Raw genomic sequence first — 57,671 nt, forward strand, 5'->3', positions numbered from 1 at the left:
CGATCAATCCCGATCCCGAAAAGGATACTGGCGATGCCGACAAACCGCGTGTGAAGCCGGACGACAAGCCGGCGGCGGGCGCCGGCGAATAGCTGGTCTTACCGAGCGTCTCGCAAAGCCCGGCGAGCACTGCCCTGTCCTCCGGCGACAGCTCGATACCAAGGCTGAGCTTCCGCAAGAAAAATTCGTGCCTTTCCGACATCAGCCTCAAAACGATCGAGCGCTCAAGTCGTTCCGCCACTGTACGGACCGTACAGTGGCGTCATTGCAGCAGGATCCCTCAGGCCGCTTTTCGATTGATCCCACTGAGCGCAAGTTTCGACAGCTTCTGGTCGGTTGCATCCTCCTCCTCGAGGGTCTGCTGCAGCAGGGAAGCGCAATCGTCGCGGCCGAGTTGCTTAGCCCAGGCGACGAGGGTGCCGTAGCGCGTGATCTCGTAGTGCTCGACGGCTTGGGCAGCGGCGATCAGCGCGGCATCCAGGACCTGCTTGTCGGCCACGTCGCCGGCGATATCGCTCGCCTCCTCCAGGATGCCGTCGATTGCGGGGCAGGTGATGCCCTTCTCCTCGACGCCGTGCAGCCGGAAGACCTGCTTCAGACGATCGATATGGCCGTCGGTCTGGCGAAGATGCGTCTCGAACCCGCTTTTCAGCTCTGGGCTTGTCGCCTTCTCGATCATGTCGGGAAGCGACTTCCTGATCTGATTTTCGGCATAGTAGACGTCCCGAAGCGTATGGACGAAGAGATCGTCCATCGTGGCGATGTCCTTGGAAAACCAACCCATCATCATCTCCTGATCTGGCGTTGCGTGTCTCCGCCCAACCGGGCTGCGCAGCGCGCGTTCCTGCGCTCCCATCGATTGTTCGATGCCGTACAGAGAGTGCAAAAGGCCAGCGAAACCGAGATTGGGACCGCAATATCGGATTGTTCACGCAGCCGATCTCCTGCGTCGGGTTGCCGGTGGCGGCCGTGCCCGTCTTCGGGGGCTTATTGCCGATCGGCGTTCAGCTCATCGCGGCGCCCTGGCGCGAGGATATTTGCCTGCGCGCAGCCTATGCCGTCGCCCGCGCTCAGGTCGCTTCCGCCCAGCCTCCGCGGCTGGACCATGACTGAATCGCCTGCGCAAGGGATGATCTGACGGCAGCGGATTTTGCAACGGGTGCTTTGGGTCGCACCGCGGATCGTCGAGCTTGCCGCCGCGAAGCGGACGTTCGCAATGTCCGCAACGGGCCAAAATCGTCGGTCGCTCGTCCGGGCGAGTTGCTCCAATAGCAGACTCTCGCTCTCTGCCGAAAAGCGGACCTCCAGCATAAGTGCGGATGATCTCAGCATCGGGATTATGAATTTCGCTTGGCAATGGGCCTTTGGGATCATCCCTCACGAAAGAGAGGGCATGAATGATGAGCCGCCAGCAGACGTCCGCGATCCTCCTCCTCGTCCTGGCGCTTCAGATCCTGCCTGTCTCGGACGCATTGGCGAAGTCCATGTCCGCGTCCCTTCCGCTGCTGCAGGTGGTCTGGGCCCGGTTTTTCTTTCATTGTCTCGCAACCGGCGCTTATGCCGCATGGCGTTACGGCCCTGAAACGCTCCGGCCCACGGTCTCGACACGTCTCCTGGCACGCAGCGCGTCGCTCTTCGTCGCCGTCGGCCTCTTCTATGTCGCGATCCATTTCATGCCGTTGGCCGCGGCGCTGACCTTGTGGTTCGTTGCTCCCTTCCTGCTCACGCTGATGGCGCGGTTCCTTTTCAAGGAAGAGGTGGACGCGGCCCAGTGGCTTGCCATCGCGGCGGGCTTCGCCGGCATCATCATTGCGATCCGGCCGTCGCCCGAGACATGGGAATGGACCTATCTCGTCGGCTTGCTGGCAGGCTTCGGCTATGCGGTCTGAATAGCATTTATTGCACCCGATCGTGATATCTCCCCGCAACCACACCGATGGCAAGGACGGGATGCGCTACGTCCCGACTGCTGAACGCGTCGCTCAAGCGTGTGCGGACCGATAAGTATAGGCGCTCACCGCGCCTTCCGCGTGCGAGCGGATGGTCACCGCGCCTGTCACGACAAACGCCGAACGGCCATGTCGTAAGCTTAGGCGCCCCACCTCCGGCAGCGTGAGGTCACGAAAAATGTCGTAACCATTCGACCATTTGAATGGAGGGCTACAGCCCGGCCGACATTACGGCCAGCACAAATTGAAGGCGTTCGGTGCGTTCCATCCCATTGACGGACACCGCACGAATACACGCGGCTGGCGCCTCGGCTGGGCTGCGAAGGCACCCACGCCACTTGGACGTTCAGCACAATTTGTTCGCAGATGCGCCGCACAAAACGGTGAGTGCCCACTTTTGCACATTGCGAGAGCCGCGCTTGAGCGCATCCTGTCGATCAATAGCAGATGCTGATTCGCAGTTGACGTGCGCCGTGTTTCGACGATGGGCGTAGCCGATTCTCTGATGCCTGCGTCGAGCCACGGCATAACCATATGCAGAGGGCTCATGTACAACGACTCTTTGTTCAACGCTTTCGCTCGCTCCTACGAGGCGCGCCGCGAAACGGACATGCCGATCGCCGACTACTTGGAAGCCTGCAGAGGCGATCCGATGCTATACGCTAACGCAGCGGAACGCCTGCTGGCGGCCATTGGCGAGCCTCAGATGATCGACACGGCCAAGGATCCTCGCCTTGGCCGTATTTTTTTGAACCGAACCATCCGGACCTATCCGGCCTTTGCTGGCTTCTACGGCATGGAAGAGACGATCGAGCGTATCGTCTCCTTCTTCCGTCACGCCGCGCAGGGCCTGGAGGAACGCAAGCAGATCCTCTATCTGCTCGGCCCGGTCGGCGGCGGCAAGTCGTCCCTCGCCGAACGGCTCAAGTCCTTGATGGAGGTCCACCCCATCTACGTCCTGAAGGCCGGCGACGAGATCAGCCCGGTCTTCGAAAGTCCCCTGAACCTCTTCGATCCCGGGACGATGGGGCCCATCCTCGAACAGCGCTACGGCATTCCGCAGCGACGATTGACGGGCCTGATGAGCCCCTGGTGCCTGAAGCGGCTCGAGACGTTCGGCGGCGATATTTCCCGCTTCCAGGTCGTCAAGCTGCAGCCCTCGCGCCTGCGCCAGATCGCCATCGCCAAGACCGAGCCCGGCGACGAGAACAACCAGGACATCTCGTCGCTCGTCGGCAAGGTCGATATCCGCAAGCTCGAGAACTTCTCCCAGAACGACCCCGACGCCTACAGCTATTCGGGCGGCCTCAACCGCGCCAACCAGGGCGTTCTCGAATTCGTCGAGATGTTCAAGGCGCCGATCAAAATGCTGCATCCCCTGCTGACGGCGACGCAGGAGGGCAACTACATCGGCACCGAGAACATCGGCGCCATTCCCTTCTCCGGCGTCATCCTCGCCCACTCCAACGAGGCGGAGTGGCAGAGCTTCAAGAGCAACAAGAACAACGAGGCCTTCATCGACCGGATCTGTGTCATCAAGGTGCCCTACTGCCTGCGGCCGACCGAAGAGCAGAAGATCTATGAGAAGCTGATCGAGGGCTCGGCGCTCAGCAAAGCGCCTTGCGCGCCAGGAACTCTCTCGATGCTCGCGCGGTTCTCGGTTCTCTCGCGGCTGCGCAACCACGAGAACTCGACCTTGTTCGCCAAGATGCGCGCCTATGATGGCGAGAGCCTGCGGGAGACCGACCCGAAAGCCCGCAGCGTCCAGGAATATCGTGACGCCGCCGGCATGGACGAAGGCATGGACGGCATCTCGACGCGCTTTGCCTTCAAGGTCCTGGCGGCAACCTTCAACCATGACACGATCGAGCTCGGCGCCGATCCGGTGCATCTGATGTATGTGCTGGAACAGGCCATCCGCCGCGAGCAGCTGCCCGACGAGACCGAGAAGCGCTATCTCGAATTCATCAAGGCCGAGCTTGCTCCGCGCTATGCGGAGTTCATCGGGCACGAGGTTCAGAAAGCCTATCTCGAATCCTATGCGGATTACGGGCAGAACCTGTTCGACCGCTATGTCGACTATGCCGACGCCTGGATCGAGGATGTCGACTTCAAGGATTCCGACACCGGCCAGTTGCTCGACCGCGAACTCCTCAACCAGGAGCTGACCAAGATCGAGAAGCCGGCGGGAATCGCCAATCCGAAGGATTTCCGCAACGAGATCGTCAAGTTCTGCCTGCGCTCGCGGGCCAGCAATGGCGGCAAGAATCCATCCTGGACCGGCTATGAGAAGATCCGCGAAGTCATCGAGAAGCGGATGTTCTCACAGGTTGAGGACCTGCTGCCGGTCATCTCCTTCGGCTCGAAGAAGGACGGCGAGAGCGAGAAGAAACATGGCGAGTTCGTCTCGCGCATGGTGGAGCGTGGTTATACCGAACGCCAGGTCCGGCGTTTGATCGAATGGTACATGCGCGTGAAGCAGGCTGGCTGAGCCAGGCGCGGGAGCCATCATGAACATCGTCGACCGACGCCTGAACCCACGCGGCAAGGCTCTCGAGAACCGTCAGCGTTTTCTGCGCCGGGCCAAGGGCGTCGTACAACAGGCGGTGAAGCAGTCGCTGCAGAGCCGCAATATCCGGGACGTGCTGGACGGCGGAGAAGTCAGCATCCCGCTGGACGGGATGGAGGAGCCAAGCCTTCGTCGGGGGAGCGGGGGCACGCATGACCGTGTGCTGCCCGGCAACAAGACCTTCATCGAAGGCGATGTGCTGCCGCGCTCGGGAGGAGGCGGCAGCGGCAAGCCCGACAAGGCCGGCGAGGGAACAGGCGAGGACGCCTTCCGCTTCGTCCTGACCCGCGAGGAGTTTCTCAACGTCTTCCTCGACGATCTCGAACTGCCCGATCTCGCCAAGCGGCGGCTCACCGAGACCGAGCATGAAAGCCCCGTTCGCGCCGGCTACTCGGTCTCGGGCTCCCCGGCCAATATCGCGGTCAACCGCACGACGCGGCTTGCGATGATGCGCCGGATGGCGCTTCGCCGCCCGAACCCCGAGGCGATCGCGCGGCTGGAGGCGGAGATCGCCGCCTGTGAAGAGGACGGGTTGCGCCTGGTGCTCGAAGACAAGGTCAAGGCGCTCGAAGCCAAGGTGCGGCGCATTCCCTATATCGACCCCGTCGATGTCCGCTACCGCCGCTACGAGAACGAGCCGAAGCCGGTCGCGCAGGCCGTGATGTTTTGCCTGATGGATGTGTCCAGCTCCATGACGGAGCACATGAAGGACCTCGCCAAGCGGTTCTACATGCTGCTCTACATCTTCCTGTCGCAGCGCTACCGCCATGTCGACCTTGTCTTCATCCGCCATACCGACCGGGCCGAGGAGGTCGACGAGAACACGTTCTTCCACAGCCCCGCGACCGGCGGAACGCTGGTCTCGAGCGCGCTCGAGACCATGCGCGCGATGATCGCCAAGCGCTACCGTCCGGAAGACTGGAACATTTACGCGGCTCAGGCGTCGGACGGCGACAATTCCTATTCAGACGAGGCGGCCACCGAGCGCTTGCTGACGGAGGCGATCCTGCCGGTCAGCCAGTATTTCGCCTATCTGGAGGTCGGCGACGCCGATCGCGGGTCTTCGTCCCAATCTGCCTTGTGGAAGCTCTACGACAAGCTGCGCACGGAGGGCGCGCCGCTCTCGATCCGCAGGGTCGGCCATCGCGGCGAGATCTTCCCGGTCTTTCGCGAGCTCTTTCAACGCGGTCAGGGACGCGAAAGGGTCGCGTCATGAGCGTTGCCCCGATGGAGCGGCTCTTCGACGGGGCGGACTGGAACTTCGCCACGCTGCAGCGCATCCACGACGCCTGCGAGCAGATCGCGCTCGGCGAGCTCGGCCTCGACGTCTACCCCAACCAGATCGAGGTGATTACGGCCGAGCAGATGCTCGACGCCTATTCGTCGACCGGCATGCCGCTGTTCTACAAGCACTGGTCGTTCGGCAAACATTTCGCCCATCACGAGGCGTTGTACCGCAAGGGACTGAGGGATCTCGCCTACGAGATCGTTATCAACAGTTCGCCCTGCGTCTCCTACCTGATGGAGGAGAACACGGCGACGATGCAGACGCTCGTCATCGCGCATGCCGCCTTCGGCCATAACCACTTCTTCAAGAACAACTACCTGTTCAAGACCTGGACCGACGCCGAGGGTATTCTCGACTATCTCGACTTCGCCAAAGGCTATATCGCGCGTTGCGAGGAGCGCTACGGTCAGGTCGCCGTCGAGCGGACGCTGGACGCGGCCCATGCCCTGATGTCCCACGGCGTCCACCGCCATCCCGGCAAGAGCAAGCTCGACCTGCGCCAAGAGGAACAGCGCGAGCGGGACCGCCGCGCCCATGAGGAGCAGATCTTCAACGACCTCTGGCGTACCGTGCCGGCGGGCCCGAGCAAGAGCATCTCCAATATCAGTCTCGAGCGACGGCGCACCGCGCTCGGCCTGCCGCAGGATAACCTTCTGTATTTCCTAGAAAAATCGGCTCCGCGGCTGCATGCTTGGCAGCGCGAAATCCTGCGGATCGTTCGCCAAATCGCGCAGTATTTTCACCCTCAGCGCCAAACCAAGGTGATGAACGAGGGCACCGCGACCTATGTCCACTACCGCATCATGACGCGGCTCCATGAGCTCGGGGCAATCAGCGACGGGAACTTCCTCGAGTTCCTCAGGTCGCATTCCAACGTCGTGTTCCAGCCGGCCTATGACGATCCGAGATTCCCGGGCTTCAACCCCTACGCGCTCGGCTTCGCGATGATGCAGGACATCGAGAGGATCGTCACCGCGCCCGAGCAGGAGGATCGCGAGTGGTTTCCGGAGATTGCCGGGAGCGGCGACGCGATGGCCGTCCTGCGCGACGTCTGGGCAAACTACCGCGACGAGAGCTTCATCAGCCAGTTCCTCAGCCCGCATTTAATGCGGCAGATGCGGGTGTTCAGCCTCTGCGACGACCCGGCTCAAACCGAGGGCGTGGTGATCTCGGCGATCCATGACGAGCGCGGCTATCGCCGCATTCGGCGCCAGCTCGCCCGCGAATACGATGTCAGCTGGACCGATCCCAATATTGAGATCGTCGATGTCGACCTCGCCGGCGATCGGCGCCTGCTCCTGCGCCACAGCGTCGTGAACGGCTGCCTGCTCCAGGACAAGGCCGCTGCGCAGGTGCTACAGTCTATCGCGGATCTGTGGAGCTACGATGTGCGGCTTCAGGAGGTCGATTCCTTGGAAACGGTGCTCAAAGAGCATGTGGCCAGCCCGCGCGCGATGGTCCGTGCAGCTTGACGAATTCGCATGCCGAATTCTTGAGAGACCAGAAGTCTAATGTCGATGCTCGCGCGGACCGTAGCCCAATCGCAAGGCAACGCTCACGCGGTCGCAACCATGGATCGGATGGCCCACCGCCTGATAACGGACATTCTAGATGTCAGCCAAGGGCTAAAACCGGGCAGACGCAGGCGGCGGGGGCCAACCCGCGGCAGCGCGCAAACGCCAGAAGAATCTCTTCGAGAGGCAGCTCTGGCTCTGAGGCTCGATCATTCAGCCCAGCGCCAAGTTCATTGTTTTCAAACGCGGAAACCGGCGCTGTGCCCAGGAACGGACCTCCGGAACGCCGCAACGACACGACCGAGAGCAAGATGGCTTCATCACGCCCCTGTGAACATGTGATGCGGCACGGACGGGAATAAACCCGCCGCTCTGCCGATCTCCTCAGCATCTGCCACTGGCGGCGACGCAGGAGATCGACATGACCCAGCACCGTAACGATGACGAGCGTATCGACCGCCGGCACGCCCTCGAGTGCATGATCTGGGCGGGTACCGGCGTCCTTTGGACGGTTTCGGGTGGCGTGCCCGTGTCGCTCGGCCTGCTCGGCGAGGCCAGCGCAGCCGAGACAGCGACGGGGTTCACGTTCCTGCAGATCTCGGACAGCCATATCGGTTTCGACAAGGCAGCCAACCCGCACGCCATCGACACGTTGAAGGAAGCCGTCGGCAAGGTTCGAGCCTTGCCCAAAAAGCCCTCCTTCATGATTCACACCGGCGACATCACCCATCTGTCCACGGCTGCGCAGTTCGATACAGCCGGGCAGATCATCGGCGGCGCCGGGTACGACGTGCACTATGTGCCCGGAGAGCACGATATCATCGACGAGAACAATGGGCGCGCGTATCTCGACCGCTACGGCGCGGGCACCAAGGGCGCCGGCTGGTATTCCTTCGACCAGAACGGCGTGCATTTCATCGGCCTGGTCAATGTCGTCAATCTCAAGGCGGGGGGCCTCGGCAATCTCGGTGCAGACCAGCTCGCTTGGTTGGCCGACGACCTCAAAGCCGTCGGCGCCTCGACGCCGATCGTCGTCTTCGCCCATATCCCGCTCTGGGCGGTCTACCCGGAATGGGGCTGGGGCACCGACGATGCGGCGCAGGCGTTGGCTCTACTCAAGCGCTTCGGCTCGGTTACCGTGCTCAACGGCCACATTCACCAGATCATGCAGAAGGTGGAGGGCAACGTCACTTTCCACACGGCCCTTTCGACCGCTTTCCCGCAGCCCGCACCCGGCACCGCGCCATCACCGGGACCGATGACCGTGCCGGCCGGCCAGTTGCGCTCTCTTCTCGGCATCACCCAGGTCGCGGTGAAGCGAGGTAAGGAGGAGCTCGCGATCATCGACAGCACCCTCGCAGGCCCCTGAACCGCGCAGCGCATAGAAGGATGCCTCCCATGATCCGCATAAACGTCAGCTCCCGACCGCTTGCCTGCGCCCTTGTCTGTCTCGGCATCGTCGTTATGGCGCAGGCCCCTCTGCGGGCCGCGGATGCCGCGCGCGTCAAGATCGACAACTTCACCTTTGCCCCCAAGCTGCTCACGGTGAAGGCTGGGGCGACTGTGACATTCCAGAACGACGACGACATTCCCCATGTCGTCGTGGCGAATGACGGCTCGTTCCGGTCCAAGGCGCTCGACACCGGAGATTCCTACGTCTTCACCTTCACGAAACCGGGTGATTTTCCGTATTTCTGCGCGCTTCATCCGCATATGCAAGGTACCATCACCGTCACTCCGTGAGATGTGTTGTGCCCGGAGAAGCGGATGATGTCGCGGTGTTGACCGGCAAGACCTCGGCGGAGCGCTTCAGCGAGGTGGTTCTTCCCCATCTCTCCGATGCGCTGGCGCTTGCCCGCTGGTTGACCGGCAATGCCGATGACGCTGAGGACGTGGTGCAGGAGGCTTGCCTGAAGGCCTATAAGGGACTGGCGACCTATGCGGGCGGCAATGCGCGTGCCTGGCTGCTGACGATCGTGCGCAATGCCTCCTATGCCTGGCTCGCGCGAAATCACCCGCGCCGCGTCGTCGCCGTCGGCGACCTCGCCGATCTCGACGCATTGGCCGCCAACGCCGACACGGATGCCGGAACGCCGGAGGCGGCCTTGATCGCCAAGGCGGACGCGGCCGCGCTTGAAACTGCGATCACGCTGCTGCCGCACCCGTTTCGCGAAATTCTCGTGCTGCGGGACGTCAACGGCCTCGGCTACCGGGAGATCGCAGCGATGCTCCATGTGCCGCTGGGCACCGTGATGTCGAGGCTGTCGCGGGCGCGCGCACTGCTTGCGGCGCAGCTCGGGGGGAGCCGATGAGAAAAAATATGGAATTGCCGTCGGATTCTGCGGACCTTCAGTTGCTGCTTCATGCCCTGGTCGATGGCGAGCTCGACGCCGCCACGACCTTGGCTCTGGAGCGACGACTGGTGGAAGATCCGGCGCTCGCGGCCGAGCACGCTCGCATTGCCGCCCTGCAAACTGCCGTTCGCAACCTGCCTCGCCCCGACGTCAGCGATGCGTTCCAGGCCCGCATCGCTGCGCTGGGCGTTGCCCCCCAGGCGGCGGCACGGCCAGCATCTGCCCCCTCCGCTTGGCTTGGCTGGCGCGCCATGGCGGCCTCGATCCTCGTCACCGCTGTTCTGACGAGCGGGCTGACCCAATGGGCGATGACACGCAACGCGCCGGACAGCTTCGCTGCCGCCGTCGCCAGCAGCCATCGCCGCAGCCTGCTGGCCGCAAGCCCGGTGGATGTCGCCTCGTCGGACAGGCATACGGTCAAGCCTTGGCTCGACGCCCGCATCGGCCTGTCGCCCGCGGCGCCCGACCTCGCAAAGGAGGGCTTTTCGCTCCTGGGCGGCCGTGTCGAGGTGATCGCGGACAAGCCGGTTCCGGCTCTCGTCTACAAGCACCGTGAGCATCTGATCACCCTCGTGGCCGCACCACAGGACGGCAGAACCGCCTCCATACCGGCTGGGGCAGAGCGGTCCGCCGGCGGCTTTTCCCTGATCCGCTGGGCCGACGGGGCATTCACTTATTGGGCGATCTCGGACACGGATCGCGCCACTCTTGAAGATTTCGTCAGCCGCTTCCGGGAAGCTGCCGCGGCGGGCTGACTTCCGATCCTGAGGATCGTTGCCAGAGGCGGGCGGAAATCGTCGCGGCGACTACTGAATCTTCCCCCAAATTATGTCGCGCTGCGACTCTCAGTCCCAGCTAGGGGCCTACTCTCAAACCTTGGGATTCATATGACTTGTGTCGAGACGGCGATGAATAACGTCACCACCGATTCATATCCGACAGCGCGGCCCGGTCTCTGAGCTAGAACGCCCGAAACCTGACGCTTGCAGAGTCCGGTAAGGGCCAGTTCCGGCTATCCGGCTGTCGGCCTTCGTGGAGCGCCGGAAGCAGACATTTTAGCCTCTCGTGCCTGTGTATCGACATGAGAACGGTATGCTTCGGCGATTGCGATGTCATCGAAAGTCACGAACGATCCCCCCTGCGTTCGGATCGGGCTAACTCAGCCTTAGCTTCTTCGAAGAGTCAGTGATGAAGCTCGTCGTCTTCGACCTCACATTTAGCTCAGGCCTGACGGACGCCGGCCGGCGCGCCGTGTTCCGGCCGTTGGAAGCCAGCGACGCCGAGTGCCCGTTCTGATCGGCTGAAAAGCAAAGCGCCGCCCGGCTTGATGGCCGGGCGGCGCAAATCTGATTGCGGAACTTTTTCTAAAATCGAGGCAAGGTTATGCCTCTCTACTTCATAATGTGATGAGGCGCGAAGTTCACCGCACGAATCGCTGTAAGTCATTGAAATATCTGTCAAGCGGTTCGTGATCGTAAGACCGAATTGCCGTCATTTGAATCAATCTTGTTCCGCAAACCCGGGGTGGCGCTCGAAACGACTTGTCAGTGCGCGTAAAAAAAGCCCGACGGGACGTCGGGCTTTTCTTCAATGCTGAACGAGTTTCCGCCTACAAGCTGCTCGGTATATCCGCCCGTCGATAGAATGTAGCCGGGATCGTTGGCTTCCCAAATGCGGGCTCGATGCCGCGCGCGGTCATTTCTTTTTTGAAGCGGATGAAGTGCATACGCCTTTCAGCCGCTAGCTCATTGAGCGAGCCGTACCTTTCCCGAAAAGCAGCTAGGTCCTGGGATTGAACAGCCGTGTAGGGGCACCGGTTCATCGGGCTGATCGCACGTTGAGATGGCAAGATTCCCGACCGGATCAACGAGTCAACGACTGCGAACGTCGTCTTGAGAGACGACTGCACAACGTAAAGTGGAAGCGAATTGCCGTGCTCGCCTCGAACTAGTTTTCGGACTTCGCTTACATCGACGAGAATGGATAAGTACCCGGCCTCACCGGAAATCTGTCCAACCCACTTCAAATCGCCACCCAGGATCGCCCGCACGATTTCTGCAGCCGAGCAGTTCGAGCCCTTCGCCGCTTCTGGAATCCGACAGATCGGTTTGGCATGTCCTGTCACGATCTCCGCTCTGGCCGTCAGGCAGGCAAGAAACGCGTCGAGGTCTCGAATATCATAGGCAGCATCTCTAAGGCCTTCCGATCCGGGGTTGGCAAATGGCCGGATCAGGCCCTCGCTTGTCAGCAACTTCGTATGGACGCGACCAGCATTAATGTAAGTCTCGGCTTCTCGTCCGCTGATTGCGTGCTTGGCCTTCAGAAGGGTCTCCTCCGCGTCGGGCGCTGAAAAAAGGACCCTGTCGTCGGACAAGCCACCATGATCCGTTCGAATCTTTCCACAGGCGGCGAGAATGCGCCGAAGTCGTTTCGGGTGAAGACGTGTTTCAAGTGCGGCCGTCCGGATCGAATGAAGCCGCCGTCGTTCGACGATTTGGCGGCCGTACAGTCGGTCTTCCGGGCTTACAGGGCAGCTTTCCCCAACCATGTCCACGACAATGTCGCGCAGAGGGTCCAGTCCCGGCGCGTTGGTGGCGGCAAGCCAGTTATGAAGGCGTCCGAACCAAGCCTGCGGACCGCTCGGGTCGGTGCGGCTTTCGGGATATGTCGACCGGAGTTGATCGAGGCATGCGCGGATTCCAGCTACGCCATTTGCCGCGATCTCGAAGCCCGCTTCGCCGGCCTCCCGCCAGTGCTCGTCCGTCATCGTCTTGATCGGCGCCTTTCGCCCGAAGGTCACGACCGCGCCGACCATCTCGCAAGCCTTTGCCGCGGCGTGCCAGGGCAGATTGTCCAACCATGCTGGGCCGTTGTGGCCGTCGAGCCGGTCGAGGAGATATTCCTCCAGCGGTGACGGCGATAGTTCGACTGCTTGGTCACCCAGCCAGTCGATCCGCTCGATCGTGGGAGCGACGAGACGAGCGAAATCGTGCAGCGCGCCGGGAGTATCTGCGTTGGCGACCTGGGTCAGCGCCACCCGATGGTGACGGCAGGTTCTGATCGGATCAAGTGACCATGAGACACGTCCGCTCACCATCCAGGGCTTCCGATCTTCGCGGAGATCGTTGGCAAGACAGCAGGGGCAGACGACTACCCGAGCGCGACGGAGCGTCGGCTTGATGAGGCCCTGACCGCGCAATGAAAATTCGCCGTCTTTTCTTACGATGGCGGCGTCCGAGATCGGCCCTATGGACAGGTTGGCCAGGCTAGCGAGCCGGTGGAGCGCTTCTGCTTCTCCGTCTACGAGAGCTTGAAAGCCAATGTCCATATCCAGGCAGAATGTCCGAGCCGTCTGTGCCCGATGGAGTAGAGCCAGCCTGGAAACCAAGCTGGTAGGCGTTTCATCGGCGCGATGAGAGAGTGAGGGAAAAAGCGTCATTTCAGGCCTTGCTCTTCCGCGCGCGCCTCTTCCGTGGCTTCGGATCCTCTGGCAAAACGGGTTCGACGGGCATCTCGTCGACCAATACGGCAGTGGCGTCGATATCCGGCCAGTCGGGTGCGATGAATGGGTTCATCCTATCCCCGCAGCCTGTGCGACCGTTATAGGCTGTCGCGAAATGCGCGATATCCAAGGTGTCGGCTCTATGAAGCAGAGCCGCTTCGATCGCTTCGTGGATGAGCTCTACAACTATTCCGTAGCGCTGGAGCCCAGCATGTGACAGGCGCGAGCCGGCATACTCGGTGAAGCCATCAGGCACCCGAATATCCGCGATCTTGCAGCATCGATTGAGCGCTTCATCGACGAGATCGGAATCCGTCGGCATCGACAACAGCGGGATGCGAATGAACCGCCCCCGACGCCGGACCTCATCAATTTCACGCATTGCTGGAACGAGACTGGGGAGCCCGCTGATCACCAGGCCCATGGGCCAATCGTAGGATACTAGGAGCGTCTTAAGTGCCTTCCTGATAGAATCCAGCTCCAGGGCGTTGGCCTTGTCGGTGAGATTGTGCATCTCATCGAGATGCAAGATGACCTTCCCGGACGTTTGCAGAGTCTCATGAACACGCGTCCAAATTGCGTGCTCCCTGAGGTCTCGCGAGAGCGGATATCCAAGCGCATGCAGGATGGCGACGCCAAGTGCCTTCATAGTGCATGGTGCAGGGACAACGACGCGAGCAATCGGGCATTCCGAGGCGAGAGCGCCGTAATCTCCTAACGCCGGGTGGGTCCGGAACATGCGATCGAGCGAGGAAGTCTTGCCGGTCCCGGCCTCGCCAACGACAACAAGCGCGCGCGTTTCGTTGCGACGCCTGTTTTCCTCGGACGCTCTGCGGCTGATCAGAGTCCGGAGCACCGCATCGATCGACGCACGGAGGCGATCGTCGAGGTCGGTTTCGATGTATTCGGCACGAACGAGCGCCATTTTGTCGGCGAGGGCGAGTTCCGCCGAAGGCATGGACGTGCGAATTCGTTCAATGATGGAGCTATCGAGCACTTCACTGACTCCTCGGCTTGATGACGCGGGAGGGCTTGGCTGGCGCGATCGGCGAGGTTTCGGCCGTTCGAGCACCTGATGGGATGGCCTTTGCCATGAGATCGGGGGCGGAAGACGAATTCAGCCGTTCGTCAGGCGCAGGGAAGCCGATGCCGAGATGACGCTCGATGCGATCGAGTTCCTCGGTCGTCGGTCGTGTCGAAAGAATCCCGGTCCTCTGCTGGGCCTTGCTGGCCATGTCCCAGGCGTCGCGGACCGCTGCTGCTAAGACCGCATCGTTCAACTTCGCCTCGGCGGCAAAGCGACGCCTCAGGTCAGCCGTGGCAGCCTGCCAGATCGATGAGGGCAGGCCATCGGTGCCTGGCCGCATGCACCGCACCGGGATCCATCCGTGGTCATCCACGCGGGCAGAAATGTACCCGAGATCGTTTGGATCCAGCTTGATGTCGATCGCAACACCACCGGCCTTTCGCCGATGTTGCTGGAGCTCCAGGCTATTAAAGAACAGCCCTAAGACGCGGACTCCCCGCGAAGACATCACCCTCCGCAAATCAATACCGAAGATGACCCTTCGTACGTGTCGGTCCGGCGGTGGAATGATGCCGTATTTGGCGGCCAACCGTTTCCAGGCATTTGCGGGAGTTTCCCCACCCAACCCGGCGTGTTCAGCGTTGTGGTAAATATCGACGACCCAGCGGACGAGAATGCGGCAAAGTTCTTCGACCGTCAGGCTCGCCCGGGCGGCCGGGTCATAATCGCCTTTCTCCACGACATTCGAGAAGGATCTTCCGCTGAACGGCGCCAACGCCTGCTGGTCAATGGTACGGAAGAACCTTTCGATGGTTCCGCGCAGCCACGGCATCCCAGCCGGAGGAGCGTCGGCGTTGCACCCCAAGTCGATGATGGCCCTCCTGAACGCGGAAGACATGAACGTTGCCCCCTGGTCGTGGCAGACCTCTTCCGGGGTGCCGTGCTGATACCAGGCACTTTCCGCATCCGCTCCGACGGCAAACGAGTGCTTGGGAGTAACAACCATCTCCAGCGTCTCAAGCGCGAGGTTTGCGCTGACGTTTGGCGCGATGCGCATCCCGAGGATGACGCGCGTCGCGACATCGATTGCAATACAGGCCCAAAAGCGCCGTCGGCGGAGCTCGTCCTGCTGCTCGGGCGACAACGTCTCAAAGAGGCCGATGTCCTGGACGATGGTCATGAGGTTGATGCGCCACTCGTCGATCTCGACGCGCTGTAGCGGGCGCTCGATCTCGGCTCCGCTGCCGACGATCGCGAATTTCCGAACCGCTGCTGCCGTGCCGTGCCGACCCGCATAGACCTCGAAATCCGGAATGGATCGGATCTCTCGAAGCACACGGTCGTAGCTGGGCTTCGGGAGAGGCGGCATACCCGCTGGCGCGCGGTCATGATTGATCGCCTCGATGTCCGCCAGAAGGCGCTTATGAACGTCTACAGCCGACGGGCGCGTTTCCGACGCATACCGCAGGGCGGCGAGCCGCAGCATTTTTCGCACCTCAGCGGGGAACCGCTCGGTGTGGCGGTCCCCGCAATGGCGGTAGGCGGGCCGCAACCCAGTCGCGCGGAGCCCCGCCTGCTCGAACATCGCGAGCCAGTTCCGCAGAGTACGAGGACTCGGAGGCTTTCGAACGCTCATCTTGAAGCCGGCGCGAGCTGCCGGACTTGTTCCGTCACTGCGCGGGCTCTGGGTGAGCGCTGCCTCCTGCTCAAGGAGCTCGCCCTGCAGCTTAGCTATGGCTCGCTTCATTGAATTGTCGGAGCGCGACGCAATTGCTTCGGCCTCCATCTTCATGAAGCCCGCGCAAAAATAGCGGCGCCAAAGGACGATCTCCTGCTCGTTCAGCGGTAGGTCGGACACAAAATTGGCGTCGCTGGCCAAGCGAGTTGCGACGGCTGTCACGTCGAAAGCGCCGCGCTCGAACCGGAAATCCGGTTGCTGCGACAATTCATGCAGTTGTTCGTGCGTCACCTCCTCGACGATCTGCGGATCGTCGAGCCTGGCGAAAACATAGCCTTTCGGCAGCTGACGGCGGAGGCGGTATTCGACACCCCGCAGCACCAGCTTGTCTTCGGGAGCGATGCGGAAAGTCGGAGAAAGCTGGTTCATCGCGCGGTCTCCCCAACGCTAGAGGGAATTGGTGCTACGCGAGTGGGGTAGCCAATGCGCCCGCCATCGAGCCTGTTCAGCGCGCCGACCGAGATCATCCGAACGAGAGAGCGGAAGGCGACGCCGCCGAGACCGCTCGCTCGGACCAATTCTGCGATCGAAACGGCATGATGCTGCGTCGCGAGAGACAGCATGAGGTTATCGACCTCGGGATCCGGTGCTCGCCGGGCTTGGTGCATCAGAGCGGCATCCGCAACGAGATCACGCGGAAGATCCGCGTCGGTCAGAAGCAGGATGCCATCGGCGAAAGTGACCGGCACCTGAGCCGCTATCATCGACAGCTGCTCGCTGAACCGATTGCGCTCGGCAATGGCTTGCGGTTTGACCGCCACGGCGAGCCTGCGCCCATCCTTGAGGTCGGCAAGGAAGTCGAAGGTGTGCCGATGCCGAACACCAGCCATGTCGAGCCATTCGACCGGGGGCGGCTGTTCCCGCAGGCCGGTCACATGAGGATGCGTCAGCAGGAAGAGCGCCGCCTTTTTTTCCAAACCGCTCTCGCAGCGGATTTCTCGGGCACGGGCGCCACCCACGATGGACGGACGGCATGCGCCCTTGCTTGGCGCATGCACCTCCCGAGTGGCCGACGATGGAAGAGGCGGAATCCAAGCGACCTCCGCGGAGGCGGAGATTTCAGTGTTGTTTTGCACGTTTGCTTTGTCCCGATCTGAAGAGCGAGCACCTTTTGGGCGCGTGAACACGCCGCGACGCGCGCGGCTTCCAGTCGGCTGCGAAAAGACGGCAGCATGGATGCTACGCAGCCACGAATGGCTCGCTCGGTGAGCTGCTATGGTGAAGAGTAGGGGCGTCGTCCCTGTGATTTCGGCGCTGTCGCCCCTACCGCCTCACATGGCGCGAGGCGCAATATTGTGCCGGCTAGCTTTCAATCGCGAGGTACAGCGCGAATTTCCGCGATCGCGTTGCGTGATCGGCGGAATCGATGAACAGGACGACTTCCTCGATATCGTACAGTTCCCCGGCATCTTCGATTTCGACTTCAGGAATCGGCTTTTGAATATGTCTACCGTCGCCAGCGCTAGCGGGCACGGACTGATGAGCGCACGTGCGTCGAAGCGCCGTGGTACCAATAAGGGCGTGAGTCATCGCTTCCTCCGACGAAAATCGGTTGAATTTCGAGGTGGACCCGTGTATAGCTCAAGCAGGTTCGTCGATTAATTCGACGTCCCTTTTGAACTGGGCGTTGTGTAGAAGATTTGGTTCTTCAGTGCTTCGTGTTCATGCTCGTCTCCGGGTTTGATTGCGAACGAAGCATTTGCTGCAGAGCAACGCCTCGTGGCCCTTGAGGGGCCGACGCGGTTGAGAGGTTCCCGCCTCTCAGCCGCGTTTCTTTTTGTTCGTGCCTTCAATCGCCCACAAGAGTTGATTGAAACATCGAACCTGAAGAATGGTAAGGTGATTCTTAAAGATTTGCAATCCAATCCTTAGGCCATGTCGGATTAGTGCATCTTGATTGGCAATCTGAAGGATTGTTACTTTAATTCTTGTTGTGATGATGGATTGTATGCTCGATTCATAACTTAGGTATGGATTGAGGCGCGAAGTCCTTCGAACGGTCCTTGCTCGGACGGCCGACCGGCAAAATCAACGACTAAGACGGAGCTGGCATTCCTTGTGAGAAGCGGGCTTTTCGGCGCTTTTTTGGAAGCCGAGATGCGCACGAACCAGGTGTCTTCCGCCCCCGTCAACGGCCGGCGAAATGGTCATGCAGGTACGCCCGCAGACGAAGGAGCAGGCGGAGGTTACCTGTCATCATGAGGTCCAAAGGGCGCCGGCCGTTGAAAACTGCATTTGGCGCTTTGACCCATCTGTAGCCCCGGCTCGGCTCCTTGAAGAAGAGACGCAGCCCCATGTGGATGGAGATCAACACCGACAATCGAACACCAAGCTCGTGATCGATTGCGTCGATTTCGTCATGCTTCCACCGTCGGTACGCAGCGCGAGGTAGTGGCCGCAGGATCCGGAGCGCATCCCTGTCGGGAACTCCCCATCTCTTGAATAGGCGGATCACGGCACGGACCGCGGCTTGGAGCTCCGTCCGCGTAAATGAAACCGATCCAAAGCCGGCGGCATTTAGGTGCGGACCGGTCGTTGCGATATGACGACGAACTCCTGTCGCTGGTCCCCTCCGAGCAGTCAGAATTTTCCGGTTTCGCGATAGCCTTCTCGCCAAGAAGGCGTTGGGACGCTGGACCATGAGGACGGCGAGTTCATTCTGAGCGATGCGTGCCTGGTCAACTCTTAGGATGTGGTCGCAAGGACCGGGATGTTTCGGTTGAGGTCCTTCACCCTCGACGACGCAAGGGGGTGGGCTACTGGTGGCCAGGAATCGAGCGAGATTGGGGTTCCGGGCGAGTCTCTTTGTCGACAGCCTCACAAGGATGACGTCTGCGCCGATGGCTAGAATTGGGGGTGACGCATTTGCCGAGCTCAACAGAACGACCGTGCCACGGCCGATAACGACAAAAGACCTCATGGCCCGCTCGCCTCCGGCTCCGGCGAGGGCACGTCAGTGGGCGGCGACGCGCATTTCCCAAGGCGATACCACCGACTTAGAGTGCGAGCGATCGTTCGATCCTCGTTGACCCAGATGAGCGGGCTTGTCGTGATTGGCCGATCGCCGAGGATCGGATGCCCGATCGATCGGCCCCAGAACACCGTTTGACCGGTGAGCGGATCGCGCCCGATCATCCAGTCCTCGAGGATCACGGCGTCACGTAGGTCCGCGTCGGATGGAAGCCAGCCTTCTTCGAGCCGCCGGAGATCCGCAGCGGCGTCGGTAATCTTCTGCACCAATTCCCGCATGGACCATTCTCCCAGTGCGCGCGAGCAACCAGCCGGCCTCGTCGGTCGGCCACAACGGCGTTGCAGTGACGTGGAAGTGGGGCTCAGGTCAGCGCGAGCGGGCGGTCATCTCCGCCTTGCCTACTCCTCTGAGCCGCTCGAAGTCGGCCCGTCGTTGGACGACGGATGCCAGGGCGCACAGTGCTTCTACGGGATCGATACCCAGGGTGGCTGCGAGATCATGGGTGGCCTTGAGGAGCCGGGTTTCGACTTCGGGCAAGGATTCAGCGGTCCGGTCGCTTATGAGCACGTCATCCAGATGAGTCACGCGCACCTCCCAAATTCGTCGTGGGCCTTGCTGGGTTCGACAGGACCGACGTCGACAATGGATTTGATGTCGTCGCCGGACAGATAGCCCTGGGCATCAAGCGCATTGGCGAGGGCGATCAATCTGCCCCTCTTTCGATCCAGCAGGACCCGAGCTTTGTCCTCGGCCTCGTTCAAGTGCTCGTTGACCGCCTTATGCAGCTCAGGGTGCTGGGCGAGATTCCTTATCTCGGCAAGGTAAGCGCTGCCCGAGATGCCCAGCCCGCACTGCGTCTCGATGAGCATTGCGAAGCCTGTCGCCCGCGCCAGGTCTGAGGAGATGCTTATGCCGGCACCTGCACTGGCATCCCCCAGAATGAGACGCTCGGCAGCTCGGCCGGCCATGAGCACGATCATCTCGCTTTGAAAGCGATCAAACGTGGCCGAACCTGTCAGATTGCTTTCGAACTCAAAGAACCCACCCCGGGAATGGAGAGAAATTCCGCAGACCGTCCCTGCCTCCAGCTCGTGAGCAGCCAAGGCATGGCCACTCTCATGGACAGCGATGCGCCAACGTGCTTCCGGCGAGAGGGCCGGTGCGCTTGCGGCAATGGTCGACAACAGCTCTTCGAGCGTGAGATCGCGCCTGGCGCGCCGGGCGGTACCTTTGGCGCGACGAACGAGCGCCTCGACATCGGCGCCGGTTGCGCCACGCGAAGCCAGCGCCAGCGGTGTGAGATCGGTGGATGGGGGAAGTGCAGCCCCGATGTAGTACCGGAAGATCTCGACCAGCGCCGCGGTATCCGGTCGGTCGATCTGGATTTCTCGATCGAGCCTTCCAGCCCGCTTGATTGCGGGATCGATTCTCGCCGGATGGTTCGTTGCAGCGATGACGACAACGCCAGGGCGCTCCTCGATGCCCGCAAGCTGTTCAAGCAGCAAATTGACAATCTGCGTCCAGTACTCGACGTGGTCGCCTCGGAGCTTCGATCGGTCGGAGATACCGTCCAACTCGTCGATGAACAGGATGCTAGGCGCCTGCCTGCGCGCCTGCGAGAACGCATCGCGGATAGCCTGCAATGTGCCCGAAAGAAAAGGCGCAGCATTCCACTGAGCCACTGATGTCGAGACGAGCGGAACCCGCGCCGACTTAGCCAGCGCACGCGCAAATTGGGTTTTACCAACGCCAGGGGGCCCCGACAGGAGAAGGCCCTTGTGATCGAGATCGGCCCAGCTGAGTTTCCCCGCGCGATACTCGCTCATATCGTCCACCAGCTGCAGGCCCCACTCTCGGGCCGCTCCGTATCCCGCTAGCTCACTGAGAGAAGGTCCCTCAATCAGGTACTCACCCTTCTTCCTGACGACATCTTCGATCGCGGCGAGGCATGCGTCGCCGGCTCGTCCGAAGCGGAATGCCAAAGGGAGATCATCGACATCAAGCAGCCGGATGAGGTCCGGGTCCATTGCGCGTGACGGTGCACGTCCCGTCACCACCTCGATGACCAAGGCGAGGGCGGTTTGATCCAGCGTGGGAAGAACAAGACGAAACTCTGCCGTCCGCATCAGCGCCTGCGGCAGGTGCCGAGTCGGGTCGGATGCGATACCCATCACCGGAATCCGACGCTGGAGCGCCGCTGCGATCTCCTTATTGCCCTTCTCGGGGCGATCCTCTCTCGCCGAACCATCCCGGGCCACGAGGACAGCGCGGGTCTGCGAGCCGACAATTGAGCCGGCCTCCATCACACGCGAGTGCGACGGCAGCACGCAGCTCTGCACAACTTCCTTGGCCATTTCGACGAGGTTCGGGCTATGAGTAGTCAGCACGACGATGGGAGCGTCCCGGCGGATGCGACGCGCCAGGCCAGAGACGCCCTCAATTGCACGGGCTATCAGCACCGCGACAGCCGCCAAATCGGGCCTGAGGATCGAGACACCACCACCGTCGAAGCTATCCTCGAGGTCGTCGATCAGGCGCTCTAAAGCCTCATCAGTGTAGTCGGCGCGGAGCATGGGCTGGATTTTTGCTCCCGCCTCGCGGGCAAGGATTTCGAGGTAAGCCCGCGCCAGCAGATCCTTGCGGGCTGGAATGGAGTGGCGGTCAGCTGCAGGCGATTTTCGACGCGGCATGAATCCTCCCGTGCGATGTCAGCCAGGAAAGTCAAATCGGGAATGCTCAATGGCGCGCCCAGAGAGCTGAGTGATAAGCGCGGCAACTGAGCAAGGGCTTTGCGGGCAAGCTGGCGGTCAGTTAAAGCTGGTTGGCCAGCTGCACGAGGCGCTCCGGCTCGCAGCTGAGCTCGTCGAATTCCTCGTCAAGCAAGGGATCCTGATACTCATTGCTAAGGTGCGAAACGGCGGTTCGAATCCGTTCCGCCAGCAAACACATCCTTGTGTCGCCGGGCTTGCGCCGCCGGCGGTCCGCGGTGTTATGGGAAAGCTCTCGATAGGCCAACCGGAAGTGCCCTTGGTCTGCCATGAACGGCTCCATTGGTACAATCGACGACAAATCGCCCGCGCGAGGCACTTCGAGCGGAGCGCCTGCAGGGACCGTGGGAAAGAACGGGCTGTAGTGGGCTAAGTGGCCATGTAGGCGTTGGCGGCTCATGCCGCTGGTCGTGCCATCAGAGGCAGCGAAACATCGCCGCACACTGACGTTAACTAATATACATATGCTATAAAAAATTCGCTACAATTTTAGTGAATTATAGTTAACGCGGAGCCCTATGCTTTTCTGAGCGAGATCGCTGCGCCGCATCGTTTCTGGTGGCGTGAACCACCACGCCCACCACATCCTTCCCGAACACGAACTGCGCGCCGGCTTCCTCCAAAGCCCGCCTCAAGCGGAGATTAAGTGCGGCCTTGGGTGATCCCAAACCGTTCTCAAAATCGTTGATGGTTTTTCGTGAAACTTTTGCGCGTTGCCAGAGCCACGCCTGCGAAACATTGAGCAGGGCGCGGGCCGCTTGGCAGACGTAGCCCGGGATAGGGCTAGCGCTGGGCATAGGAATGAAGCCGATCCCGGTTATCGGACCTGGGTTGCCCGACCCCAGATAAAATAGTTTTATGCCACTGCTACAATTCCATTCAGCAGCCGCAGAGGCTTGGCTCGCCGTAGGAGCCGATTCTTCAAGCGCTGTCCTCTCGATCACCGGGTCCACAATACCTCTCGATTCCTCTTCCGATTACGGGATCGATTTCGGCGACGTGCGCTGTTGGAGACCAGGGGGCGAACGACTTGCTTGAGCGAGATAGAAGCGCCGACGCGATCCTCGACATCAGGATAGAGTGAGTCCTAAGCAATCACAGGATTGCAAAATCAATCCATGCAGTCGAGCCGAATGACCCGTTGAGCCATTCACTTACCGAGTTCGCCGCTGGTACCGAGTTCGCTGCTGGGGGGAAGGCATTATCGTCAGCGGCCATTCGCGCCGTACAAGCAGGTCGAACATATGGCCGCACCGACCAGCAGTGCAAAACGCGAGAAAATCCCTACCAACGGAGAGCCGCCCACACATGCGCCGCTTGTGGAACAAGAGCTCAGACCGCTCGATTGATTCTTTCCAATGTGACACTAATCCTTCGTGATCTAGGCACCGAATGCATGAACCTTGGGGGGCCCGGGTGAACGTCACGCAGCTGAAGTCAGGAGGCGCCACGTCATCTACTGCGGGCCTCGATTCAGAAGCCATTATCAAGCAGGCACGGGCTAACGAGGTGTTCTTCGCCGTCGTGGGCCCGGTGGGCGCGGGCAGTTCGCGCGTCGTCGCCTCCTTGCAGAGAGCTCTGCAGGCAGCGAACTACGAGCCGATCACGATCAAGGCGAGCGACCTCATTCGCGAATGGGCGGAGAAGCGAGATCTGCCCTACCCGGAGGGTGACGATAAAACGCTGACGAACGTCACCACGATGCAAGATCTCGGGGACCGGATGCGAGAGGCGGACAAGGCCTCCGTGGCCCGTGCTGTCATAGGTAGGATTGCACGAGCCCGGGCGATGGCGATGGACATCCCCTATTCTCCAGGAGAGGTAGTCGAACCGGACGACAAAAAGCGGGCCTACCTGATCGACTCGATCCGGCACCCGGCCGAAATTCAGCTTCTTCGGCGCACATACGGGCAGTCATTCGCCTTGATCGGCGTTGTCTGCCAGGAAACCGAGCGCGAGCGTCGCGTGCTCGGAAAATACTTCACCGATCCCCAGCGGCTTCAGGACAAATTTCAATCCCAGGCTCGGGAGTTCATCAAGCGGGACGCCGACGATGTTGACAATAAGCATGGGCAGCACGTTGGAGATGCATTCCATCAAGCCGACTTCTTTGTCGATAATACGAAATCAGACCCGAAAGATGACAGTCAGCTTCTTGATGAGGCCCTCGGGCGGCTGATCAATATCGTTACACACGCTGAGTTGATCCGTCCCACCATCGAAGAGACTGCGATGCACCACGCTCACTCGGCGCGGGTTCGCAGCGCGTGCCTCTCCCGCCAGGTTGGTGCGGCCTTGATCGACGAGGGCGGTACCGTAGTTGCAACTGGCACGAACGAGGTCCCGAGGGCCGGGGGCGGGGTTTATGGGGAGCATTTCGCATCGAAATTCCCGCCACACGATGATCGGTGCGCGTTCAGCAAGCAGTACTGCAGCAACAATTTGGAGCAGAACGCGATCGTCGAGGAATTGATCGAACAGCTCCCTGAGTTGAGGGACGTGTCGAACAAGTTTGACTTGGCTGCGCGAATTCGAAAGACCCGCCTGGGCTCCCTAATCGAGTTTAGCCGGGCGGTTCATGCGGAGATGGACGCCGTCCTCTCGGCGGGGCGTGTCGGGGTCTCTACCACCGGAACCCGCCTCTTTGTCACAACCTTTCCGTGCCACTACTGCGCGCGTCACATCGTCGGCGCCGGCGTCTCGGAGGTTCAGTACATCGAACCCTATCCGAAGAGCCTTGCGCTCAAGCTGCACTGCGACGCCATTGAAGTTGATGCTGACGAATGGAATCCTCCCGAGAGGATCTCGATCGCGCAAGAACGAAGACTTGAGGAGCCACCGGCGCAGGGGCGTGTGCTGTTTCGTCCATTCAACGGCGTTGCTCCCCGCCTCTACGAACGAGCCTTCGAAAAGACCTGGGAATTGAAGGACAAGGTAAGCGGCAAAATGGTGATGACGCCCCCAGGCTGGGGTGACGGATGGGGCTCCTTTACGGTATCCTACCCGGAGCTCGAAGCGAAATTGAGCGAGTCGTGAGCCGTCCGCATCTTTATATAGTCCCGAACGAACAGCCCGTCGCTCCACGCGCCGAGCCGGAAAAGGCTGAGAAGTCTGCGGGTGAAGTGCGTCTGACGGCTAGAGGCGATAGGCAAAAAATCGACGCGACTTCGATACCGAAGGGTTGGCAGCTGCCGTTGCCCTTCGACGACAAGCCTCTCGGCCCCACGGTGCTGATCGTATCGATGGAATCGATGAATGGGCCTACGCTGAGAAATCTGATCAGCGAACGAAAGCCGGCTTCGGCCGTGGATCTTCGGCAACTCATCCGGTTCGATCTACCGGGGACGAGTCGCGAGGACGTTTTTCGAATTCTGAACGTCAATCGCACTTATTACGTCAAGGACTCGCTGCCTTGGCACCGACTGGATGCACGTGCGCTGGCTACCCTGGATGCTCCGGTGTCCAATGTTCTCCTCCACGAGATTGCCGATCGCAGAGCAGACTGCATTTTTGTGTTCGTCTATCGGCACGAAGAGGCTCGATCCATCGCGTCTCACCTGACCAAGGTGCTGGGCCCGCGAATGGAGGGCCCGTGGCGAATTGAGGAAGCGAGCTAGGGCCTGGGCCTAGCCAGCGAACCGGACATTCGCGATAGCTGTCGAGCTCTTATCGCTTTGAACCGCGCGCGAGTACGCGCGGCACAAAAACTTCCTTGATGCAGGTCTGCTTCACGACAGCGATTTGGGTATGCGTTTTCTGGCGGAAACCGGCGCCAGCGTAGACACTATCGCCTTCGACAAACATGCCCCGGACGGAATCGAAGCCCGAGGCTCCAAGCGTGGAATGCAGGTAGTTTATCACTGCACAGTCCAAGAATCTAAGTAGCTTGTCAGCGTTTTTATCGTCCGCGACGTCCTTGTTCACGAGGATGTCCTTGCCAGTCCTCTTCGCGTCTTCGTAGTACCCGTCGTATGCGACGATCAGGAAGTCATGGTTCTCTCGGAGTGTAAGATCCAGGCAGTTGCCAAGATCTATCAGGGCTCCGATGACAAACGGCTCGGTGTAGTGGCCCTTAGCAACTTTCTCGTCGGCCCACTCTTTCGCGCGCTGCGGATCATTCTCCCAGAAATAGACGCCTTTGCCGAGCCAATCGTACTGCTTCTCACTCAGAAGCATTTCGTCGCCCGCGAGAATTTTTCTTCCCGTGGACGCTTCGCAGCCGTGATAGCCGACAACCATATTATTGGTGCGCGACATCGGCTACTTGGCTTTTGACGGCTTCGTTTCCTTATAAATCGGGCTCAGGTTGCCGCTTCTGGTCAGGATGCCTGCTCTCATGAGTCGGCCAGTCGCCTTTGCGACGGAATCGTGCTGCTGCTGGCGGATCGTCTTTTTGAGAAGGGCCAATTTCTCAGCTGCGGTCATCGTCACGCTCCTATCCAAAGAATCATAGGCAAATTCCAGGCGCGCGACGAGCTAAATTTGGCGCGCGCCACGAGCTGAATTGTCCCGGCCCTCGACGAGGCTGAGTGAGCTCCTCGGCCGGTCAGCGGCACCGGAAGCTGACCCGGTGGCTTTTGCGCGTCGAATGACTTTTTGCTGCCTCCGCATTCGCCATCGGTGATCGCATCTTCGGCCCCCGTTCGTGCTCCCAGCCCGCCTTTGAAGTCCGAAGTTATCCGTCCGGGTTTGCCCGGCGGGACCCATCCCAATGGCGACCGCCCGCTGACCGACCTCGCCACCAACCAGTCACGTAAATGGCAGAGAGTGGTATTTTCGGCGCCTAATATGCGGCGAATTTAGCAATTGTAGAAGATTGAAAATGTCACCTATAAGGTAACATAAAATTTGACGAGCCGCTTTGACCCGGGTATGTCGGGAGTGTCGCCTTGAGCGACTCATCCCGGCCAACCAGGAGGTTCCGATGGCCAAGACGCTGAATGTGACGGTGACCTACCCGGCTGCGGGGAAACCGTTTCAGGACAAGAAGGCTGATCCCAGCGAGACTCTGGCGTCTCTCAAAGCTCGGGTTCTCGCCAAGTTTGGGCTCGAAGAGGGCGACGAAGGCGGCAGCCAGGTCACCTACATCTTGTTCAAGGGAAAAGACCGCCTTGAGGACCTTTCGTTGGCGCTGCAGCAGGTGGCCGGCAATGCTGCGGCGCTCTCGCTCAAGCTGAGCCAACAGATCGTTCAGGGCGCATGAGCGAGCTTTCGAAGCTCAACATGGACGACGACCTCGAAGAGGCGGCTTCGGCTCCCGATTCAGGTTTGCGGCGTCTGGAGCGAAAGGGCGACCTGGAAATTTGGGTCACCCTTTCGCCCGAGGGCAACGAGCAAGAAAGCTTCACCGCTCGGCTTGCTTGGCAAGATTACCCCGGCGACTGGCCGCCGAGTGTCCGCTTCGTCGATCCGTCGACTGGCAGGTCTGATGTGTCGGCTGCTTGGCCGACTGGCCCAAGTTTCCGCCCGCCCGTCGACATCTGCGCAACTTGGACGATGGAGGGCTACGCCACGCATCCCGAGTGGAAGGGCGACCGCTCCAAAAGGCTGCGGATCGGGGAAAACCCCCTCCTGCAGTTCACTCGAATTCTCCAGCACGAACTCGACTGCAATTTCCAGGGAAGGCATCGCTAATGTTCTCGATGACAACTCCTCTGCTCTGGCGGCTCCCGGCGGAAGCGCTGCGGATGTCGATTGCTGAGATGGCGCCAGACGGATCACGCGGCTGCGAGGGAGTCGCACTGTGGCTCGGCCGCCGGGTCGCGGGGATCGTGACCATCACCCATGTGGTGGGTCTTCGAGGCAGCGGCATCGTCAAGCGGCCGGACTACCTCTCGATCTCGGCGGAGTTGCTCGACGATGTCACCGATCTCGCCATCGAGCACGGGGTGTACCTTGCGGGGCAGGTTCACAGCCATCCTGGCACTTGGGTCGACCTGTCGGAGGCCGACAAGCGCTGCGGCATCCAGGCGCCCGGATATCTGTCGGTCGTGATGCCGAATTTTGCCCGTGAGCCATCGACGCCTCTGGCTCAGTTTGGATTTCATGTGTCGGCGCGTGGCGCATGGCGGCGGCTTTCGCCATTCGAGCGAAAGTGGCGCTTCGCTATCATCGATAAGCCGGCGCCCCTGCTCATTGCTGGAGACGCGGGCAAATGACCGGCGATCTCCGCTTCAGCCGTTTGCATGCCAGTATGCAGGAACTGGCGCCGTCATGGTTCGAACCTCAGCGGTTCGTGCATCAACCTGTGCTGCTCACGGGCGAGGCGGGCGTTCTCGCAACCGATAACGGGCGCGAGATGGCGTTGGGCGCGCTTTTACTCCTGATGCGGACGACAAAGTCGCTGACGGTTGCCCTGCCTGAGGGCTCAGACGTCCTTGAGCGTGAGCTGATGGACTGGGCGCGACGTCATGCCTGGGACGAAATCCCGAATTTCGTTCGCGCTCCTATTGATCCATCGCCCTTTGCCGCGGTTCTCTCGATCGGCGGGGAAGGTCGGAATGATCGTCCCTGGACTGTCATCACTTCGAATGGCTGGGTGCTGCGGGTAACGTCCACCGCGGAGCCGATCAGCCAAGCATGCGGCGTATCGAACCCCGTCGGGGCTTTTGCCGCAGCTTCGCTCGGCGTCGGGGAAGTGTTCAAGCGATTGATAAAGCTGCGAGACGATAAAGGGCAGCTTCTAAGCGGCTGCGTCTATTCGCTCTGGTCCTATCTGGAAGGAGACGAGGCAACCCCGAGCTTGCCCGACGTTCTGGATGTCGATGCTCTTGTCGCCGGGGGCGGCGCAATCGGGAATGGCGTTGTTCATCTGCTGACCCGCCTTCCTCTGGGAGGGAGCTGCCAGATCCTGGATCGCCAGACCTATGGCGAGGAGAACTGGGGCACGTGCGTGCGGGTTACAAGGCAGGGGGTAGCCGAGCACAAGGCCAGCTTTCTGGCCGGACTCTGCACCGGATCGTTCAAGGCAACCCCTATTGTTGGCGACATCGAAGACCTGTCGAAAACCTCGGGCTGGCGTGCCCCGTCGGTTGTCCTGAGCGGCTTTGACAACGTCGAGGCGCGACACGCGATCCAGGGTCTCTGGCCAGACGTGATCATTGACGGGGCCATCGGCCGTCGCCTCGAATGCCAGGTAAGCGCGCACCCCTGGTCCTCGACCGTCGCTTGCTTGAGATGCGTCTTCAAGGCTCCCCTCGGTGAGCCCGCCGAAGCCGTGCAGCAGCGCTTGACCGGGCTGGCCACCGCGGCACTTGCCGACTTGACGCGGCCGCTATCCGAGCGCGACGTCGAAGCCGCTGCACCGGAGCGTCGGCAGTGGCTCACGGAGCAAGTAGGCAAGCCGATCTGCTCCGTTTTGGGGGCTGCAAGCGCGCTGTCAGTTGATGCCGTCGAGGAAGGTTTCCGGCCGTCTGTGCCGTTCGCTGCCACCTTCAGCGCCTGCATGATGGTGACCGAACTGGTTCGCTACCTGACCACCGGCAAAGTCGGGGTTGAGCCGCGTTTCTTTTTCAGCCTCCTGTGGGGCCCTCAGCTTGGCGAGTTTTACCCTGAAGATCGCCATGAGGACTGCCTGTGCGTGAAACGAGCGGCGAATATAGATCGCTTTCGAGCCCGCCGATCGTCCGGTGAATGAAGCCAGTCACGAAGTTGCCAGGCTCCTGAAATAAGTGTCTCCTAACGCGTAACGATTCGAAATGAGCTGGGCACCGTTCAGTGGAGATTGGCTTTTGCGACGCGCGCCTTTGCGCGATTTTCAATAGCTACCAACTGCTTTGCGAGAGCTACGGCCGGGAGATCGCACGTTCGGTTGCTGTCCGCATGGGCCTGCTCTTGGCAGCGCCCAGTCTAGCTGCGGTACCACGCAAACCGCCGATCGGCCTTAAGGCCGGAGAAGGGACCTTCACAGTGAGCCTTGCCCAAGCTCGCCGACTCCGCTTCAAGCCCTCAAGCATAGGTGATCATACGTCGGTCGAGCTTGAGAAGATCACCGCTATCGAGATACTCGGAGTGGACGGGTGAGGCCGCTCAATCAAGGGGCGGAGAGCATGTCACAACGCCACCACTATCAGCCCGACTATGCAGTTTCGCCTGGCGAACTCATCCAAGATCAGCTTGATGTGCTCGAAATTTCGGGGCGCGAACTCGCGCGTCGATGCGGACGCTCGACCAAGCTTATCGCCGAGATCATAGCCGGAAAGGCTCCGATTGAGCCCGAGACCGCCCTTCAGCTGGAGAGGGTTCTGGAGACGTCGGCGTCGATCTGGCTTGGCATGGAAGCGAACTATCGTCTCCATCTGGCCCGTGTGAAGGAGCAGCCAGCGCTTGCTGAGCATCACGGATGGGCAAGCACCTTCCCACTTAAGGAGCTGTCTCAGCGCGGCCTGCTCGGCATCAAAAAGGATGCTGCAGCTCAGGTGCAGGAAGTTCTGAGGTTCTTCGGCTGCGGCAGTGTGGATGCCTGCCAGGAGCGCTTCAATGAGCTCGAAGCGGTGGCCTTTCGGCATTCCCCCTCGTTCGAAAGCAATCGAGCGGCGCTGCTTTCCTGGCTTCGGATCGGGGATATCCGCGCCGAGCATATCGAAACGCAGGATTACGACCGTGCCAAGTTTCTTGCAGCACTTAAGGAGGTTCGTAGCCTAACCGTGAAGCCTGTCGAGGTTTTCCTCCCTGAGATTAGAAAGCTTTGCGCTGATGCTGGTGTTGTATTTGTCGTTGAGAAACCTCTGCCCAAAGTGGCGTTGAGTGGGGTTTCGAGATGGCTTTCTCCGCGGCGAGCGTTAATCCAGCAAACGCTTCGGCATCTTTCTAACGATCACTTCTGGTTCACATTCTTCCATGAGTGTGCCCACCTCTTGCTTCACAGTCGCAAGTCGATATTTTTGGACGGGAAAGGCATGACCAATGTTGATCCCGAACTTGAAGCTGAGGCCAACGATTGGGCGTCGAATTTCCTGATTCCTTCAGACGCTTTGACCCGCTTCATCACGCGTTTCGCGTATGAAGAAAGCCAAGTTACAGAGTTCGCCGCAGAGCACGGAATTGATCCCGGTATCGTTGTGGGGCAATTGCAGCACAGAAAGGTTCTAGACTTCGGACAGATGAACCGCTTCAGAAAGCGATACGTCTGGGGCGAATAGCGCGCCGCTAGATGGCGGTCGCGCCTTTTCCGATTCCACGACTACCCACAGCTGCTTGTTCATCAACACTCGCGATTGCGCTGGCTAGCGGCCTCCTCGGGCGCCTCAGATAGTCTTCGTGTGCGGCTCGCGGCCCAAGCTCGGCCGAGGAACACACGCTCGAACCCACCACCACATCTGCTGCACTTGATGAACTCGGCTGGCTCGTCCAATCGGTGCAAGGGCAGTCCGCTTTCGGGCAAGGAGTCAGAGTCCGCTATTGGCGCGTTTCGTCCGGGAGCGCGAAGGGCGTTTCTGGCCCATTTCTGACGTCGGAAGCGTCCGGTTTTCGGACGGTGAACTTCAAATCGGCTGGGCTGCTGGAGCCGGCCCGCTCCAGCACTGGGAGGATGTCAGCAATCGAGATTTTTGACTCTTTTACCGTGCGGACGAGCGATGAATGTTGAGCGTTGATGCGAGTCGCCAAGCAAGCAGGCGGCAGAGACAGATCAAGGTGACGCGATGTAGGGATTCTGAAGATCCGAGCCCGGTTACGACGAAAACCTAAGATCAAGCGGAGAGCGGATGAAGACGGTCGCGGCAATCAATCTGAGAACAGCTGATCTCATTGTCGATGCCATTTACGAGGGCGGCCGCAAGGGCAATGCGGGTGACGACCCGCTGCCTCCCTTGATGAGGGTCGATATCCAGGGCGGCTTTCGATACCGGGGAAAGATCCCTGATCAGCTGAAGATGCTGGTCCTCGTCACGAGCATGGATGACGCGGACTGGCCTGACGCGATGGACCGGGAAACCGGCATCTTCACTTACTACGGAGACAACAAGAAGCCCGGCCGCGATCTTCACGATACGGGTCGCGACGGCAATCTGATCCTAAAGACGGTCTATGAGCACGCGCGAGCCGGCGGGGAAGGCCGTCGCAGGGTCCCACCCATCTTTCTGTTCTCCCGGATCGGCGTGGGGCGGGACGTACGTTTTCTGGGGCTGGCTGTGCCTGGCGCCAGTGATCTCGACGCGTCAGAAGAGCTGGTCGCCATCTGGCGGACTGCCAAGGGCGAGCGCTTCCAGAACTACCGCGCCCGGTTCACCGTCCTCGATGCAGCCGGTGTCTCAAGGGCATGGATCGACAGCATCATTGGCGGTCAGGCGGATCATGTGCTTGCGCCGGAGGCATGGATCACATGGCGGGAGACAGGCCGGCGAAAGCCGCTGCTTGCCGCCCGGACGCTGGAATATCGCACCCGGGCCGAACAGCTGCCGATGGATCCGGAAGGGAAAGCGATTATGGACGTCATGCGTTCGCATTTCGCGGGCCGTCCGCATGCCTTCGAGCACTGCGCGGCTGCGCTGGCCCGCCTCATGATCCCGGACATTGCGGAACTCGATGTGACGCGGCCGTCCCGTGATGGTGGCCGGGACGCCGTCGGGCAGCTGCGCGTCGGCAACGGACCGGGCAGCATCCTGGTCGAGTTCGCTCTCGAGGCTAAATGCTACACCCCGCCGACCGCCGTCGGTGTCAAGGCCATGTCGCGGCTGATCTCGCGCCTGCGTCACCGGCAGTTCGGGGTCCTGGTGACGACCTCCTGCGTGGATCTGCAGGCCTACAAGGAGATCAAGGAGGATGAGCATCCCATCATGATCATCGCAGCGACCGATATCGTCGAGCTGTTGCGCCGGAATGGTCGTGGCTCCGCAAAGACGGTGGCGTCCTGGCTTGCGGAGACGTTTCCCGCAGACGTCAGGCCTGAAGCGCCTCGTCAGTGACCTGAGCGGGCAGTCCCGTATTGATCAGTCCAGCTTTTTCGACTGCGGACATCGCATCGAGAGCCGGCTTGGCCTGCTTGGCTGACGGCTTCTTCTCCCAGCCCCCGGCGGCATAGCCGGCCAATGTCCGGCAGATGCCCGCGACCTTCCAGTGGATGACACCGCTCTTCTGTCCGCGCTCGGCGACCTCCAACCAGACCGCGCTCGGGATCTGCATGCAGCGGGCGATGCGTTCGTAGTCCACGACCGAGACATTGCCTGCCGCCGGCATCATCGTGACGTCGCCGTCGGCCTCGACATAGGATAGTTCGGGCGGCAGTGGCTCGACGAGGGCAGGGAGTCTGGTCTGGATGTCCTTCCAGCAGTCGGGCTTCTTGAACCACTCGCTGGGGTTAAGCTGCCCTGCTGACTCCCGAAGAAGAACGTCGATCTGCGGCGCCCATTCTGCAATCAGTTGCTCCAGTTCGGCGCTGATTGCCTGCCTTGACCACAGCCGGTCGAAGTCGATGCGGCCACCGGTCCGGTGCGAGAGCGCGGTCACCACATGGGCGGTGATCTGCGCGCCATAGGCCGGAAACTTCATGCTCTTGATCTTCTTTTCGGCTGCGCGATAGAGCACCGCGATCGCGATCAGACGCTTGAACCACGTCTGATCCGGCGGTGGAGGCGGTTCATCCTTGAGCCGTTGCATGAAGCTCTGGAAGTTCTTCTGTCCGCCCAGGCAGACCTTGTGGGGGATCCCCGACCAGGCGGTGAGGTAGCGCGCGACGTCGAGCTTGCTGAGGCGCCGCTGCTTGGGGGTCTGCTGACGGAACGTCTTGTGTTCCGTCTTGCGATAGGCGGCCTTCTGCTCGGCGGCGAGATACGAGCCGCGGGCGCGTTCATAGAACCACCGGCTCTTGCCGTCATCGAGCCAAGTCGTGTTGGCCAGCTCCTCGATCTGCTGATGGAAAGGGTCATTTGCGGAGAAGTCCGCGAGCTGCACCGTGTTTTGGCGGTTGGCGGCCCGGGAGATCGAGGAGACCATCTCGCTCAGATCGGCGCCGCCGACCTTGATGATTTTCACCGGCACAGCGACGTGATCGAGCTTCAGGCTGTCCTTGCGGCGAGCTCTGTGCAGAGAGGCTGTCGTCTGGCCGCCGTTGACGATCTGCAGGCCCTTGAGGGAGCGGATTTCCAGATTTCCTGTAGCCCCCTGGGCCACGTCCAGCTCGTCTACCGTGGCGACGATGCCGTTGTTATAGGCAAGGAACATCGATGGCTGCTCCGCGATGGTGCGCCGGAGTTCCGCGTTCACGCTCTTGCGGCCCTGAAGGCCCAGGAAGGCACGCACGTTCAGCTCAAGGAGCCGGACGCCATAGCGCTCATAGACCTGCGAGAGGACGTCGCCGGGCAGCACCGCCAGATAGGCGTCGTAGTCGTCATTCTGCGCGGGCACGTGAAGGCAGGGGATGCCGCCGCCGGTCAGCGCCTGGAGATCGACGGAAATGTCCGCACGGGTTTCGCCTTCACCGAGGACGCGGAACAGCCGCACGACGTCGTAACCGTCGTATTCGATCGGCTTGCCGCGCCATTCCGTGGGCGGCGCGATGTTGCCGATGATGCCGTCGGTCAGGAGGACGATCCGGATCGCCGTGAGTTCAGCGGCTCTGGTCTCGATCAGGCGGGCGAGATCGCTCGCATCCGTGTTTGCGGGTTCAAGCTGCGACGCCAAGCCGTCGACGCAGGCGCTGGCGAAGCGCAGCGCGCGCTCAAGCGCTTTCGTCGCATCAGAGGCGGGAATCTTCGCGGACGGCAGGACGCCGGAATAGATGGTCGTGAACAGATCCAGGCGAAGACGGTCCTCGTCGAAGGCGTAGCCATCGATGCGGTACGCTGCGTTCTTGACCCGTCCTTCCTGATAGAGCGGGATGGTTGCTTCGAGGTGCCCGGCTTCCTCAAGCCGCTCCAGAACGAGCTGGGTGAATACCTCCTGCGAGAACGGGGTGTCGTCCTGCTCCGCAGCCTCTTCGACCTCGTCGACGAGCTCTTTGGAGAACTGGGCGATCGGATCTTCGGTCATGGCTGGCCTCCTTGAATGAATGCCTCAAGGACGGGATCCAGATCTGCGGAGAATGCGGTGAGGGCACGGACTTCAAGCTTGTAGGTTGCATCGGTGATGGCGACCGGCAAAGCAGCGCGGGTCAGCCGGGGAAAGGTATCGGAGACGGTATAGGCATCGATCGAACGCAGCTGGACGCGTGGCGCCGATCGGGCTGCGTCATCGTCCGGCATGAGCCCGCGACGGAGCAGGGCGTTTTCAAAGGAGCGACGGACAGCGTCGTCGGGAAGCGTGCCTGCCACAGCCTCAATGAGGTCGCGCAGGCATCGGCCGCGCGGCTCTTCGATCAGTCTGACATGGAGTAGATCGAGCGCCCGGAGGCCGGCGGTGTCAAGCTGATCGAGGGCCGAGATCGTGATGACGGGCGAAGGGCCAACCCCGGTCTTCACCTCGAGGGCATGCCCGCCGCGCAGAAAGTCATGCAGCCCGTCGTTCGGAGACTGCCACAACGGCAGGCCGTGATTCTCTGCAGCCAGGATACGTTCGAGAACGAGCAGCTCGCCGATGAGTCCGATCGTTTCGGGTTTTGAAAACCCGTCGCGCCGGTCGCGGAGGAACTGCCTCCAGGCGTCCAGCCTAGCCAGAAATTGACCGAGCTCGGCGCCGGTCTCTGCCGCAGCGGCCGCCGAGATGACGTCGGCACAGATGGTCGAAAACAGATCCCGTCGCGTCCCGTCCTCAAGGGAAAGAACCAGGAAGGGGCCTGCATCATCCCGGATCGGGCTTAGACGCATGCCTCCGAGTTCAAATAGGGCATCAGGCACGGGCACTGCGGGAAGCATGAGACAAGGCGCACCGTCTGCCGCGCGCATGCCCGCCCGGATGGCGAGGGGCGCATCGGGGGCGACCAGTCTACTCCGGAATTCCCGCGATTTCGGAGCTTCGTGAGCGAGAGCATCCCAGGCGGCAGTCAGCGCGTCCAACCAGTCGCTCATGTTTCCTCGCGCTGAAGAACGCTGTTGATGCGGTAGACGCGGTCGTCGGCGGCCTGGCTGTCCGGGAAGCTTACGACCAAGCTGATGACGGCCCGCTCGGTCCTGTCGACCTTCGCCTCGTCAGGATCGATCGGATAGATGATAAGCAGGCCGTTTTGCGGCCGGGTGCCGCGGACCTTGCGGATGAACTGTCCTGAAGGAACGTCGGTCGGCGGCTTGCTGCGCGACGCGCGCTCGCTGTTGGTCGCCTGGAGCGCCTCGTCGAACTCGGTGTCTGTCAGATCGATGGCCTGATCAAGCGGGCTGAGTGCGGTCCCGATGATGAAGCGGTCGCCTGGAAGGGGCTGCCCCTCCTGGGGATCCCTGGGCGTACGCAGAATGCAGTTGCGAGTGCGCCCGGCGATGGTGACTTCCTTCTCGCGTCCTGTCGCGAGGTAGACGCTCCAGTCGGTTAGCTCTCCCAGCTTGAGCTGTTCCGTGATGTAGGAGGCCAGCTTGTCGCCGACGACCTGATCGCTTTCGGGTGGGAACGTCAAATTGCCGAGGAAATCGGCAACGTCACGTCCGGCCACCCCTGTCCATAGGGTACCGAGAGCCTTCCTGTTGCCAGGACCGGGTCTGCGCGGATTGTCGATGCCATTCCCAAGGCCGAGGATGAAGTCGTCCGTCATGTCCGCATTGCGCTCTATGTTGGCGCGATCACGGAACATGACCGTCTGCACCTTGCCTTCGCCGGCATAACTGCTCTGGCGCAACTGGGTGTGACGCTGCTTGTTCGCGGCAGTGATTTCGAGAACGTCGTGGACGGCGACCTTGAGGCCGAATTCCTTCGGCGTGGCTCTTCGCATGGACATGTCGAAAAACTGGGCACGGAGTTCCTTCTGGGCCGTTGCGACGTAACGGAACCAGTCTTCCATGTCGGATGTCGTGAAAAGCCGGCACAGATCGGCAAAACCGCGACGGTAGCCGAACCAGCGTCCCATCTGCAGCAGACTGTCATACTGCCGGGATGTCCTGAGGAAGTAGCTGATCGACAGGCCTTCGAGCGTCAAGCCGCGAGAAAGCTTGTCACCACCGACGGCGATGAGCGAACGGCCGGTCTCATTGAATGAATCGTAGTCGATGTCCGTCTTGCTCTTGCCATTGGCGGTAATGACTTCGATCTTATCGGAACTGTCCGCCAGTTTCGCTCTGACCTGCTCCCAGGAAACGGGAACCGTATTCCGGCCGTAGATGGTCGTTGCGACATCATCGGTCGTCTTGATGTAGTCCTGATACCACAGGTCCCTGAGGCGGCTGAGTGTCTGATCATCGTCGTTCGAGATCATGGCGCGCGTAGCGTCCAGATGCTTTAGAACCTGCTTGTGAACCTTGGTATGAACGTCAACGAAGCGGGAAACGTGAATCAGCATCGAACTGTGCTTGCGATCCTGGCCGCGCGCTGCACGGGCGGCGCAGGTTAGGAGGAAGCTGTCGATGGCCTCCCTCAGGCTCGGCGGTATGACGTTCTTGCCGTTGTAGAACGGTCGAAGATGCCTGTCGTGCTTTTCGGGGATCCAGTTTTCTTCGGTCTGCTTAAGCGGCCGGATGAGGGGCAATCCGCTGTCGGCCTCGTCATTCGTCCCGAAGACGGCTGCAGGCCCGAAATAGTCGTCAGGCGGCGTCAGGGACACGAGGAAGGCGGAGGGGAACAGGTCTTTGCCGAAATTTATGGCCTTCCGCTCATCGTGAATGAAGATGTTGGCGAACGGCGTCGCCGTATAGCCGACATAGACGCGGCGATCGAATTTCAGCAGCAGTTTCCGGATTTCTCCGTTCACCCGCTTGGGTTCGTATTCTTCATCGAACGTACCATCGAGAAGAAGAGCCTGTTCCTTGGTGTCCACTGACGCCTGATCAGCCTCGTCATCGATGATCAGGGCAGGCGCCGCACGTGTGGGCGCCGAACGTCGTCCGATCCACTTGTTAAGATTCTCCAGGACCTTGGCGTTCTTCTTGACAACGATGACGAAGGGTTGGTCGATTGGCGAGAAATTTGCCTGATCGGCTTTCACTTGGCTGAAGTCGCCTTTAAGCGTGGCCGTCGTGAGACTGTCGACGTTCAGACCGGGGTTGAACTCGCCGACGCCGATCGGCCCATAGGGGTCCTTCGATTCCGGATTCGTGTCGCGACCGAGGAAATCCTGGTCGAACCGCTTCTGGGTCTGCAGGCGCAGAATGTTGTGCATGCCCGCCAGAATGATGATGATGCGGTAGCCGGCGTCGGCAGCACGGTTGACGACGCCCGCGTAGCTGGCCGTCTTTCCGGACTGGACGTCGCCTACCACGAGCCCGCGCCAGTCCCAGGTGCCCGGCCTGGAGGGATCTTCCATGGATTCGACGATCCGGGCAGTGCTCTGGATCAGTTCGATGATGGAATCTTCGGCCCAGCCGTCCTCTTCCAGTTTCTTCAGATAGCGCTGCATGAACGGGCCGGGCTGACGCCGCGCACCGACATACCATTGCGCCGGCCTGTCTGAATCCTTGTCCTGAAGAACCAGCGCGGGGCCCTGCTCGGTGACGAATATCGTCAGCAGCAGGCGTGCCGCTGCGTCGATGTCCTCCGGGCTGACCAAGTTCTGGCTCAGTGTGGAATATGCAGGTGCGAGTAGCTGCAGCGCCTGCTGGATCACATCTTCCGTAATCGTCTCGCCCGCATTTTTCCGCGACAGGAGGCTGCGTCTGGCTGTGTGTGAAAGGTCGGCAGCGATGTCCGTCACGGTTGATCCCCGAGTTTTCGTGTGAGTTCTTTCCTCAGGGCGCTGAGATCTCCGGGGAGATTGAGTAGAATTGTGTCGACCCGCTGCTCCAAAGTCAGCGTGGAAGGGAGGGTTCGGCCAAGTTCCGCCAGCTGATCCGAGAGTTGTTTTATCTCTTCGGCTCCAAGCATCGGCATCTCCGCTCCCTCGTTCTTCGACACGTCGAGCCAGATGCGCTCGACCGGTACGGTGCGTTCGATGAGCGAGAGGACCGCATTCAACGGCCGCAGACCTGGAGCAGCTTCGCGGCAGGCCATGATCACCGGATGGTCGCGATTGATCCGATAACGGTTTCCTTGTGGCCCCGGACTCGCGATCCAGATGGCCGGGGGAGCATGCGGAGAGCCACGCGTGCGAGGACCTTTGCCGCGAAAGGCGAACACTTCCCGGGCTTCATCCCGGCAGCGTGCCGCGATAGCTGTGAGCCGGCCGCGTACGGCTCCGGGCGGCCGAGCCTGCGATTTGCGGACATCGATGCGCCAGTCCCGATCCATGTTGGTCGGAAGATCGATCTCGATGCGTGCCAGCCGGCTGGTTTCATCGCGCGTCCAGGTACGAGAGCCACCTAGACCAAGCCAACTGCCTGCCACGAGAAGGCGGCTGCCCCGATAGACGTAGAAACCCTGCCGTGCTCCCCAGCCTCCGGGTCCGCCGGCCGCTAGGTACTCGGCTTCATTCGTGAAGCGATCACGGTGGGGGAGGACGTACGGCTTTACGGTGAAGAAGGAGCCCGAGTGCCGGACACGCTGAGACGGCATTTCCCGGGTTGCGGGATGCGTAGTTTGAAACGGGTCCCACGCCTTGACGGGACGACCGTTGAGGATGATCGCGATCCTGGTCGCATCACCGTTGATAAAGCGATGAAAGATCATCCCGAGATGAGCCCGGATATCGTCGAGCCGCAGGAAGAAAGCGTCCTTCTGAAGACCGAAAAGGCCGCTGAGCTCGTCGATGTCTTCCCAGAGAATGAGCGTGCCGCTGTCCCGGGCCGTCAGAGTCGATACGAACTTATGATCGGGCAGGTGGTCCGGGATGAGGGCAACCCAGCCGCGCTCATCCATGACGGCGACATCAAGCGTCATTATGTGGTCGGCGCCCTCTGATCGCGTGACTACGGTCATTCGGGACGACTGGGAGAGCGACGCGGTCTTCATGCCCATTCCGAAACGGCCAAGATCCGATGACTGACGCTCGCAATCTGGACCTCTTCCGCCAAGGCGCAGCGCTTCGGCCAGACGTTCCTCGCTCATGCCGGAACCGTCATCGAGAACGGCTGCCGAGGGGCGGCCGTCATTCCACTGGATGTCCAGTTCGATGGTCCGGGCACCTGCGGTGATGCTGTTGTCGATCAGATCCGAGAGCGCGGCTTCCGGCGAATAGCCGAGGCCTCGAAGGGAAGAGATGAGCGCCGCCGGTCTCGGAGCAATATCGACGGTGCGCTCGGACATGCTCAGGCCGCCCGCCGTTTCGTTTCCTTTTTTCTGGATCCCGCCTGCTGGAGCTGAGCCATGACAACCTGTGCGACAGCGAGGCCGAGAAGAGGGGGGACCGCGTTCCCGATCTGGCGGAAGGCGGCATTCATCGCGCCAGCGAAACGGAAGCCGTCAGGGAACGACTGCAGGCGTGCAGCCTCTCGCACCGAGACGGTGCGCCGCTGGGCGCTGTCGTAGTGAATATGCGAGTAGGTGTCCTTGCCCATGTGTGCAGTAAGCGTGCGCGAAGGTTTGCGTGGATCGAGCTTCCACCACTTGTTCGGAAACTTGTCCGGATCATAGGGTGGCACGATGCTGGCGCGCAGCTCGCACCAGGCCTTCGAGTCCTTCCGGGCGCGCGAGAGGCCGTGGGCCTCCAGCGCATCGGCGAACATCTTCTCGGCGATCGCACGGGCCATCGGATAGTCGTCGCCTGACCGCATGCGATAGAAGATCGGGAAGTCCCTGGGCGTCAGCCGAACCAGATGGCCGTCGGTGGCATCTGTCGTCTCGAAGCCGGGCCAGTTCCGCATTGCGGACGCATAGGCTGGCAGCGCTGATGAGGTTTCACGATAGGGTATAAGGTCAGTAAGGCGGCGCTTACGGATGACCGACGGATTATTCGCATGCTCACTGATGCGGGGAAGATCGCCGAGCGCCTCCGCGGCGCCAACGGCATCTGTCAGCCGGCGGTCCGGGGTCGGGATTGGGTGGAAGAAGCGGCAGTCATGGTCGACATGCTTGAGGGCGACGCGCCGCGATCCCTCATAGCCCTTGGGCAGGTTGAGGAAGTGGGTAGGTGTCGGAAACCTTGGCGTCTCATCGAGCACGTTCGCGAGCGCCACGATGAACAAGCGCTCCCGGACCTGCGGCACCCCGAAATACGCCGCGTTCAGGATGGTGTAGCCGACCCGGTAGCCCCGTTGTTCAAGTGTTTCGCTGATCTCCTCAGGCACATTGTGACCGCCGAAGTTCAGGATGTCGGGGACGTTCTCTATGATGATCGCCAGCGGCTGCGTATCTTCGACGAACTGCAGGAAGCGCCTGTAGAGCGATGCACGCGGATCGCGCTGGAAGGCGTCTTCTTCACCCGCGACAGACCGGAGCTTGGATCGCCCGATCCTGGCGAAGGCCTGACAGGGAAGGCCGGCGGCCAGCACGTCGAAGGAGTCGGCGGCTGACGTGGCGAGTCCCAGCTCGGACACGAGTTGCGCTGCGGTTGATCTTTCCATATCGCGCGGCCGGGCCCATGCGCTGTCGAGGGCATGATCCCCGCGGAAGTTGATCGCGTAGCTTTCAGCGGCTTCGGGATCCATTTCGATATGCGCTGACAACTCGAAGCCGGCGGCCATGAGGCCAAGCGACAGGCCTCCGCACCCCGAGCAGATTTCGAGCGTGCGCGCTTTGCCGCCTGCCTGCAGGCGGGCGAGCTTATCACGTCGTATGCGGATCGAATCAGCGGCCATGGTCACTCAAGGATGTCCCTGAGCTTCAGGCGAAGACCATCAAAATCTTTCGTTTCGCATTCCCATATGACTGCGACCCGCCAGCCTAGCCGCTCAAGCTCACGTTCTGCCCGCGCATCACGCACGATGTTGTTGTTAAATTTTGTCTGCCAGAATGCAATATTAGATTTAGGGCTGTATGCAAAGCGGCAGCCTTCATGCCGGTGCCAGAAGCAACCATGCACGAACAATGCAAGCTTTCGGCCCGGAAACACGAGATCAGGCTTTCCCGGCAAATCCTGGCGATGTAGGCGAAAACGGAAGCCCATCGAATGGGCTATCTTCCTAACGGTCAGTTCAGGCTTGGTGCCCGTGCTGGAAATGCGTCCCATGATTTCTGAGCGCCGCGCGGGCGAGACGATATCCAATGCCTTATCACCCCAGGGATCGCGCCACTCCGAATTCAATCATGCATACAGTAAGTAAACCGCTTCCGCATTGAAGGACGCTGATCAAGCTGAGCACAATGCCCTGCGCCCGCTGCGTCAAGGCCTCGGTGCCGTCATAGCCGGTTTGCTTTCGGCCCTCTGCTCGACAGCTCGCGCCGGTGCCAGCCGTAGAGACTGGTTTCTTACGCCCACGGCGAAAGGTGCGCCCAGCGCTTCTTCGCAAGCTTATGCACGGTCTCGACGATCCATGCCGTCCTAGGTCGCTGCTCCGCCTCTTGGGCGTCGAGCGCCTGCGCGACGGCCGATGATGCCGCAGGCCGGCAGGCGAGGACGGCGGCATCTCGATCGCGGTGGCCGCATCCTGGCCGTGCCTGTGCACCATCGGATGCGTGGCTTCGTCCAAGAACATCACACCCTTGCTGCTCCGTCGGATCGACGCGCACGCTGCCGCGAAAAGTCTGCTTTCCGGCGCACACTTAGCATCACCTCCTGGCGGATTCTGAGAAATCGACAAAGCGGTCTATCGCGCGGACCGGTGATCAGCTGGGACGTGGCGCTCAAGGCTGAACACGTAGAAAAGCGCCTCCTGCGCTACGCGCTATTCGCCCATCATCACGCCGTCCTTCGCCCAAGAAGGCTAAATCAGGCCTTCATACCCGCGGCAACGCCGACTTTTTCAAGGGTATCTGCGCGCAAGCGAAGCGCGTGGGCCCTATTTGTCCCAGCCCTCGGGCGACTTGCGGGTGTCACGCCCGTCGGGCTCCTTGGCGATGCCCTTGTAGGGGCCGTCCGAATGCTTCACGGCCATCACGTGGCCGGTGTGCTCGTCGCGCTTCTGCCAGTGACCATCGGGACGCTGGAACTGCGTCCTGCCGCTGACCGCTCCACGACGAAAGCCTTCACCCGTATTCCTCGCCATTCTGGCCTCCTGATCCAACCCCTTCTGGGCGATTTCGTGGTTCCTACTCTTCGTTAGCCACCCGTCTCGGCTTCGGGCAGGAGCCACTGGCCGAGACGGGATTTGCGGAAGTTCATGTCCGATTGGGCAGAATTTCGCCCCTCATTTCAATAATCAATACACGGAGTAACTAGCTACAGCCGGTCGTGCTCCCGCACGTGTTGCACTTCAGGCAGGTGCCGTTGCGGACCAGGGTGAAGTTGCCGCATTCGCCGCACGAGTCGCCGACATAGCCCTTCATGATCGCTTCGGCGCGCCGCTCGGAGGCCGTCGGCTGGGCTGCCGGAGCGGCGAAGCCGAGCTTGGCCATTTCCGCCTCGCCATAGGTTTCCGGCTCCTCCTTCAGAGCCGTGGCGCCGGCGGTGGCGAGGCCGGTCGTGGAGGCAACCGAGCGGGCGACCGCGTCGTTCGCAGCATGGCTTCCCTGGCCGCCGCCCTGGATGGCGAGCAGGTTCATCGGCTTGCCGCGGCGGAAGCCGGTCGAGGCGAGGGGAGTCGAGGTGATCGGAGCCGCGTCCGGCGCCTTGTCCTGGCCGACGCCGCCGCCCATCACGTCATGGCCGATCTCGCTCGGGTCGACATGGGCGAGGTCGTTGCGGCCGAGATAGGAGATCGCCAGCTCCCGGAAGACATAGTCGAGGATCGAGGTCGCGTTCTTGATCGACTGGTTGCCGGCGACGAAGCCCGAGGGCTCGAAGCGGGTGAAGGTGAAGGCCTCGACATACTCCTCCAGCGGCACGCCGTATTGCAGGCCGAGCGAGACCGCGATGGCGAAGTTGTTCATCATCGCCCGGAAGGCCGCGCCCTCCTTGTGCATGTCGATGAAGATCTCGCCGAGGCGCCCGTCCGAATACTCGCCGGTATGGACATAGACCTTGTGGCCGCCGACGGTGGCCTTCTGGATGTAGCCGGTGCGGCGGTCGGGCAGCTTCTCGCGCTCGCGCTTGCGCTCGATCCGCTCGACGATGCGCTCGACGATCTTCTCCGAGATCTGGGTGGCGCGCGCCGCCATCGGCGCCGCGACCAGCGTCTCGACGGCGTCATCGGCCTCGTCGTCATCGTCCGAGATCAGCGCCGAGTTCAGCGGCTGCGAGAGCTTGGAACCGTCGCGGTAGAGGGCGTTCGCCTTCAGCGCCAGCTTCCACGAGAGCATATAGGCGCTCTTGCAGTCCTCGACCGTGGCCTCGTTCGGCATGTTGATGGTCTTGGAGATCGCGCCCGAGATGAAGGGCTGGGCCGCCGCCATCATGCGGATATGGCTCTCGACCGAGAGATAGCGCTTGCCGATGCGCCCGCAGGGGTTGGCGCAATCGAAGACGTTGTAGTGCTCGGTCTTGAGATGCGGGGCGCCTTCCAAGGTCATCGCGCCGCAGACATGGACGTTGGCGGCCTCGATCTCGGCCTTGGTGAAGCCGAGGAAGGGCAGGAGCTCGAACGACATGTCGTTCAGCTTCTCGGCCGGGACCTTGAGCGTGCCGGTGAGGAAATCCTCGCCCAGCGTCCACTTGTTGAAGACGAACTTGATGTCGAAGGCGCTCTTCAAGCCCTTCTCGACCGCCTCGATCTTCTCGTCGGTGAAGCCCTTGCTGCGCAGCGTCGAGGGGTTGACGCCCGGCGCCTGCTTCATCGAGCCGTGGCCGACAGCATAGGCCTCGATCTCGGCGATATCGGCCTCGCGGTAGCCGAGCGCACGGAGCGCATCCGGAACGGCGCGGTTGATGATCTTGAAGTAGCCGCCGCCGGCGAGCTTCTTGAACTTCACCAGCGCGAAATCGGGCTCGATGCCGGTGGTGTCGCAATCCATGACGAGGCCGATCGTGCCGGTCGGTGCGATCACGGTCGCCTGGGCATTGCGGTAGCCGTAGCGCTTGCCCTGCTCCAGCGCCTCGTCCCAGACGATGCGCGAGCGCTCCGCCATGGTGACGGCCGAGCCGCCGAGACGGGCCAGCGTCGCATGGTCGAGCGGGACGGGAGTGACGCTCAGGCCCTCATAGCCGTCGGCGAGGCCGTGGGCCGCGGTGCGGTGATTGCGGATGACGCGCAGCATGTGGCTGGCGTTCTTCTTGTAGCCGGGGAAGGGGCCGAGCTCGCCGGCCATCTCGGCCGAGGTCGCATAGGCGACGCCGGTCATGATCGCGGTCAGCGCACCGGCCAGCGCACGGCCCTCGTCGCTGTCGTAGCCGAGGCCCATGGTCATCAGCAGGCCGCCGATATTGGCGTAGCCGAGGCCGAGCGTGCGGTACTCGTAGGAGAGTTCGGCGATCTCGCGGCTCGGGAACTGCGCCATCGTCACCGAGATTTCGAGCACGACGGTCCAGAGCCGGCAGAGATGCTCATAGGCCGCGACGTCGAAGCTCTTGGTTTGCGTATCGTAGAACTGCAGCAGGTTGGCCGAGGCCAGGTTGCAGGCGGTGTCGTCGAGGAACATGTACTCGGAGCACGGGTTGGACGCCCGGATCCGGCCGGAAGCCGGGCAGGTGTGCCAGTCGTTCATCGTCGAGTTGAAGTGCAGGCCGGGATCGGCCGAGGCCCAGGCGGCGTAGCCGATCTTCTCCCAGAGGTCGCGGGCCTTCAGCGTCTTGTGGACCTTGCCGGTGGTACGGGCGGTCAGGTTCCAGTCATTGTCGTTCTCGACGGCGCGCAGGAAGTCGTCGGTCAGCGAGACCGAGTTGTTCGAGTTCTGGCCGGAGACGGTGAGATAGGCGTCGGAATCCCAGTCGGTGTCATAGGTGTCGAAGGAGATGTCCTTGTAGCCCTGCTTGGCGAACTGGATGACGCGCTTGATGTAGTTGTCCGGCACCAGCGCCTTGCGGGCGAGCTTGATCTCGCGCTTGAGCGCCGGGTTCTTCTCGGGATCGAAGCAGGAGTCGGCGTCGCCCTCGCAGTTCACGCAGGCCTTGAGCACGGCCTTCATGTGCTTCTTGACGGTCTTGGAGCCGGTGACGAGGGCGGCGACCTTCTGCTCCTCCTTCACCTTCCAGTCGATATAGGCCTCGATATCGGGATGGTCGGCATCGACCACGACCATCTTGGCGGCGCGGCGGGTGGTGCCGCCCGACTTGATCGCGCCGGCGGCACGGTCGCCGATCTTGAGGAAGGACATCAGGCCCGAGGACTTGCCGCCGCCGGCGAGCTTCTCGCCTTCGCCGCGCAGCATCGAGAAGTTCGAGCCGGTGCCGGAGCCATACTTGAACAGGCGGGCTTCACGGACCCAGAGATCCATGATGCCGCCCTCGTTGACGAGGTCGTCCTGCACGCCCTGGATGAAGCAGGCATGCGGCTGCGGGTGCTCGTAGCTCGACTTCGACTTCACCAGCTTGCCGGTCTTGAAGTCGACGTAGAAATGGCCCTGGCTGGGGCCGTCGATGCCATAGGCCCAGTGCAGGCCAGTGTTGAACCATTGCGGCGAGTTCGGCGCGACGCGCTGGGTCGCGAGCATGAAGCGCAGCTCGTCATGGAAGGCCGCGGCATCCTCCTCGGAGGAGAAATAGCCGCCCTTCCAGCCCCAATAGGTCCAGCAGCCGGCGAGACGGTCGAAGACCTGCTTGGAGGAGATTTCGGAGCCGTAGCGCTCGCCCTCGGGCAATTCGGCAAGAGCCGCCTCGTCGGCGACTGAGCGCCAGAGGAAGGAGGGAACGTCGTTCTCCTCGAACTTCTTCAGGCGCGCCGGCACGCCGGCCTTGCGGAAATATTTCTGCGCGAGCACGTCGCTCGCCACTTGCGACCAGGTCTCGGGGACCTCGATGCCTTCCAGCCGGAAGACGACGGAGCCGTCCGGGTTCTTGATCTCGCTGACGGCCGATCGGAACGGGATCGCGGCATAGGGCGACTGTCCGGCGGTGGTATAGCGGCGCTCGATGCGCATGATCTTCGTCCCTTGATCTGCCGCGGGTGGATGCCCGCGCGGCCGGTTGATCACCGGCTCCTGATGTCGGCCAACTCGGTTTGATGCCCCGTGGGTCCTGGCGGTGTCGTCCCGCCTGTGGGCCCGGTCGCGGCCAGAGCCGTCCGCGCATATCCGTTCGCTTCCACGATCTCTCGCGGATGCGGCGGCAGGCCCGGACAACTCTGGGAAACTATGGTCTCGCCGTTTCCAGAGGCGTCGCCGCCAGCCGTCATGCGATAGTCAAAATCTAGTCCCGTCGCACCCCTCTCGTCAAGGAATAGTGCGGGTCGATCCTTGTGGACACGACATCTGGTATGAATGTGTGAGTTGTGGGGATAAGTTTCAAGGCGCTGGCTAAGCCTTGGAAATGGCGGGAAGAATCACCGCCGCGCGGCAAGATTGCCACAGCGCCGCATGAAGCGCAGTCCCTAAAATCCCCGCTATTCATGGTTGACGAGGCGTAAATGCGCGTTCGTCCGAACGGTCTTGCAGATGCCGGTTGCGTGGACCGTCGCAAGTGCTTGAAGTCGGGGCATTTCGGCTGCCCGATTGTGGCGGTCGCCGAGCCGAATCGCGGCGAAAATCCGGCAAGGTGGTTCCGGCGGGGGCTGACAGAATCAGGCGTCGGCTGGCGCTGATTGCGCCACCGCTTTGTCCAGGCTGGGCTGCAAAGAACCGACCGATCCCGAACGCCGGCGCCGATTCTGCCGTCGCCCCCGTTTTCGAGCTCAGGCGCTAGACGCTGAAGCCGGGCCAGCGCGAGACGCTGATCGTGATCTTCGATGCTGTCACGCGGGGCGGCCACGTCGCTGCGGACTGGACAGGGGCGGGCGCTGCCGCCATAAGTCCGCGACAGACGCGCACGCATTTGCGAGCGCGCGAGTGCATGGACTGAGGACGATGAAGAACTGGCTGCTGCAGATCTTCACCTGGTGGAACGGCCAGACGATCGGCACGCGCTTCCACACCTGGCGCTTCGGCGAGAGGGTGGGCGAGGACGAATTCGGCAATGTCTATTACCGCACCAAGGGTGGGGTGAAGGACAAGGCGCTCGGCTTCCAGCGCCGCTGGGTGGTCTATAACGGCCCGATCGAGGCGTCGAACATCCCCGCCGGCTGGAATGGCTGGCTGCATCACACGGTCGATGTCGCTCCCTCCGAGGAGAGCTACCAGCCGCGCGAGTGGCAAGAGCCGCATCAGCAGAACTGGACCGGCACGGCGCTGGCCTATCGGCCCCAGGGCTCGACGCTGGCCGAGGGCGAGCGCCCGGCCGCGACCGGGGATTACGAGGCCTGGACGCCGGGTCGCTGAGGCGCTGAGGCTCCCGCTATCGGGCCGCTCCTGCCGGGGCGGCCTTTTTGATGGGCGCATGCTTCCTTCCCGGCGCGCATGATGGTTCTTCTGCGCGGCGGCGTGGGGCGGCGGCGCGGTTTCCGATGCAACGCCCTTTTTCCGCTGCCTTCGCCGTGTTACTGCGCCTCGTCGCGCCATGTCCGCGATGCCGGAGAGATTCGCGCCAGCATGCCGTCCTTGTCCCGTTTCCCGATTCTGGCTGGTCTCGCCGCGAGCGCTCTGACGATGACGGTTGCCGCCGGCCCGGCGCTGGCCGACCGCATCAAGAACCCGACGGCGATTTTCGCCGGCCTCGACAAGATCACCGGCCGCATCATCTCCTTCGAGGTCTCGATCAACGAGACGGTGCAGTTCGGCGCCCTCCAGATCACGCCGCGCGTCTGCTGGACGCGCCCGCCGACCGAGGCGCCGCGCACCGATGCCTTCGTCGAGGTCGACGAAGTCACCTTCAACAACGAATACCGCCGCATCTTCTCCGGCTGGATGTTCGCCGACAGCCCCGGCCTGCACGGCGTCGAGCACGCGATCTACGACGTGTGGCTGACGGACTGTAAAGGCGGGACCGAGGTGATCGTCGATCCGAAGGAGCCCGAGCCGCCTCCGCCGACGGACGACCAGCGCAAGCCGCGCACGACCCCGCCGCGCGACGTCAACCAGCCGCCGCCGGGCGGCGGCCGCATCGATGTCGAGCCGCCGCGCGGCGTGCCCGTGCAGCCGCAGCGGCCGAGCCAGCGCTTCTTCCCGACCAATCCCGTCCCCGGCCGCGATCCCACCGGCGGCGGCTGAGCCGTGGAGCCCGCGCCTGCCGACAAGGGAGCGGGGCGCGAGAGCAGGCGCATCCGGCGCCTGCGCGGATATCTGGCCGAGCTGCGCAAGCGCCTCCCGGTCAGGCGGCGCCTCGCGGACGGTCTCGAGCACGCGCTGATGTCGACGGTCGGGGCGCTCGCCGCCTATCTGCCGACGCAGGCGCTGGGGCTGCGCGAAGGCTTCTGGGCCGCGATCACCGCCATGGCTGTCGTCCAGAGCGAATTCGGCGCGACGCGCACGACAGCCCGCGACCAGTTCGTCGGCGCGGCCATCGGTGGCGTGATCGGCGTCGCGGTGGTCCTCACGACCGGGCAGCACATCGTCAGCTATGCCATTGCGGCCGGGCTTTCGGTGCTGGCGGCCTGGCTGCTCAATGTCGCGACGGCGGCACGCCTCGCCGGCATCACGGCCACCATCATCCTGCTCGTTCCGCATCCCGGCACGACCGCGCAGGTGATGATGCTGTCCCGCGTCTTCGAGGTCGGCTGGGGCGTCAGCGTCGCCATCGTCATCGTCTGGCTGGCGGAGCGGCTCGATCCGCGCCGGCCGGACTGATCAGCCGCGCAGCACGGCCAGCGCGTCCGCTCCCCTGATCTGCGCCGCAGCCGGCCAGGCGAACCAGTTGCCGCGCTGCTGCAAGGCCTCCTCGAGCCTGAGCCGATAGGCATCCCGCGGAATCTCGATGGTGCCGAACTGGGCGAGGTGGCCGGTCTGGAACTGGGTGTCGAGCAAGCGGTAGCCGCCATGGCGCAGCCGCGCGACGAGATGGACGAGCGCCACCTTGGAGGCGTCGGTCTCGCGGTGGAACATGCTCTCGCCGAAGAAGGCGGCACCGATCGACAGCCCGTAAAGCCCGCCGACGAGCCGGCCCTCGCGCCAGCATTCGACCGTGTGGGCATGACCGAGGGAGAAGAGCGCGCCGAAGATCTCGCGGATGCGCCCGTTGATCCAGGTCTCCGGCCGGTCCGGCAATGCCTCGGCGCAGGCGGCGATCACCGCCGCGAAATCGCTGTCGACGCGGATCTCGAAGCGGTCGGAGCGCACGGTGCGCGCCAGCCGCGCGGAGAGGTGGAAGCCGTCGAGCGGGATGACGCCACGCCATTCCGGCTCGACCCAGAACAGGCCCGGATCGTCGGCGGTCTCGGCCATCGGGAAGATGCCGGCCGCATAGGCGCGCAGCATGATGTCCGGCGTGATGGCAGGCGTGCGCACGGGGACGGAACGGGCTTTCATCCAGGGATGGGAGCGCGGGGCGCTCGGCGAGTCAAACGCGTTCGCGGCTCTGCTCGGTATGGAGCTGCCGGCGGGGGCGCGTCATCCCGGGCAAGCGGCGCAGCCGCGCCGATCCCGGATCCATGCCGGAGCGGTGCCGAAGAACGTTCGGGCATGGCTCCCGGGTCTCCCTTCGGTCGCCCGGGATAACATGCGCGAGAGATGGAAACATCAGACAGCACTTGCAGATGTTTCCATAGAAGGCTGATCTCTCAGCCTTCCGTCGGCTCCGCGCCCGGCGCTTCGTCACCGGTTTCCTCGTCGCCTTCGCTCTCGCCATCGTCGTTGATGCACTCGACCGAGACGACCTTCTCGTCCTTGGCGGTGTTGAACACCGTCACGCCCTGCGTCGAACGGCCGGCGATGCGGATGCGGTTGTCCGGGCCGGCATCGACCGGCACGCGGATCAGCTGGCCGCCATCGGTGACGAGCATGAGCTGGTCTGAGTCCACCGCCGGGAAGGAGGCGACGAGCTTGCCGTTGCGGTCGTTGACGACCATGGCGACGATGCCCTTGCCGCCGCGCCCGGTCACCCGGTACTCGAAGGAGGAGGTGCGCTTGCCGTAGCCCCTCTCCGAGATCGTCAGGATGAACTGCTCGGCCGCGCCCATGGCGGCGTATTTCTCCTGCCCGAGCTCGATATCGCCCGAGGCGCTCTCCTCGGCATCGGCCTCGGCCACCGGAACGGCCTCCGTCGCCTCGTCGGCTTCCCCGTTGAGGGCACGGCGGTTGGCCGCGGCGCGCTTGAGATAGGCGGCGCGCTCGTCCGGCGTGGCGTCGAGATGGCGCAGGATCGCCAGCGAGATGACCTCGTCGTCCTTGGCCAGGTTGATGCCGCGCACGCCGGTCGAGTCGCGGCCCTTGAAGACGCGCACCTCCGGCACCGCGAAGCGGATGCACTGGCCGTTGGCCGTGGTCAGCAGCACGTCGTCGTTCTCGGTGCAGATCTGCACGTCGACGATGTGGTCGCCCTCGTCGAGCTTCATCGCGATCTTGCCGGCGCGATTGACGTTGACGAAGTCGGAGAGCTTGTTGCGGCGCACCCCGCCCGAGGCGGTGGCGAACATCACATCGAGCGTCTCCCAGCTCGCCTCGTCCTCCGGCAGCGGCATGATCGTGGTGATGCGCTCGCCGGCCTCGATCGGCAGCATGTTGACCAGCGCCTTGCCGCGGGCGTTCGGCGCCGAGAGCGGCAGCCGCCAGACCTTCTCCTTGTAGACCTGGCCTTCGGAGGAGAAGAACAGCACCGGCGTATGCGTGTTGGCCACGAACAGCCGCGCGACGAAATCCTCGTCCTTGGTCGCCATGCCGGAGCGGCCCTTGCCGCCGCGCCGCTGCGCCCGGTAGGTCGAAAGCGGCACGCGCTTGATGTAGCCGCCATGCGAGACGGTGACGACCATGTCCTCGCGGGCGATCAGGTCCTCGTCGTCGAGGTCGGAGCCCCAATCCTCGATGGTGGTGCGCCGCGGCGTGGCGAAGGCGGCCCTCACCTCGGCGAGCTCGGTTTTGACGATCTCCTGGATGCGGGCGCGCGAGCGCAGGATGTCGAGATAATCCGCGATCTCCTTGGCGAGCTTTTCCAGCTCGTCGCCGATCTCGTCGCGGCCCAGAGCGGTCAGGCGGGCGAGGCGCAATTCGAGGATCGCCTTGGCCTGCGCATCGGAGAGGCGATAGGTGCCATCCGGGTTCATCGGGTGGCGGGGATCGTCGACCAGCGCGATCAGCGGGGCGATGTCTTCGGCCGGCCAGTCGCGCGCCATCAGCGATTCATGCGCCGCGGCCGGGGTCGGCGCGGTGCGGATCAGGCGGATGACCTCGTCGATGTTCGCGACGGCGGTGGCGAGGCCGCAGAGCACATGGGCACGCTCGCGGGCCTTGTTGAGCAGGAAGCGCGTGCGCCGGGAGACGACCTCCTCGCGGAACTCGACGAAGGCCGAGATGAAGTCCTTGAGGTTGAGCACCTCCGGGCGGCCACCGTTCAGCGCCACCATATTGGCGCCGAAGGAGGTCTGCAGCGGGGTGAAGCGGTAGAGCTGGTTCAGCACGACGTCGGCGACGGCGTCGCGCTTGACCTCGATGACGACGCGCACGCCCTCGCGGCTCGACTCGTCGCGCAGGTCCGAGATGCCCTCGATGCGCTTCTCGCGCACGAGATCGGCGATCTTCTCGACCATCGTCGCCTTGTTCACCTGATAGGGAATCTCGGTGACGATGATCGCCTCGCGCTCCTTGCGCAGCTCCTCGATATGCGTCTTCGAGCGCATCACGATCGAGCCGCGACCGGTGTGGTAGGCGGAATGGATGCCGCTGCGGCCCATGATCGAGGCGCCGGTCGGGAAGTCCGGGCCGGGAACGATCTCGATCAGGTCGTCGATCGAGATCTCGGGGTCGTTGATATAGGCGACGCAGGCATCGATGACCTCGCCGAGGTTATGCGGCGGGATGTTGGTCGCCATGCCGACCGCGATGCCGCCGGCGCCGTTGACGAGCAGGTTGGGATAGCGCGCCGGCAGGACGGTCGGCTCATGTTCCTTGCCGTCATAGTTCGGCTGGAAGCTGACGGTGTCGAGGTCGAGGTCTTCCAGCAGCGGCATCGCCGCCTTGTCGAGGCGCGCCTCGGTGTAACGGTCGGCGGCCGGGCTGTCGCCGTCCATCGAGCCGAAATTGCCCTGGCCGTCGATCAGCGGCAGGCGCAGCGAGAAGTCCTGCGCCATGCGCACCAGCGCGTCATAGACCGCGAGGTTGCCGTGCGGATGGTATTTACCCATCGTGTCGCCGACGATGCGGGCGCATTTGGTGTAGGGGCGGTCCGGCAGGTTCTTGTTCTCGTGCATCGAGAACAGGATGCGGCGATGAACGGGCTTCAGGCCGTCGCGGACATCGGGCAGAGCGCGGCTCACGATCACGCTCATGGCGTAATCGAGATAGCTCTTCTTCATCTCGTCGGTGATCGCGATCGGCTTGATGTCGCCGCCGAAACCCGGGGCGTCGTCGCGCTTGTCGTCGTTGTCGTCGCTCAAGAGGGAATATCCCGATTTCCAGTCGTTTTCAGGCTTCTGGCTACCCGATTCCGCGCCTTGGCGCCAGCAAAAGCCGACGCTGTCCAAGCAAAAATTTCATGAATGATTTCATATTGTTATGGCTTGTTTTTCGGGCGTCTGGCGCGACCTGCCACAATCCCGCCTTTGTTCACGGATGACGCGGGCCGAAACTCGTGGTCAAGTCGCCGCCATGTTCACCGAATTCGCCACCGCCGCGCTCGTCACCATGCTGGTGACGCTCGATCCGCCGGGTCTCGCCCCGATCTTCCTGTCGCTGACGCGCGGCATGTCGGCGGCGGAGCGGCGCCAGGTGGCGGTGCGCGCCTCGATCATCGCCTTCTGCATCATCGGCTTCTTCGGCGTGGCGGGGGACGTCGTGCTCAAGGCGCTCGGCGTGTCGCTGCCGGCCTTCCGCATCGCCGGCGGTTTGCTGCTGTTCTGGATCGCCTTCGAGATGGTGTTCGAGCGCCGCACCGAGCGCAAGCAGCAGACGGCCGAGACGGCGATCACCAAGGACCACATCCGCAACGTCGCGGCCTTCCCGCTGGCGATCCCGCTGATGGCCGGGCCGGGCGCGCTCACCGCGACGATCCTGCTGGCGGGCCGGGCTCATGGCGACGCGGTGCTGCTGATTACCCTGGCGGTGATCTGCGGGCTGGTGATTCTGTGCTGTCTGGCGGTGTTCCTCGCGGCCAGTTCGATCTCGAAGCTGCTCGGCATCACCGGCAATGTCGTGCTGACGCGCCTGCTCGGCGTGATCCTCGCGGCGCTGGCCGTGCAGTTCGTGATCGACGGTGTGAAGGCGGCGATGGCGGGGTAGGGGCGGTTGGTGTCGGCTAGTCAGCTTTCTGATCCAGGATTAGACGCTCCCACCCATGCCTTCTGGTGTCCTTGAAATACATGAGCTTCTGGACGGTACCGTCTCGACTGCTTTTGTAAAAGTCAGCCACCAGCAATAGCATATCGGCGTCCGACATTAGCTTGATGATGACGGTGTCGCTCGTGAATTTGCTCGGATCGGCGATGATCAAATCGACAAAGGCCGTCCTGTCAGCCTCGGAATGTTCCCAATCTGATTGAATGACGAAGCGCACGCCTTTCTGGTCTTTGATCCGACCATCGCCGAGATGCGTTGTAACTGTGATGAATTTTGCATGCAGAACGCGAAACGGATCGGCGGCATCCAGCGTCTGGACTGCGACGGGCTTTGCCAGCAGGAACCAAACGGCAAGCGCGCTGAACAGCCTGATCATTAAGTCATCGCCTAGCTAGTGTGTTCCTGCATGATCGTGCATGTCACAGGCGGAGTTGGAAGGGGCACGAACTGAAAGAATTCAGGTCCGTCCGCAACCACCGATAGCCGAACAGCCGCCATCTACAGGCCGCCCGAACTTATCCCCGCCGCCTAGCTCACGCCTATCCTCCCAGCCATCCCGCCCGACCAAGGGGGCTGTCGCGAGGCATCGTGCGGCCGGGCGGGATGCGGTGTTCGGGCTTGCGCCATCATGCGGATGGCCGAGCCCGGAGGTTCCCCTCGCCGCCGGGCCGAACAGGCAGGCCCGGTGAGCGCTTGAGGCGGGCGGGAGCCATCAAGAGAACCGCGCGCGGGGTTCGGGCGGGGCCGGTCGGCGCCGCATCGACTTCGACATTCGACATCGACATTCGGCACGCGGCTCAGGATCGCGCGCCGCCCGGACCCCGCGCATCCCCTCGGGAGCCAGACGGAAAACCCCGCAGGCCGAGCCTGGACGGGGCTTTCGGCGCGGGCGTTCTCCATGACCCGTTGCGAATCATATAAGTACGTGCTTATGTGATGGCATGATCGAGAACGAGATCTTCAAGGCGCTGGCCGACCCGACGCGGCGCGCGATCTTCGAGAAGCTGGCGGCGGGCGGCATGAACGCCAGCGCCTTGCGCGAGGGCATCGCCATCAGCCAGCCGGCGATGTCGCAGCATCTTTCGGTCCTGCGCGGTGCCGGGCTCGTTCGCGAGGAGCGGCAGGGCCGCTTCGTCAATTACGAGGTCGATCCCGAGGGTCTTGCGCTGATCGCGCAATGGCTGGCGAAGTATCGCGCCTACTGGCCGCAGCGCATCGAGGCTCTCAAGGGCTTGCTCAAGGAGATGGACCAATGAGCGCAGATGATCTGGAAGGGCCCTCCGGCGCTCTCGTCCTGGAATATCGGCTCGACGAGCCGCCGGAGAAGGTCTGGCGCGCGATCAGCATTCCGGCCCTCCGGGAAGCCTGGCTTCCGGGCGCGGCGCTGGCCGATCCGCAGCCGACCGTGCTCGCGCCGGGGGAGGCGATCTCCTATCGCATGCGCGAGGACGAGCCGCCCTTCCTGGAAAGCGTCGTCACGTTCCGGGTCGCCTTCGACGCGGCCGGCGGAACCCGCCTGCATGTGATCCACGAGCTTGCGGATCGCGGCACCCGCCAGATCCCGCGGGCGGCCAACGGCAACGCGCCGCCGATGCTGCGCGCGGCCTGACGCCCGCCACCCTCCGATCCAACTTCGAGCCTTTGGAGTTCGCCGATGCGCGAAGCGATGCAACTCGTCCCTATGGTCGTCGAGCAATCGAGCCGCGGGGAGCGCTCTTTCGACATCTATTCCCGGCTGCTGCGCGAGCGGATCGTCTTCGTCAACGGCGAGGTCAACGACGCCATGAGCGCGCTAGTCTGCGCGCAGCTCCTGTTCCTGGAGGCGGAAAACCCGAAGCGGCCGATCCATCTCTACATCAACTCGCCGGGCGGCGTCGTGACCAGCGGCTTCGCGATGTACGACACGATGCGCTACATCCGCGCGCCCGTGCATACGCTGTGCATGGGCACGGCCCGCTCGATGGGCTCCTTCCTGCTGATGGCGGGCGAGCCCGGCGAGCGCGCCGCCTTGCCCAATGCCAGCCTGCATGTCCACCAGCCGCTCGGTGGTTTCCAGGGGCAGGCCTCGGATTTCCTGATCCATGCCGAGGAGATCCAGCAGACCAAGCGCCGCCTCACGCGCCTCTATGCCGAGCATTGCGGGCGCAGCTACGAGGAGGTGGAGCGCACGCTCGACCGCGACCGCTTCATGACCGCGGAGGAGGGGCTGGAATGGGGGCTGATCGACCGGATCGTCCACCGGATGGATGAGCGGCCGGAGGCGCCCTTGCAACCATAACCGGCCGAGAAAAAACCTTGCAGATCGAAGGGGCAATTGCAGCGCCTCTCTCGCGGGCGCTGGGCTATCGTCCCGGCGCGCGACCGAAGCGCACCGCCTGGAGCGAGGGACAAGCCGTGACGATCGATCTCGACCATCTGGTGCAGGAGATGACCGCCTGGCGGCGCGACCTGCACGCTCACCCGGAATTCGGTTTCGAGGAGCAGCGCACCGGCGCCTTCGTCGCCGCCAAACTGCGCGAGTTCGGCCTCGACGAGGTCGTTGCCGGCGTCGGCGGCACGGGGGTCGTCGGAACCCTGAAGCGCGGAAGCGGCAACCGGGCGATCGCGCTCCGGGCCGATATGGACGCCTTGCGCATCCCCGAGCAAAGCGAGGCACCGTATCGCTCGCGCAATCCCGGCGTCATGCATGCCTGCGGCCATGACGGCCATACCGCGATGCTGCTCGGCGCCGCGAAGCTGCTGGCGGGCGAAGGTGGCTTCGACGGCACGGTGCGCTTCATCTTCCAGCCGGCCGAGGAATGGGGGCGCGGAGCCCTGGCCATGCTCGATGACGGCGTGATGGAACGCTTTCCCTTCACGGAGATCTACGGGCTGCACAATGCGCCGGGCCTGGGCGTCGGCCGCTTCCAGACCCGCCCCGGCGCGATCATGTCGGCGGAGGATAATTTCGAGATCGTCCTGCGCGGCGTCGGCGGCCACGCCGCGCGTCCCCATGCCGGCAATGAGACGCTCGTCGCCGCCTGCGCCCTCGTCACGAGCCTGCAGACCATCGTTTCGCGCCGCCTGAGCCCGACGGATATCGCCGTCGTCTCGGTGACGGAGCTGATCACCGACGGAACGCGCAACGCCTTGCCGGGGGAAGCGCGCATCCTCGGCGATGCCCGCAGCTTCAGCCCCGCCGTCAGCGCCGATATCGAGGCGCAGATGCGCGTGATCGCGGACGGGATTTCGCGGGCCTACAATGTCGAGCACGCGGTGACCTATACGCGCGAATTCGTGCCGCTCCTGAACGATCCGGCGCTGACGGAGGAAGCCCTCGGCGTGGCGAGGAGCCTGCTCGGTGCGGAGAATGCCTCGGTCGTGTCCGAGCCCTTCACCGGATCGGAGGATTTCGCCCGCTTTCTCGACCATGTGCCGGGCTGCTTCGTCTTCCTCGGCAATGGCGACAGCGCGCCGCTTCACAACCCGCATTACGATTTCGACGATGCGGGACTGCTCCATGGCGCGCGCTTCCACGCCGGGATCGTGCGCAAGCGTTTGCCGGCCGCCTGAGCCCGGAGGCGAGTGGTCATTCCGGACAAGCCGCCTTTGGCGGCGCCGGTCCGGAATCCATCACAGGGCTTGAGCGCTCTCCGATGGATTCCGGATCAAGCCCGGAATGACGGCGTGTTTCGCGTCAAGCGAACCTACTTC

General features: G+C 62.4%; 50 protein-coding genes and 1 pseudogene (1 of these 51 running past the window's edge). 25 read left to right on the forward strand and 26 right to left on the reverse strand.

All coding sequences use genetic code 11. The features are described from left to right. Nucleotides 1-280 precede the first annotated feature (280 nt). Nucleotides 281-784, reverse strand: a complete 504-nt coding sequence (locus GGC47_RS19540) for a YciE/YciF ferroxidase family protein (protein WP_142020572.1) — start codon at nt 782-784, stop codon at nt 281-283. A gap of 131 nt (nt 785-915) precedes the next feature. Here GGC47_RS19540 and GGC47_RS19545 point away from each other — a divergent pair. The 9 genes and pseudogenes from GGC47_RS19545 to GGC47_RS19585 form a co-directional block, all read left to right on the forward strand. Beyond that, nucleotides 916-1,113, forward strand: a pseudogene (locus GGC47_RS19545) (AtzE family amidohydrolase); the annotation flags it as partial. A 287-nt stretch (nt 1,114-1,400) separates the two neighbouring features. Continuing rightward, entirely contained in the window at nt 1,401-1,889 is a 489-nt protein-coding gene (locus tag GGC47_RS19550; RefSeq protein WP_429068605.1) for an EamA family transporter, read from the forward strand. A gap of 607 nt (nt 1,890-2,496) precedes the next feature. Beyond that, nucleotides 2,497-4,440, forward strand: coding sequence for a PrkA family serine protein kinase (locus tag GGC47_RS19555; protein ID WP_038368617.1), 1,944 nt, complete (start codon nt 2,497-2,499; stop codon nt 4,438-4,440). Nucleotides 4,441-4,459: 19 nt separating this feature from the next. Then, nucleotides 4,460-5,734: a YeaH/YhbH family protein gene (locus GGC47_RS19560; protein ID WP_142020574.1), complete on the forward strand. Its 1,275-nt coding sequence runs from the start codon at nt 4,460-4,462 to the stop codon at nt 5,732-5,734. Then, nucleotides 5,731-7,278 (forward strand): SpoVR family protein, encoded by a 1,548-nt coding sequence (locus GGC47_RS19565; RefSeq protein WP_038368613.1) that lies wholly within the window; start codon nt 5,731-5,733, stop codon nt 7,276-7,278. Before GGC47_RS19560 ends, GGC47_RS19565 begins: the two co-directional genes overlap by 4 nt. Nucleotides 7,279-7,741: 463 nt before the next feature. Then, nucleotides 7,742-8,689, forward strand: coding sequence for a metallophosphoesterase family protein (locus tag GGC47_RS19570; RefSeq protein ID WP_142020575.1), 948 nt, complete (start codon nt 7,742-7,744; stop codon nt 8,687-8,689). A 29-nt stretch (nt 8,690-8,718) separates the two neighbouring features. Continuing rightward, a complete protein-coding gene (locus tag GGC47_RS19575; RefSeq protein ID WP_429068606.1) occupies nt 8,719-9,063 on the forward strand; it encodes a cupredoxin domain-containing protein in 345 nt (114 codons plus the stop codon). A gap of 8 nt (nt 9,064-9,071) precedes the next feature. Further along, entirely contained in the window at nt 9,072-9,632 is a 561-nt protein-coding gene (locus tag GGC47_RS19580; protein WP_429068607.1) for a sigma-70 family RNA polymerase sigma factor, read from the forward strand. 8 nt (nt 9,633-9,640) lie between these two features. Continuing rightward, entirely contained in the window at nt 9,641-10,429 is a 789-nt protein-coding gene (locus tag GGC47_RS19585; protein WP_429068608.1) for an anti-sigma factor family protein, read from the forward strand. Nucleotides 10,430-11,283: 854 nt separating this feature from the next. Here the strand turns inward: GGC47_RS19585 and GGC47_RS19590 are convergent. The 11 genes from GGC47_RS19590 to GGC47_RS19640 all read right to left on the reverse strand — a co-directional run bounded on the left by GGC47_RS19590 (nt 11,284) and on the right by GGC47_RS19640 (nt 22,633). Continuing rightward, on the reverse strand, nt 11,284-13,113 hold the full coding sequence (locus GGC47_RS19590) for a TniQ family protein (protein ID WP_429068609.1): 1,830 nt from the start codon (nt 13,111-13,113) through the stop codon (nt 11,284-11,286). A 1-nt stretch (nt 13,114) separates the two neighbouring features. Continuing rightward, complete coding sequence (locus GGC47_RS19595) at nt 13,115-14,173, reverse strand: ATP-binding protein (RefSeq protein WP_429068610.1); 1,059 nt, start codon at nt 14,171-14,173, stop codon at nt 13,115-13,117. 1 nt (nt 14,174) lies between these two features. Next, entirely contained in the window at nt 14,175-16,310 is a 2,136-nt protein-coding gene (locus GGC47_RS19600; protein WP_429068611.1) for a hypothetical protein, read from the reverse strand. Next, on the reverse strand, nt 16,307-17,017 hold the full coding sequence (locus GGC47_RS19605; RefSeq protein ID WP_429068612.1) for a PDDEXK family nuclease: 711 nt from the start codon (nt 17,015-17,017) through the stop codon (nt 16,307-16,309). The genes GGC47_RS19600 and GGC47_RS19605 overlap by 4 nt, the downstream gene beginning before the upstream one ends. A 226-nt stretch (nt 17,018-17,243) precedes the next feature. Further along, a complete protein-coding gene (locus GGC47_RS19610; RefSeq protein ID WP_429068613.1) occupies nt 17,244-17,471 on the reverse strand; it encodes a hypothetical protein in 228 nt (75 codons plus the stop codon). A 598-nt stretch (nt 17,472-18,069) separates the two neighbouring features. Beyond that, nucleotides 18,070-18,861, reverse strand: coding sequence for an antitoxin Xre/MbcA/ParS toxin-binding domain-containing protein (locus GGC47_RS19615; RefSeq protein WP_429068614.1), 792 nt, complete (start codon nt 18,859-18,861; stop codon nt 18,070-18,072). Then, nucleotides 18,858-19,190, reverse strand: a complete 333-nt coding sequence (locus GGC47_RS19620; protein WP_429068615.1) for a DUF6634 family protein — start codon at nt 19,188-19,190, stop codon at nt 18,858-18,860. The genes GGC47_RS19615 and GGC47_RS19620 overlap by 4 nt, the downstream gene beginning before the upstream one ends. Before the next feature lie 88 nt (nt 19,191-19,278). Continuing rightward, nucleotides 19,279-19,497 carry a hypothetical protein gene (locus tag GGC47_RS19625; protein ID WP_429068616.1) on the reverse strand — a complete coding sequence of 73 codons (219 nt, stop codon included), beginning with the start codon at nt 19,495-19,497 and terminating at the stop codon, nt 19,279-19,281. Next, nucleotides 19,494-21,602, reverse strand: a complete 2,109-nt coding sequence (locus tag GGC47_RS19630) for an AAA family ATPase (protein ID WP_429068617.1) — start codon at nt 21,600-21,602, stop codon at nt 19,494-19,496. The genes GGC47_RS19625 and GGC47_RS19630 overlap by 4 nt, the downstream gene beginning before the upstream one ends. Nucleotides 21,603-21,723: 121 nt before the next feature. After that, entirely contained in the window at nt 21,724-21,951 is a 228-nt protein-coding gene (locus tag GGC47_RS19635; protein WP_429068618.1) for a hypothetical protein, read from the reverse strand. A 232-nt stretch (nt 21,952-22,183) separates the two neighbouring features. Then, the gene (locus GGC47_RS19640; RefSeq protein ID WP_429068619.1) at nt 22,184-22,633 is read right to left on the reverse strand and encodes a hypothetical protein; all 450 of its coding nucleotides are present in this window, start codon (nt 22,631-22,633) and stop codon (nt 22,184-22,186) included. 463 nt (nt 22,634-23,096) lie between these two features. Here GGC47_RS19640 and GGC47_RS19645 point away from each other — a divergent pair, with 463 nt between their 5' ends. After that, nucleotides 23,097-24,716 carry an anti-phage dCTP deaminase gene (locus GGC47_RS19645; RefSeq protein WP_429068620.1) on the forward strand — a complete coding sequence of 540 codons (1,620 nt, stop codon included), beginning with the start codon at nt 23,097-23,099 and terminating at the stop codon, nt 24,714-24,716. After that, on the forward strand, nt 24,713-25,297 hold the full coding sequence (locus tag GGC47_RS19650; RefSeq protein ID WP_429068621.1) for a hypothetical protein: 585 nt from the start codon (nt 24,713-24,715) through the stop codon (nt 25,295-25,297). Before GGC47_RS19645 ends, GGC47_RS19650 begins: the two co-directional genes overlap by 4 nt. Nucleotides 25,298-25,346: 49 nt before the next feature. Here GGC47_RS19650 and GGC47_RS19655 read toward each other — a convergent pair whose 3' ends face one another. Together GGC47_RS19655 and GGC47_RS19660 are read right to left on the reverse strand one after the other, a co-directional pair. Beyond that, the gene (locus tag GGC47_RS19655) at nt 25,347-25,937 is read right to left on the reverse strand and encodes a hypothetical protein (RefSeq protein ID WP_429068622.1); all 591 of its coding nucleotides are present in this window, start codon (nt 25,935-25,937) and stop codon (nt 25,347-25,349) included. Nucleotides 25,938-25,940: 3 nt separating this feature from the next. Continuing rightward, the gene (locus tag GGC47_RS19660; RefSeq protein ID WP_429068623.1) at nt 25,941-26,105 is read right to left on the reverse strand and encodes a hypothetical protein; all 165 of its coding nucleotides are present in this window, start codon (nt 26,103-26,105) and stop codon (nt 25,941-25,943) included. A 499-nt stretch (nt 26,106-26,604) separates the two neighbouring features. Between GGC47_RS19660 and GGC47_RS19665 the strand changes: the two genes are divergently transcribed. From GGC47_RS19665 to GGC47_RS19690, 6 genes are all read left to right on the forward strand, one after another. After that, nucleotides 26,605-26,883, forward strand: a complete 279-nt coding sequence (locus tag GGC47_RS19665; protein WP_429068624.1) for a hypothetical protein — start codon at nt 26,605-26,607, stop codon at nt 26,881-26,883. Beyond that, nucleotides 26,880-27,314 (forward strand): hypothetical protein, encoded by a 435-nt coding sequence (locus GGC47_RS19670; RefSeq protein ID WP_429068625.1) that lies wholly within the window; start codon nt 26,880-26,882, stop codon nt 27,312-27,314. Before GGC47_RS19665 ends, GGC47_RS19670 begins: the two co-directional genes overlap by 4 nt. 53 nt (nt 27,315-27,367) lie before the next feature. Continuing rightward, nucleotides 27,368-27,838, forward strand: a complete 471-nt coding sequence (locus GGC47_RS19675) for a hypothetical protein (RefSeq protein WP_429068626.1) — start codon at nt 27,368-27,370, stop codon at nt 27,836-27,838. After that, a complete protein-coding gene (locus tag GGC47_RS19680) occupies nt 27,835-29,316 on the forward strand; it encodes a ThiF family adenylyltransferase (RefSeq protein ID WP_429068627.1) in 1,482 nt (493 codons plus the stop codon). Before GGC47_RS19675 ends, GGC47_RS19680 begins: the two co-directional genes overlap by 4 nt. A 412-nt stretch (nt 29,317-29,728) precedes the next feature. Then, nucleotides 29,729-30,820 carry a HigA family addiction module antitoxin gene (locus GGC47_RS19685; protein ID WP_429068628.1) on the forward strand — a complete coding sequence of 364 codons (1,092 nt, stop codon included), beginning with the start codon at nt 29,729-29,731 and terminating at the stop codon, nt 30,818-30,820. A 564-nt stretch (nt 30,821-31,384) separates the two neighbouring features. Continuing rightward, nucleotides 31,385-32,584 carry a restriction endonuclease gene (locus tag GGC47_RS19690; protein ID WP_429068629.1) on the forward strand — a complete coding sequence of 400 codons (1,200 nt, stop codon included), beginning with the start codon at nt 31,385-31,387 and terminating at the stop codon, nt 32,582-32,584. Here GGC47_RS19690 and GGC47_RS19695 read toward each other — a convergent pair. The 8 genes from GGC47_RS19695 to GGC47_RS19730 form a co-directional block, all read right to left on the reverse strand. Continuing rightward, nucleotides 32,559-34,646 (reverse strand): AIPR family protein, encoded by a 2,088-nt coding sequence (locus GGC47_RS19695; protein WP_429068630.1) that lies wholly within the window; start codon nt 34,644-34,646, stop codon nt 32,559-32,561. The two genes, GGC47_RS19690 and GGC47_RS19695, sit on opposite strands and share 26 nt — an antisense overlap. Then, on the reverse strand, nt 34,643-35,620 hold the full coding sequence (locus GGC47_RS19700; RefSeq protein ID WP_429068631.1) for a PD-(D/E)XK motif protein: 978 nt from the start codon (nt 35,618-35,620) through the stop codon (nt 34,643-34,645). The genes GGC47_RS19695 and GGC47_RS19700 overlap by 4 nt, the downstream gene beginning before the upstream one ends. Beyond that, nucleotides 35,617-38,379, reverse strand: coding sequence for a Z1 domain-containing protein (locus tag GGC47_RS19705; protein WP_429068632.1), 2,763 nt, complete (start codon nt 38,377-38,379; stop codon nt 35,617-35,619). The genes GGC47_RS19700 and GGC47_RS19705 overlap by 4 nt, the downstream gene beginning before the upstream one ends. Continuing rightward, nucleotides 38,376-39,866, reverse strand: a complete 1,491-nt coding sequence (locus tag GGC47_RS19710) for an ATP-binding protein (RefSeq protein WP_429068633.1) — start codon at nt 39,864-39,866, stop codon at nt 38,376-38,378. Before GGC47_RS19710 ends, GGC47_RS19705 begins: the two co-directional genes overlap by 4 nt. A gap of 2 nt (nt 39,867-39,868) precedes the next feature. Next, complete coding sequence (locus tag GGC47_RS19715; RefSeq protein ID WP_429068634.1) at nt 39,869-41,356, reverse strand: DNA cytosine methyltransferase; 1,488 nt, start codon at nt 41,354-41,356, stop codon at nt 39,869-39,871. 2 nt (nt 41,357-41,358) lie between these two features. Then, nucleotides 41,359-41,763: a very short patch repair endonuclease gene (locus tag GGC47_RS19720; protein WP_429068635.1), complete on the reverse strand. Its 405-nt coding sequence runs from the start codon at nt 41,761-41,763 to the stop codon at nt 41,359-41,361. A gap of 733 nt (nt 41,764-42,496) precedes the next feature. Then, the gene (locus GGC47_RS19725) at nt 42,497-42,703 is read right to left on the reverse strand and encodes a hypothetical protein (RefSeq protein WP_429068636.1); all 207 of its coding nucleotides are present in this window, start codon (nt 42,701-42,703) and stop codon (nt 42,497-42,499) included. 169 nt (nt 42,704-42,872) lie between these two features. Further along, nucleotides 42,873-46,607: a vitamin B12-dependent ribonucleotide reductase gene (locus GGC47_RS19730; RefSeq protein WP_142020577.1), complete on the reverse strand. Its 3,735-nt coding sequence runs from the start codon at nt 46,605-46,607 to the stop codon at nt 42,873-42,875. A 921-nt stretch (nt 46,608-47,528) separates the two neighbouring features. On the opposite strand from GGC47_RS19730, the gene GGC47_RS19735 reads away from it, so the two are divergent. The 3 genes from GGC47_RS19735 (at nt 47,529) to GGC47_RS19745 (ending at nt 49,343) form a co-directional block, all read left to right on the forward strand. Then, a complete protein-coding gene (locus tag GGC47_RS19735) occupies nt 47,529-47,939 on the forward strand; it encodes an NADH:ubiquinone oxidoreductase subunit NDUFA12 (RefSeq protein ID WP_112761776.1) in 411 nt (136 codons plus the stop codon). A 267-nt stretch (nt 47,940-48,206) separates the two neighbouring features. Further along, complete coding sequence (locus GGC47_RS19740) at nt 48,207-48,767, forward strand: DUF2155 domain-containing protein (RefSeq protein WP_112762327.1); 561 nt, start codon at nt 48,207-48,209, stop codon at nt 48,765-48,767. Between the two features lie 3 nt (nt 48,768-48,770). Beyond that, nucleotides 48,771-49,343, forward strand: coding sequence for an FUSC family protein (locus GGC47_RS19745; protein WP_142020578.1), 573 nt, complete (start codon nt 48,771-48,773; stop codon nt 49,341-49,343). Here the strand turns inward: GGC47_RS19745 and aat are convergent, their stop codons facing one another. Both aat and gyrA read right to left on the reverse strand, forming a co-directional pair. Beyond that, nucleotides 49,344-50,021: a leucyl/phenylalanyl-tRNA--protein transferase gene (aat, locus tag GGC47_RS19750; RefSeq protein WP_142020579.1), complete on the reverse strand. Its 678-nt coding sequence runs from the start codon at nt 50,019-50,021 to the stop codon at nt 49,344-49,346. A 251-nt stretch (nt 50,022-50,272) separates the two neighbouring features. Beyond that, nucleotides 50,273-53,080, reverse strand: a complete 2,808-nt coding sequence (gyrA, locus tag GGC47_RS19755) for a DNA gyrase subunit A (protein ID WP_038368504.1) — start codon at nt 53,078-53,080, stop codon at nt 50,273-50,275. A gap of 211 nt (nt 53,081-53,291) precedes the next feature. Between gyrA and GGC47_RS19760 the strand changes: the two genes are divergently transcribed. Further along, nucleotides 53,292-53,921, forward strand: a complete 630-nt coding sequence (locus GGC47_RS19760; protein WP_142020580.1) for a MarC family protein — start codon at nt 53,292-53,294, stop codon at nt 53,919-53,921. A 16-nt stretch (nt 53,922-53,937) separates the two neighbouring features. On the opposite strand, the gene GGC47_RS19765 is transcribed toward GGC47_RS19760, so the two are convergent. Then, a complete protein-coding gene (locus GGC47_RS19765) occupies nt 53,938-54,354 on the reverse strand; it encodes a hypothetical protein (protein WP_142020581.1) in 417 nt (138 codons plus the stop codon). A 565-nt stretch (nt 54,355-54,919) separates the two neighbouring features. Here GGC47_RS19765 and GGC47_RS19770 point away from each other — a divergent pair. From GGC47_RS19770 to GGC47_RS19785, 4 genes are all read left to right on the forward strand, one after another. After that, the gene (locus GGC47_RS19770) at nt 54,920-55,234 is read left to right on the forward strand and encodes an ArsR/SmtB family transcription factor (RefSeq protein WP_038368499.1); all 315 of its coding nucleotides are present in this window, start codon (nt 54,920-54,922) and stop codon (nt 55,232-55,234) included. Continuing rightward, nucleotides 55,231-55,587 carry an SRPBCC family protein gene (locus GGC47_RS19775; RefSeq protein ID WP_038368496.1) on the forward strand — a complete coding sequence of 119 codons (357 nt, stop codon included), beginning with the start codon at nt 55,231-55,233 and terminating at the stop codon, nt 55,585-55,587. The genes GGC47_RS19770 and GGC47_RS19775 overlap by 4 nt, the downstream gene beginning before the upstream one ends. Before the next feature lie 45 nt (nt 55,588-55,632). After that, nucleotides 55,633-56,256, forward strand: coding sequence for an ATP-dependent Clp protease proteolytic subunit (locus GGC47_RS19780; RefSeq protein WP_113255037.1), 624 nt, complete (start codon nt 55,633-55,635; stop codon nt 56,254-56,256). Nucleotides 56,257-56,372: 116 nt separating this feature from the next. Next, entirely contained in the window at nt 56,373-57,530 is a 1,158-nt protein-coding gene (locus tag GGC47_RS19785) for a M20 aminoacylase family protein (protein WP_185747848.1), read from the forward strand. A 134-nt stretch (nt 57,531-57,664) separates the two neighbouring features. Here the strand turns inward: GGC47_RS19785 and GGC47_RS19790 are convergent, their stop codons facing one another. Beyond that, nucleotides 57,665-57,671, reverse strand: the 3' portion of a protein-coding gene (locus tag GGC47_RS19790) for an E22 family MetX-like putative esterase (protein WP_112761780.1). Its footprint extends 1,172 nt past the window's final position; 7 of the gene's 1,179 nt are visible here — the last part of the coding sequence; its start codon lies beyond the right edge, outside the window; the stop codon is at nt 57,665-57,667.

Origin of the sequence: Allobosea sp. OAE752 (assembly GCF_050433265.1) — a bacterium.
Taxonomy (GTDB): Bacteria; Pseudomonadota; Alphaproteobacteria; order Rhizobiales; family Beijerinckiaceae; genus Allobosea; species Allobosea spartocytisi.

Coding starts and splice junctions, on each gene's coding strand:
- GGC47_RS19670 (WP_429068625.1), top strand. CDS start 26,880: ATGAGCGAGCTTTCGAAGCTCAACATGGACGACGACCTCGAAGAGGCG.
- GGC47_RS19555 (WP_038368617.1), top strand. CDS start 2,497: ATGTACAACGACTCTTTGTTCAACGCTTTCGCTCGCTCCTACGAGGCG.
- GGC47_RS19715 (WP_429068634.1), bottom strand. CDS start 41,356: ATGGCCGCTGATTCGATCCGCATACGACGTGATAAGCTCGCCCGCCTG.
- GGC47_RS19600 (WP_429068611.1), bottom strand. CDS start 16,310: ATGAACCAGCTTTCTCCGACTTTCCGCATCGCTCCCGAAGACAAGCTG.
- GGC47_RS19780 (WP_113255037.1), top strand. CDS start 55,633: ATGCGCGAAGCGATGCAACTCGTCCCTATGGTCGTCGAGCAATCGAGC.
- GGC47_RS19565 (WP_038368613.1), top strand. CDS start 5,731: ATGAGCGTTGCCCCGATGGAGCGGCTCTTCGACGGGGCGGACTGGAAC.
- GGC47_RS19735 (WP_112761776.1), top strand. CDS start 47,529: ATGAAGAACTGGCTGCTGCAGATCTTCACCTGGTGGAACGGCCAGACG.
- GGC47_RS19660 (WP_429068623.1), bottom strand. CDS start 26,105: ATGACCGCAGCTGAGAAATTGGCCCTTCTCAAAAAGACGATCCGCCAG.
- GGC47_RS19570 (WP_142020575.1), top strand. CDS start 7,742: ATGACCCAGCACCGTAACGATGACGAGCGTATCGACCGCCGGCACGCC.
- GGC47_RS19685 (WP_429068628.1), top strand. CDS start 29,729: ATGTCACAACGCCACCACTATCAGCCCGACTATGCAGTTTCGCCTGGC.
- GGC47_RS19675 (WP_429068626.1), top strand. CDS start 27,368: ATGTCGATTGCTGAGATGGCGCCAGACGGATCACGCGGCTGCGAGGGA.
- aat (WP_142020579.1), bottom strand. CDS start 50,021: ATGAAAGCCCGTTCCGTCCCCGTGCGCACGCCTGCCATCACGCCGGAC.
- GGC47_RS19725 (WP_429068636.1), bottom strand. CDS start 42,703: ATGGCGAGGAATACGGGTGAAGGCTTTCGTCGTGGAGCGGTCAGCGGC.
- GGC47_RS19635 (WP_429068618.1), bottom strand. CDS start 21,951: ATGGCAGACCAAGGGCACTTCCGGTTGGCCTATCGAGAGCTTTCCCAT.
- GGC47_RS19560 (WP_142020574.1), top strand. CDS start 4,460: ATGAACATCGTCGACCGACGCCTGAACCCACGCGGCAAGGCTCTCGAG.
- GGC47_RS19760 (WP_142020580.1), top strand. CDS start 53,292: ATGTTCACCGAATTCGCCACCGCCGCGCTCGTCACCATGCTGGTGACG.
- GGC47_RS19770 (WP_038368499.1), top strand. CDS start 54,920: ATGATCGAGAACGAGATCTTCAAGGCGCTGGCCGACCCGACGCGGCGC.
- GGC47_RS19765 (WP_142020581.1), bottom strand. CDS start 54,354: ATGATCAGGCTGTTCAGCGCGCTTGCCGTTTGGTTCCTGCTGGCAAAG.
- GGC47_RS19540 (WP_142020572.1), bottom strand. CDS start 784: ATGGGTTGGTTTTCCAAGGACATCGCCACGATGGACGATCTCTTCGTC.
- GGC47_RS19620 (WP_429068615.1), bottom strand. CDS start 19,190: ATGCGGGAATTGGTGCAGAAGATTACCGACGCCGCTGCGGATCTCCGG.
- GGC47_RS19700 (WP_429068631.1), bottom strand. CDS start 35,620: ATGAGCGACTGGTTGGACGCGCTGACTGCCGCCTGGGATGCTCTCGCT.
- GGC47_RS19740 (WP_112762327.1), top strand. CDS start 48,207: ATGACGGTTGCCGCCGGCCCGGCGCTGGCCGACCGCATCAAGAACCCG.
- GGC47_RS19630 (WP_429068617.1), bottom strand. CDS start 21,602: ATGCCGCGTCGAAAATCGCCTGCAGCTGACCGCCACTCCATTCCAGCC.
- GGC47_RS19775 (WP_038368496.1), top strand. CDS start 55,231: ATGAGCGCAGATGATCTGGAAGGGCCCTCCGGCGCTCTCGTCCTGGAA.
- GGC47_RS19710 (WP_429068633.1), bottom strand. CDS start 39,866: ATGTCCGAGCGCACCGTCGATATTGCTCCGAGACCGGCGGCGCTCATC.
- GGC47_RS19615 (WP_429068614.1), bottom strand. CDS start 18,861: ATGAGGTCTTTTGTCGTTATCGGCCGTGGCACGGTCGTTCTGTTGAGC.
- GGC47_RS19680 (WP_429068627.1), top strand. CDS start 27,835: ATGACCGGCGATCTCCGCTTCAGCCGTTTGCATGCCAGTATGCAGGAA.
- GGC47_RS19695 (WP_429068630.1), bottom strand. CDS start 34,646: ATGACCGAAGATCCGATCGCCCAGTTCTCCAAAGAGCTCGTCGACGAG.
- GGC47_RS19730 (WP_142020577.1), bottom strand. CDS start 46,607: ATGCGCATCGAGCGCCGCTATACCACCGCCGGACAGTCGCCCTATGCC.
- GGC47_RS19590 (WP_429068609.1), bottom strand. CDS start 13,113: ATGACGCTTTTTCCCTCACTCTCTCATCGCGCCGATGAAACGCCTACC.
- GGC47_RS19690 (WP_429068629.1), top strand. CDS start 31,385: ATGAAGACGGTCGCGGCAATCAATCTGAGAACAGCTGATCTCATTGTC.
- GGC47_RS19585 (WP_429068608.1), top strand. CDS start 9,641: ATGGAATTGCCGTCGGATTCTGCGGACCTTCAGTTGCTGCTTCATGCC.
- GGC47_RS19665 (WP_429068624.1), top strand. CDS start 26,605: ATGGCCAAGACGCTGAATGTGACGGTGACCTACCCGGCTGCGGGGAAA.
- GGC47_RS19550 (WP_429068605.1), top strand. CDS start 1,401: ATGAGCCGCCAGCAGACGTCCGCGATCCTCCTCCTCGTCCTGGCGCTT.
- GGC47_RS19655 (WP_429068622.1), bottom strand. CDS start 25,937: ATGTCGCGCACCAATAATATGGTTGTCGGCTATCACGGCTGCGAAGCG.
- GGC47_RS19610 (WP_429068613.1), bottom strand. CDS start 17,471: ATGACTCACGCCCTTATTGGTACCACGGCGCTTCGACGCACGTGCGCT.
- GGC47_RS19575 (WP_429068606.1), top strand. CDS start 8,719: ATGATCCGCATAAACGTCAGCTCCCGACCGCTTGCCTGCGCCCTTGTC.